This is a genomic window from Pantoea sp. B566, from assembly GCF_024793925.1.
Lineage (GTDB): Bacteria > Pseudomonadota > Gammaproteobacteria > Enterobacterales > Enterobacteriaceae > Pantoea > Pantoea ananatis.
Genome location: NZ_JANUQL010000003.1, coordinates 2,581,999 through 2,639,669 on the forward strand (window position 1 = coordinate 2,581,999; position 57,671 = coordinate 2,639,669).

Below are 57,671 nucleotides of genomic sequence, written 5' to 3' on the forward strand. Positions count from 1 at the left end.
CACTGATAACAGGAGAGATAGGGGATCAGCGCCACGCGCTGGCCAACGGCAAACCCCTCCACGGCGCTGCCTGTTTCAACAATGTCTGCGCAGAGTTCATGCCCGAGTACCCGTGGATAGCTAAAAAAAGGTTGATTTCCCGCCCAGGCATGGATATCCGTGCCGCAGATGCCCGCGCTGACAATTTTAATCAGCACCTCCCCTGGCGCGGGTTGAGGCGTTGCGCGCGTGGTCCAGACCATATTGCGTGGTTCGGCGATGACTAATGCTTTCATTGTTGTCATGGTAAGACTCCCGTTATCGTTAGCGCAGTTATGGCTAATCTTGCCGTGACAAGGCATTTCCTTTGCGCGTTCTGTGAAGCGTGACGGTTTTTTTGGGCCTTCAATGGTTTTTAATGCATAAAAAACCGGAGCCGCTCATGAGCCGTAGTCAGAATTTACGTCATAACGTGATCAACCATATGCTGGAAAGCATTGCCCAGGGTCATATTCAGTCGCCCCTGCCGCCACAGGCCGCCCTGGCTGAAATGTTTAATATCAGCCGCACTACGGTGCGGCATGCTCTGCGTTATCTGCACCAACGCGGCGTGCTGGAGAACGTAAAAGAGAGCTGGGTCATCGTGCGCGAGCCTGAAGAGCAAGACAGCCTCAGCGCCGTCACGCCAGCCATTGAGCTGCAGGCCAGCCAGGTGGAAAAACGCTTTTTTGATATGATTAATCAGCGACTGCTGCAGCCCGGTGACACGTTCAGCGAACTGCAACTGGCAAAACAGGCCAACGTCAGCCCGGTAGCGGTACGGGAATTCCTGCTGCATTTTATGCGTTATAACCTGCTGGAACCGGTTAAACGCGGCCACTGGCAGATGAAAAAGTTTTCACAGGAGTACGCCGAAAAGTTATTTGAGCTGCGCGAGATGCTGGAAACTCATGCGCTTACCCGCTTTCTAAATTTGCCCAGAGAGGATGAACGCTGGATCCAGGCCAGAGATCTACTGGATCGCCACCGATCGATGCGCGAAACGATCGCCAGCAACTATCGCCATTTTGCTGCCCTTGATAAAGAGCTGCACTGGCTGATCCTGTCTGCCGCCAACAACCCCTTTTTTAATCAGTCGCTGGAGATTATTTCAGTGATTTTTCATTCGCATTATCAGTGGGATGAAAGCGATCTTAAGCAGCGCAATATCGTCGCGCTGGAAGAGCATATGGCGATTCTGTCCGCCCTGATTGGCCGCCGGGATGTGGATGCGCTGTGCGCATTGCATAACCACCTGGCTACCGCCAAGCGCTCTATGGTACGGAGCATTAATCAGTACAATTAAAACCCGATTAAAAACCACAAAGCATTAGCTCCCGCACGATTTTGAAACAACTTTACAACATATCCTGTTCATTCCCCCTACTCTCAGCGCAACGCCCCGACGGCCTTGTACCGCCGGGCGACCGTAATACTCACAATAATGATGAATCGCCTGCCCGGGGAGATTGCCATGGAACACAGATCGGTTGTTGATCACGCGAACCCGTCCGACACTTCGCCCGATGAGGCGTTTGTGCCGTGGCGCAGTGATATCGTGCGCTCGCCGCGCATTCGTAAAGTCCAGATTACCGCCATGCTGCTGCTGCTGTTTGCTGCCGTCATTAACTACCTGGATCGCAGTTCGCTGTCTGTGGCCAACATGACCATTCGTGATGAAATGGGGCTGAGCGCCACCGAGATCGGCGTGCTGTTGTCTGCGTTTTCGCTGGCCTATGGGCTGGCGCAGTTGCCCGCCGGTGCGCTGCTGGACCGTAAAGGACCGCGCATTATGCTGGGCCTGGGAATGTTTATCTGGTCCCTGTTCCAGGCCGCGTCCGGACTGGTGCATAACTTTACGCAGTTTGTCCTGGTGCGTATTGGGCTCGGCATTGGTGAAGCCCCCATGAATCCGTGCGGGGTCAAGGTCATCAACGACTGGTTTAACATTAAAGATCGCGGTATGCCGATGGGGATGTTTAACGCCGCCTCGATGATTGGCTTATCCATCGCGCCGCCGATCCTGGCGGCCATGATGCTGGTTCTGGGCTGGCGCGGCATGTTTGTCACCATCGGGATTCTGGGTGTGTTTCTTGCCATCGGCTGGTACCTGGTTTACCGCGATCGCGATAACAAACAGCTAAGCGCTGAAGAGATCCACTACCTGCAGGCAGGCAGCGTGGCATCGCGTAAAGAGCCGATCAGCTTTCAAGAATGGCGCGGGCTGTTTAAACAACGCACCATGTGGGGCATGATGATTGGCTTCAGCGGCATCAACTATACCGCCTGGCTGTATATCGCCTGGCTGCCGGGCTATCTGCAATCCACCTATCATCTCGACCTGAAAAGCACGGGATTACTGGCGGCCATTCCCTTCCTGTTCGGTGCCGCAGGCATGCTGTTAAATGGCTATGTGGTTGATGCGCTGGTCAGGCGCGGCTGGGATGCGGTAAAAACCCGTAAAGTCTGCATTGTCAGCGGTATGTTTCTGTCTGCCGGGTTTACCGCTATCGTGACGCGCGCGACCGACACCACCAGCGCCGTGACGCTGATTGGGATGGCGCTTTTTTGCATCCACTTTGCCGGTACTTCCTGTTGGGGTTTGATTCATGCCAACGTCACCGCGCGTATGACGGCGTCCGTGGGCAGCATTCAAAACTTCGCCAGCTTTATCTTTGCCTCGTTTGCGCCGGTCGTGACCGGATGGGTGCTGGATACCACCAAATCATTTAGCCTGGCGCTGATGATTTGCGCCTGCGTCACCCTGGTTGGCGCCCTGGCGTACCTGCTGCTGGTGCGCAAACCCATCACGGACGGGGCCTGATATCCCCGATTCAGGTCAGCGGGTGGAGGGTCACGCCATGGCGCGCACCATAACGCTGAATGCCCGCAATCGCTTTATCAATACTGAGCGGCGGCGGCGCAGGCAGCAGCGGGGCGCGCTCCCGGAGCGCCGAATCGAACCGGGAAAAGGTGGCAAAATCGTGGGGGAAGCGCGTTTCATCTACCCCGACTAATGCGCCCTCTTCCCTGGCGAAGGCTAACAGCTGTTTCCAGCGATCGACGTCCGCCAGGCCAATGCTGTCGGTGCCGTGCGAATACAGCATCATATCGATATGGTTGAAAGGCGGCTGCTTTTCAAGAAAGCGCTGCAGCGCATCAGCCGACGGCACGGATGGAAACATCAGCCAGAACGGAATCGCGTGCTGCTGCATGCTGCACCAGGGATCCATGAGTAAAAAGCTGTCTACCGTCAGCCGGGCAGGCAATATGCCCGCCGCCAGATACCAGTCGCGATAAATTTCAGCGACCACGAAACTCAGCGCTTCGGGATGGTCGTAGCGAATCTCCATCAGCCGCCAGCGCTGGGCTTCTGCCAGCTTTTTCAGTGGCGAAATCAGGTAGCCATCCAGCCCCCATTCGGCTTCAGGGATGTGGTCGGTGATAGCAGGCGGTTCCCAACGCGCCCGATCCACGCCTGCCCGCGCCAGATATTCCGCCACTCTCGGCCCGCCCTGCAAATACTCCTTTTCGGTTGCGCCGCCGGGGGCGCCAAACTGAAAGAAAGAGCGGTCACTGGTGCGCGTTACCGGCCACTGTCGCGTACAGTGATTAATGAACAGTGTTGATCCCGCCGGTAATCCTCCCAGCAGAAACTCATTGAAGGCCAGCGGCATGTCGCGCAGCTTCAGGCGGAAATAGTGCATTTTTTCCAGCAGGAGGCGATCCTGACTCGGATCCTGCATGTGGTGCACGGCAAGCTTAGGCCAGGTCGCCAGCAACGCTGCTGCCACGGCCTTGCCGTTTTCAAATTCGGACTGGGCGTCATCCGGATCGCTCTGCTGTACCCGCACCGGGCACAAAAACGTTTGCGGTAGCCACGGCGTTCCCATCGCCGCGGCCAGATGCACCATGGCACCGTTAGTGGCACCGACAAACGCAGCCGGATAATCGCGCTGCGGATAGGTACTGACCATCCATTCGGCGATGCCTTCGACGTCCAGTTCACTGGCCTGTTTGTGACTGATGCCCTCGGCCAGGCCACTGACCGCATAGCCCCACTCACGTAGCCGGGTCGGTAACCGATCAAGCGAAGGCAGTAAGCGGTCTAACATGGGCGACTGGCCTGGACTGGCAAAAGGCCGATCGTGCAGCGCGTTCGCTAAGGCCAGCAGCATCGTGGCGGCTGAATCAAACCGGGCAATGCCCTTGGGAGGTTTACTCATGCTGGCTCTCCTGCTGAATACGCGCCAAAAAAGGTCGGATGGCGTGGCAGAAACTCCACGGATAGACATAGTGCAGCCGGTGCGTGCCGCCGCGCAGGGTGATTTTTTCACTGTGCGGCAGCAGCCCCGCCAGCTCATCCAGCCAGCGCGCCGGGCAAACCGGATCGCGCGAGCCTCTCAGCAAGAGGGTTGGCGCGGTGAGATAGGTCAGGTGGTGTTCGATAGGATCGTTCAGCATGGCGCGCAGGGTGCCAAAGGCTCGCGGCAAACCGGCTTTCGCCCAGTCAATTCGGGCCAGCGAGTCGGGCGATCGATGCGCTTCCATTCGGCTGTTACGCCAGCCTCGCCATATCTGACGAACCACGCTGCGCGCGTGGCGATCGGCGGTGGGCCCCTGTAATACCAGGCCTGCCACCGCTTCGGGGTATTTATCCGCCAGAGCCGCCAGCACCTGGCAGCCAAAAGCGCTCCCAACCCAGATCGCCCGCTGAAAACCGTTATGCTGTAACCATTGCCACAGGATATCGGCCAGCGCTTTCACCGAAAGAACCGGTGCGGATGCGGGCAACGCACTACCGCCAAAGCCTGGCAGGTCGGGCACCAGAACGTGATAATCCCGTCCCAGCGCCAGTGCCAGTGATTCCATCGACCGCCCCGACATTACCAGGCCGTGAATCAGCACCACGGGCAACCCCTGAGGTTCCTCAGGCGTGACGCGGGTAAACATGCGCCAGTCACCGATCTGTTGATAATAACCCGCCAATCCCGCGTGATGACTGCGTGGTGAAACCGGCGGCGTTTGCTTCATTTGCTGCCAGCGTTTCGTGCCCCACATGACCGCCGCGACACCTAAGCCGATCCCGGTGGCAAGCGCCATGCCCTGCCGCTTTCTACACTGGATGGTACGCCTCATCAGCTGCTCCTGTTCCTGGGTATCCATTGAGTGTAGGACGGGAATGGCAGAGGCAGGCGGTTAATGCATTGGGTCAGGCAATGGTATGGCGCAGGCGGCCGATTTTTTCGATCTCAACCTCAACCACATCGCCACTGAACATGAACAGCGGCGGCGTGCGTTTTTTACCCACGCCGCCCGGTGAACCCGTGATAATCACATCGCCTGGCGACAGCGGGCTAAAGGCGGAAACGTATTCAATAATGTTGGCTACCGGATGCACCATGCTGCCGGTGGTATCGTTTTGTACTTCCTGACCGTTCAGCACCGTTTTAATGGTCAACTGCTGCGGATCAGGGATCTCGTCGGCGGTAGTCATCCAGGGCCCGAAGCCTCCGGTTTGCGGCCAGTTTTTCCCTGCGGTAAACCAGGTAAACTGCATGTCGCGCACCGTCGCATCCATAAAGCAGCTGTATCCTGCCACCGCGCTCAGCGCCTCTTCCGCCTTAACCTGATGCGCAGGCTGGCCGATGATCACCGCCAGTTCCCCCTCGTAATCAAACTCCTGGGTGGTGGTGGGTTTTTGCAACGGTTGCTCATGGCCGACCAGGGAGTCAGCAAAGCGTACAAATAACGTGGGGGCATCCAGCGTGGCGGCGAATTCCTGGCGTTTATCGGCATAGTTCATGCCCACGCAAAACACTTTACCAGGCTGCTCGATGACGGGCAGAAACTGCACAGTTGACCAAACATGATCGGCGGGCATCGCCTCAAAAGCAGTCAGGTCGGCCAGTGACGAGCGCGTCAGGAAGGTTTTTAAATCCGGGCAGGCTTTTCCCAGGCGCATACCGACATCCACTACGCCTTGAGCCTTAACGATACCAAAGCTTTTCTTCCCCTGTTCAGGAAGGTAAAAACTGCATAGCTGCATGACCGCCTCATGATGATTACGGGTTATAACCGCATGTTTTACAAGAAATTGGCGCGCAGACTAGCAAAAATAGCGATGAAAATCGTACCTCGTTTGGCACATCGGATGTCCAGATGTATCACGTTGTGTCAACAGGAGGATGTCAGGAAGGTCACGCAGATAAGGTTGTCGTTATGACAGGGGACAATCAAAAGGGGAGCGAGATAACGAGGTGATAATCACCGGTCAATCCCTGACCGCGACTATCGAGGGTATTCGGTGGGCGCTTAGTTCAGCGCGCCTGGCGGTACGTGTTTAAAGGTTTCGACATAAGCGTGGAACACGTACTTAAAAAAACGTTTCATACATCATCCGGTTAAAAATTTGTTGAATATCTACAGCAAAAGTATAGCGCCTGCTGTTTAAAGCATCAATAAATTTTGAACCAGATCACAAAATTCACTTTTAACTGCATTACTGAAACAGGGCCAGGTGCTCTGCAAGAATGGTTGACCCAATAGCAATCAGGACCAGGCCGCCCAGCACTTCAGCCCATTTGCCCAACACCGGTCCGATAAAACGCCCAATCAGCACGCCGGTGGTGGCCATTACGGTGGTTGCAGCACCGATAGTCAGGGCCGTGGTCACGATATTTACCTGCAGGAACGCCAGTCCAACCCCGACGGCCAGGGCATCAAGACTGGTTGCGACCGCCGTGGTGGCCAGTACCATGAAGCCGTGACTCTGCGGTGCTTCACAAGGCTCTGTGGCTGTTTTGCGGAAGCCTTCCATCATCATACGCGCGCCAAGAAAGGCCAGCAGGAAAAAGGCAATCCAGTGATCCCATGCCGCTACGTACTGGCTGGCCGCCAGGCCCAGCGCCCAACCGATAAGCGGCGTCAGGGCTTCGATACAACCGAAAATCAGACCGGTCCGCACGGCTTCCTTCAGGCCAGGACGATGCAAGGTTGCACCTTTGCCCAGTGCGGCGGCAAACGCGTCCATTGACATTCCAAAAGCAAGAATAAGCGTGGCAATAAAGGTCATGATTCGTTCACTTGGGATGAAAAAGCACGGCTTCATGCTAAATCCATCACACAATTTGCTCGGTTATTTAAAAAGTGCGCGCAGTCTATCACGCGATAATCGATATAAAAAGACAATAAAATCAGGGATTTAAGTATAGCAAAGGCTATAACTCATAACAGTCGCTATGAATGCCGCTAAGTTAATGTCATTTAAGCCTTTTCTCGGCAGCTTTCCTCCGGGAATGACAGGTAGCGGCAGAGCATGATTGAACCTCTGCACGGAATACCGGAAAATGTCCGGCTGATAAACAGAGAACACTGCTCATGAATAACCCTTTCGAGTCCTTAATCCTTCCCGGTGGCATTTTACTGCTGGGCTTTCTGTCTGCCCTGCTGCTACCCGCACCGGCTTTTAGCCTGACGGTGGCGCAGCATTTGCAGCAGCTGTTTCATTTACAGGATCTGAGCCAGCTGTACACCCTGGTGTTCTGCCTGTGGTTCCTGGTGCTGGGCGCGCTGGAGTTTTTTGTTATCCGCTTTGTCTGGCGTCGCTGGTTCAAGGTGTGACAACGCTGTCCTGCAAAAGCGGCCTGGATACAGGGCTGCCGGGCGGTTGGCCCTGGCCGGTTTTCTGTTCTGAAGAAAATCTTAAAATTGCGCTGTCACGCGTATTTCCTGAGGCGTCGCAACCGTGCTGGCATCCTGCATGGGCCCACTCCTGAGGTCACAAAAATGTAACATTTGTTTTACACAAATGGGCCAGATACACCAACGATTAAAAATTCACCTCAAAGAATAAAATTAAATAAACGCCATTTTTCATAAGTTTAAATTATTCCTTCCCTTGGGTGACATTTTCAGCCTGCACCATAAAGAGGCAATCTCGCAACATCCATTTTAACTTAACTCACTGAGTTAAAAGAAAAATCCCCCTCATACCCAGCCTGGCATTATGATTATTTCTTATGCTGAATCATTTCTGCATTTAAAAAATAAACAAATGTTTAAATCCGATACGAGAATGTTATATTTGGGCAACAAAGCATAACGTTGAGTTAACTCGTTATCGTCGCTTTAACCCATACCTGAGTCTTAACCCGGAAATAGCGCAACGCGCTCATCAGAAGCGTGACTATTTCGCCTGCAACGCTGTTGAGCTTCAGGTCAACAGAAGAGGAGATGTCGCCTCATGTGCAAATCAGCTGTAAATCTTGCGCTCATGATGAGTGTTAGCGGAAAGGACACCACCAGGGCGCAGGAGCGTAAAGACGTTGATGTACTGCTTATTGGCGCAGGCGTCATGAGTGCTACGTTAGGAACCTGGCTTCAGGATCTGGAACCTGACTGGTCCATCGAAATGGTGGAGCGGCTGGGACACGTAGCGGAAGAGTCTTCAAATGGCTGGAACAACGCGGGTACAGGCCATGCGGCGCTGGCCGAGTTGAACTATACTCCTCAGCGAGCCGATGGCAGTATCGATATCGCCAAAGCCGTTGCGATTAACGAGTCATTCCAAATTTCTCGCCAGTTCTGGGCTTATCACGTTCAGAAAGGCAACCTGCATACGCCGAAAAGCTTTATTCACAGTACTCCGCACATGAGCTTTGTCTGGGGCGATGATAATGTCGCGTTCCTGCGCAAGCGCTTTACTGCCTTACAGAAAAGCACGCTGTTCCGCGGCATGGTTTACTCTGAAGATCCGCAACAAATCGCACAGTGGATTCCGCTGGTCATGAAAGGCCGTGCGTCGAATCAGAAAGTGGCAGCAACCTGGACAGACATGGGCACCGACGTCGATTTCGGTGAAGTGACGCGCCAGCTGATTGCTTCACTGGAGCAAAAAGCCAACTTCCGTTTACGGATGCATCAGGAAGTGCGCGAGATTACCCGCCTTAATGATGGCCGCTGGCAGGTGACGCTCGTCTGCATGAAAGAGGGTACACGCCGCACGTTGACGGCTGGAAAGATCTTTATTGGCGCGGGCGGTGCGGCGCTGCCGCTGCTGCAGAAGGCCGGCATTCCGGAAGCCAACGGCTATGCGGGCTTCCCGGTTGGCGGTTCCTTCCTGGTCACCGAGAATCCAGACGTCGTGAAACAGCACATGGCGAAAGTCTATGGCAAAGCCAGCGTGGGCGCGCCACCGATGTCCGTGCCCCATGTCGATACGCGTGTGCTGAACGGCAAGCAGGTGCTGCTGTTTGGTCCCTTTGCGACCTTCTCGACCAAATTCCTGAAGCAGGGCTCGCTGCTGGATATGTTTGCCTCACTCAACAGCACCAACGTAATGCCCATGATCAAGGTCGGACTGAAAAGCTTTGATCTGGTGAAATACCTGATGGATCAGGTGCTGCAAAGTGACCGCGATCGTATGGATGCACTGCGTGCTTATGTGCCACAGGCGAAACAGGAAGACTGGCGCCTGGTGACGGCCGGGCAGCGCGTGCAAATCATCAAGAAAGATGAGAAAGAAGGCGCAGTGCTGCGTTTAGGCACGGAAGTGGTGTCGTCCGAAGACGGCTCTGTCTCTGCGTTGCTGGGTGCCTCGCCAGGTGCCTCGACCGCCGCGCCGATTATGCTGGAGCTGCTGCATAAGGTCTATCCGGAGCAGATGGCGTCGCCGGAGTGGCAAAATAAAATCCGTGCCGTGGTGCCGTCCTGGGGCCGTAAGCTGAATGGCGATGTGGCGTTGACTGAAAAAGTACTGGCAGAAACCAGCCGTATCCTGCAGCTCAAATATACGCCGGTTACGCCAGTGGCTGCCAACGATGAAGGCCGTGAAACCGCCTATGTCATAGGCAAATAACCCACGGCAGCTCGCAAAACATCATCGCTACGTGCGCATTCGTGGCGATGATGTGCCGGAAATCCAGAACGAAACGTCGCCCTTGACGACCGCGTCAGGCCCACCGAACTAGAGAAGCCTGAAGGCATCGACCAGCATCCAGATCGTGGTCGCCACTAACGACAGCGCCATAAGGCTGTTAAAAAGCTGGCGTTTCCAGTTGATTTGCAGGTGACCGCGCAGGCGGTCACCCAGTGCAGCCCACAATAAAATGCACGGCAGATTGAGCAACATAAAAGCCCCCATCACGGTCAGCACGCCACTGCTGGCGCTGTAGAGCAGTGCCACGTTGCTGGCCATTAACCAGGCTTTTGGATTGATAGCCTGAAAACAGGCCCCACCCACCAGGGTCATGGGCTGCGGCTTTGCACGCGCTTCGGGGGCATTCGCCCGAAATATTTTCCATGACAGCCATAACAAATAACCACATCCCACCAGCGTCAGCGGCAGACGCACAGATGCCATCCAGTGCAGCAGGACTTCCAGCGCCAGCCCCGCAATGGCGGTTTGTAGCGCACAGCCAATCAAAATGCCAAACACCATCGGTAACGTCCGGCGCATACCAAAGTTAACACCGGAAGTGGCGAGCAACAGATTATTTGGCCCCGGCGTAATCGACATCACGGTGACATAACTAAAGAAGGAAGGATCGAGCATAGTGGCGTTCCTGATGAAAGAGAGAACACCATGCTACGATCAGAAAAGCTATGGTAACAGAGACAAGAAATCGCTATTTTGATGGGTACAATCAGAACTGATTCCAACTGTACCTGTTACCTGCGGAGGCAATTGTGTCCCCTGAAACCCAGTCCGAGCACAGGCTTTATCAGCAACTGGCCGACAGCTTTGCCGAGGCCATTCACAAGGGCACGCTAAAACCGGGCAAGCGCTTACCCGCCATCCGGCGCGTTGCTCAGTCACATCAGGTCAGCGTGAACACCGTGCTGAATGCCTGGCAGCTGCTGGAGAATCGCGGTCTGATTGAGGCGCGCCCGCAATCGGGCTACTACGTGCGCGGCGTGCTGCCGGTGGTGACGCGAGATGCCCAGCACTCTGCCCGGGTGGTTCGCGATCCAGGCAATGAGAAGCTGGACTTGATTGATAAGGTTTTCGCCGCACAAAATCATCCGGATTACACCAATATTTCGCTGGCCTGTCCGCAGGACAGTGACCTGTTTCCGTCAGCCAGACTGGCGCGCATTACGGCCTCTCTGCTACGTCGCGATCCACAACTTATTGGTCGCTACGCGCTTCCGCCGGGTAGTGAGCGCTTACGGGAGGAGATTGCGCGACGTGCCTTGCATAGTGGCCAGTCGCTCGCCGCCGATGAGATCACCCTTACCCATGGCTGCATGGAGGCACTTCAGCTGGCACTCAGGGCGGTGACCCGGCCGGGTGATTGTGTCGGTCTGGAATCCCCCACCTATTTCTTCCTGTTTCCCCTGCTGGCATCGCTGGGCCTGAAGGCACTGGAGATTCCTACCGATCCTCAGCGCGGCCTGTCGCTGGATGCACTTGAGATGCTGCTCCAGGAAAAGCGTATTCAGGCGCTGGTTGCCATGCCCTCTGCGCAGAACCCGCTGGGCTTTGGAATGTCGTTGCCCGACAAAAAAAGGCTCGCAAAGTTAGTGAACACTTACAACGTTCCTTTGATCGAGGACGGGCTTTACGATGAGTTGCAGTTTGACTGGCCGCTGTCTCCTACGGTTAAGTCATTCGATCAGCATGGCTGGGTGCTCTACTGCACCAGTTTCACGAAAACCGTTGCGCCCGATTTTCGCATCGGCTGGATTGCAGCCGGCCGCTTTCATGATGCCATTGCACGCCTTAAAGCCGTGTCATCCATGGCGGAATCGGCCCTGCTGTCTGAAACCCTGGCAGAATTTCTTGCCAACGGAGGCTACGACCACCATCTGCGCAGCCTGCGCCGTAGCTATGCCAGCAATCTGGATGAAGCGCGCGGTTTGATTGCGCAGCATTTTCCTCAGGGTACCCGGGCTACGTTACCGCGCGGCGGCTTCGTTTTTTGGGTCGAACTGCCCGGCAATGTGAATACCACAGAGATGTTTACCCGTCTGTTGAAAGAGCAGATTTGTGTCACGCCAGGTGCACTGTATTCGCTGAGCGAGCGCTATAACCATGCATTGCGCCTCTCATGCTGCTATCCGTTTGATCAGCGCTATGTTCGCGCCATCATCCGCGCGGGGGCGGTTGCCTGCGAACTCGCTGGCCTGCCGCCGGGCCGGGATCAGGGCGTGCCATTACGTCCCCAAATGGTATAGCCATGCCGTTCAGTGAGGCGTTCGTAGTAGGTCCGCACGGCCGGTAAATCAGGATGGTCAAGCGGCGTTTCAAACCAGCGGTTAACGGCCAGCCCAATAGGGATGTCCGCCAGACTGAAGTTACGCCCGGCAACGTAGCGACCGGTATGTTCCAGCTGCTGATTGAGGATGCCCATGGTGTGGGACCAGCCTTTACAGGCGGCGGCCAACAGTCTTCGGTCCTGATGGGCGGGCGAATTACGCACCAGTGACATAAACGCATAGCGCCATGAGGTGTTAAGTTCCGTCGACTGCCAGTCCATCCATTGATCCACTGGCGCACGCGCACGCGGATTGTCGGGATAGAGCCAGTCGCCACCGTAGGCGGTGGCCAGATAGCGTAGAATGGCGTTGGACTCCCACATCGTCAGGTCTTCATCAATCAACACCGGGATCATGGCGTTAGGATTAAGCGCGATAAATTCAGGAGAGTGCGTGGATTTGTACCCTTCTCCCCACTCTTCACGTTCGTAGAGCAGGTCCAGTTCGTCACACAGCCAAAGTACTTTGCGCACGTTGATTGAGGAGGCGCGTCCAAGAATTTTTAACATAGCAGGCTCCATCCAGTTGCTTAACTTATTCATAGCCCTGTTAACTGACATAAGCAATTGCCGGAGCAAGAAAAAACATCTTTACCTCATTCACAAGGAGTCAAAATGCACGTTGCGTTTAAACAAGTAGATGTATTTACTTCGGCCGCGTTTAACGGCAATCCCCTGGCCGTCATCATGGATGCACAAGGTCTGGACGACAGCCAGATGGCGGCCATCGCACGCTGGACTAACTTATCTGAAACGACCTTTGTCCTGCCGCCGCAGGATAATCAGGCCGACTACCGCGTGCGTATCTTCACCGTAGAGGGCGAACTGCCCTTTGCCGGCCATCCGACGCTCGGTACCGCTCATGCTTTACTGGAAGCGGGCTTCCAGACAAAAACGCCGGGGGTAATAATTCAGGAATGCGGCGTAGGCAACGTGAAGATAAAAATTGCCGACGACAGCACGCTGGCCTTTGCCGCGCCAAAAGCCACCTTAACACCGTTTCATGATGCGCTTATCAGCGCGGCGCTCAACAGCCATGCGCTCGATACCGCGCAGGATGCCGTGGTGGTCGATATGGGCATCCGCTGGCTGCTGATCCCGATGATCAGTGCCGATGCGGTCCTGGCAATTAAGCCTGATATTGCGGATTTACAGCGGCTTGTCCATCACGCCAACGTCACTGGCATTATGCCATTCGGTCCACTGCCCGCAGGAGAAGCGGAACAGTACGAGGTTCGCGGCCTGATAATTGAGCATGGAAGCCTGACCGAAGATCCGATCACCGGCAGCGCCAATGCCTGTCTGGCACGTTACTTCGCCGCTCAGGGCAAAACGCAGGATTATCGCGTCCGTCAGGGTACTCAGGTAAACCGACAGGGACGCGTGACGGTGGAATATCAGGGCGATACGATCTGGATCGGGGGGAAAACCGTGACGGTGATAGAGGGCACCATCAGGCGCTAACCCGGAAACTGGCACAAGGGCGGCAAAGCCGCCCTAAAATTACAGCGCCTGACCACCCGATGCTTCGATACGCTGCGCAGTGATCCAGCTGGTTTCCTCACTGAGGATGGCGCAAACGGCATCGCCGATATCGTCTGGCAGGCCCACCCGGCCCAGGGCGGTTAATGCGGCGATAGTGTCATTGACCGTTTTATCATCGCGCACGCGCCCGCCGCCAAAGTCGGTCTCAATGGCACCCGGCGCCAGGATGTTAACGCGAATGCGCCGCTCGCCCAGTTCTTTAGCCTGATAGCGCGTCAGCACTTCCATCGCGCCCTTCATTGAGGCATAGGTTCCGGAACCGGGGTACGTCAGGCGGGTTAATCCGCTGGAGATATTCAGAATGCGCCCGCCGTCTGCTATCGCAGGCAATAGCGTCTGAGTCAGGAAGTAAGGCCCCTTGAAATGCACATTCATCAGCGCATCAAATTCAGCCTCGGTGGTCTCAATAAAAGGTTTATAGTGCCCATGGCCGGCATTGTTCACTAAATAATCAAATGTCTCACGCTGCCAGTGCTGTTGCAGTGCATTTTTCACTTCAGACATGAAACGATCAAACTGGCTCAGGTCGCCGACATCCAGCTGGAGCGCCACTGCGCGGCCGCCTACGCTTTCAATTTCCCTTACCACGTCCTGCGCTTCATGTTGATGACTGCGGTAGGTCAGAATGATATCCCTGCCCTTAGTCGCCAGTTTTAGCGCTGCATTCCGGCCTAAACCGCGATTAGCGCCCGTGATCAAGACGATTTTACGATTCATGTTGATTTCCTGTTGCAAAATTGAACACAGGTTGAGGATATTCTTTAATAATTGTTCTATAAACGCTTAAGAACGAGCAGCACTGTTCCACTTACAACAACAATCGGCAGGCCATATGGATAAAATTCATGCAATGCAGGTTTTCGTCAGAGTTGCAGAGATGGGCAGTTTTACGGCAGCAGCAGAAAGTCTTGGGCTGCCAAAAGGAAGCGTCTCGCGACAAATTCAGGCGCTGGAAAATCAGATGGGAACGCGTCTTTTGCACCGCACCACTCGTCGGGTGCAACTTACCCAGGATGGCTTAGTTTATTACGACCGCTGTCTGGATTTGCTGTCGATGATTAGTGATATGGATAGCCTGTTCCAGCACGATCCCGCCACTTTAAGCGGTAAGCTACGGGTGGATATGTCCGCCGCGATGGCGACCGATCTGATCCTGCCCCGCCTGCCAGAATTTTTGCAGCATTATCCCGGCGTTGAAATCGAGCTCAGCAGCAACGATCGCCAGGTTGACGTTATCCGCGAAGGGTTTGACTGCGTGATCCGCGTTGGCGAGCTGAAGGATTCGGGCCTCATCGCCCGCCGTATCGGCACCCACACCTTAATTAACTGCGCCAGCCCTGGCTATCTTTCACGTTTTGGCCGGCCGATTCGGCTTGAAGAGCTGTCGCAGCATGCCATGGTGCATTACAGTCAGCAGCTCGGCCAGCCTGCCCAGGGCTTTGAGTTTTTCGATGGCAAGCAGTGCCACTATGTGCACACCGGCGGGGTTGTCACCGTCAACAGCACCGAAACCTATCGCGCGGCCTGCCTCGCGGGGCTGGGCATTATCCAGGTGCCGACCGTGGGGATTCACAAATATCTGGAAAGCGGTGAGTTGGTGGAGGTGCTGCATGCCTTCCCGGCAAAACCGATGCCGATTCATTTACTTTATCCCCATCGCCGTAACGTCGCCCGTCGCGTTCGGGTATTTATGGAGTGGTTAAGTCAGGTGCTTCAGGAGTATGTCACCTGAGAGGCTATAATGTGTTTTTTACGTTTAACAGGAAGTGAATGTCTATGACAGACGAACAGGACAACGCAAAAGACGCACAGTCACCCAAACCACTGATTGATATCAAAACAGGCAACAAGTCTGTCGATCGTTCGATCGTGCGGGTTTCACGTTTTGCCACCTGGTTTCAGGCCATACCCGCCGTTGCCCATTTTATTCGTGCGCTTGACCGGTTTAACGATCGTCTCGGTAGCCAGTTTGGCGCAGCCATTACCTATTTTTCATTTTTATCATTAATCCCGATTTTAATGGTGTCCTTTGCCGCCGTGGGTTTTGTGCTGGCATCGAATCAGGATCTGCTGACCGATATCATCAACAAAATCGTCAGCAGCATCAGCGATCCCTCACTGGCAACGACCTTGAAAAATACCGTCAACACGGCCATTCAACAGCGCGCGACCGTGGGGATTACGGGTCTGCTGTTGGCGCTATATTCGGGCCTGAACTGGATGGGCAACCTGCGGGAAGCGATTCGCGCTCAGTCGCGTGACGTCTGGGAACGCCAGCCCGACGATAAAGAGAAAATCTGGAAACGCTATATTCGCGACTTCTTATCGCTGACAGGATTGATGCTGGCTCTGGTCATTACCCTGTCGTTAACCTCTGTCGCAGGCTCTGCCCAGGCGATGATCGTGAGCGCGTTAGGTCTGGATGGCATCGAATGGTTACGTCCTGCGCTGACAATTATCGCGACCTCGATTTCCGTAATGGCAAACTATTTGTTGTTCCTGTGGATTTTCTGGATTTTGCCTCGCCATAAGCCCCGTAAGAAGGCGCTGCTGCGCGGTACGCTGCTGGCGGCAGTGGGTTTCGAAATCATCAAGTTTGTCATGACGCTGACCTTACCAAAACTGGCCACCTCGCCCTCAGGTGCCGCATTTGGGTCGGTATTGGGATTAATGGCCTTCTTTTATTTCTTTGCTCGTCTGACGCTGTTTTGCGCCGCATGGATTGCCACCGCGAAATACAAAGACGATCCGCGTATGCCGGAAAAAGGCGCGCTAACCACTCACAAATGACAATACTGCGTTAAACCAGCGTAAAATATCCCCCTCCGGTTATTTATTCATCAACTTACAGGATGAATAACTGAGGGGTCACTTTTCTTCAGCGCTTTCTTAGAGTATCTCGCCATATTTGCGTCACTTAACGCTGCCATTCTCCGGCATTTAACACATCACAAAAATTTTCCACTTTTGCCGGCGCAACGTCGCTAACCACGCGGCTTTCCGCCATTGAATGCCGTTATACAGGTGCGTAAGATTCCCTATCTGTCATTAAAAATAAGAAACATTTATGCAAGCCTCCATCTCAGAACCGCTCGATCAGCAAAACGATCCCACGCCAGTAAACTCACGAAGTAAAGTGGTTATCGCCTCGCTGGTTGGCACCGCTATCGAATTCTTCGATTTCTATATTTATGCCACCGCAGCCGTCATCGTTTTCCCTCATATCTTCTTTCCTCAGGGTGATGCGACCGTCGCGACGTTGCAGTCGCTGGCCACCTTTGCGATTGCGTTCATCGCCCGTCCCATCGGCTCTGCCCTGTTTGGTCACTTTGGCGATCGCGTAGGCCGTAAAGCCACCTTGGTTGCCTCACTGCTGACGATGGGGATCTCGACCGTGGTTATCGGTTTATTACCCAGCTACCAGAGCATTGGCGTTCTGGCTCCGCTGCTGTTGGCGCTGGCGCGTTTTGGTCAGGGGTTGGGCCTGGGCGGTGAGTGGGGCGGCGCAGCCCTGCTGGCGACGGAAAATGCACCTGCCAAAAAGCGGGCGCTGTACGGCTCCTTCCCGCAGTTGGGCGCACCGATTGGCTTTTTCTTTGCCAACGGCACCTTTCTACTGCTCTCCTGGCTGCTGACCGATGAGCAATTTATGCAATGGGGCTGGCGCGTCCCTTTTGTTCTGTCTGCCGTACTGGTCTTGATTGGTCTGTACGTACGCGTATCGCTGCATGAAAGCCCGGTATTCGCCAAAGTACAGAAAGAGAAGAAACAGGTACGTGTGCCGATTGCCTCGCTCCTGAGCAAACATCTGACGGCAACGATACTTGGCACCTTTATCATGCTTGCCACCTATACGCTGTTTTACATCATGACCGTTTACTCAATGAGTTACGGCACCGCCGCCGCGCCAGCCGGACTGGGGATATCCCGTAACAGTATGCTGTGGATGCTGATGATGGCGGTGATTGGATTTGGCGTGATGGTGCCGATTGCGGGCCTGCTTGCTGACCGCTTTGGTCGCCGTAAAACCATGATCGTCATTACGCTGATGATTATTGGCTTTTCATTCCTGTTTCCGGCCATGCTGGGATCCGGCTCTCAGGCGCTGGTGATGGCGTTCCTGCTGCTGGGCTTGAGCATTATGGGGCTGACGTTTGGCCCGATGGGTGCGCTGCTGCCTGAGCTGTTCCCGACGGAAGTGCGTTATACCGGCGCATCCTTCTCCTATAATCTGTCGTCGATTTTAGGTGCGTCGGTTGCGCCCTATATTGCGACCTGGCTGAACGCGCACTATGGCTTGTACGCTGTCGGATTGTACCTGGCTTCCATGGCTTTCCTGACGCTGATTGCACTGATTGCCTGCAAAGAAACCCGGCATCAAACGCTGTATGAAGTGTGATACCCGATAACGCTAAAGATACTCAACCCGGCTCAGGCCGGGTTTTTTATCGTTTCCGATCACGCTATTTCGCTTTAAGCCAGGCCATAAAATCGTCGATAAAGACACGGGTTTTTAGTGGTAACAGACGGTTGGGTAAGGTAATGGCGTAAGTGGTCATTGAGAGCGTATTTTCAATCCGCCAGTCTGGTAACACGCGGCGTAACTGCCCGTTGAGCAAATAACCATTTGCAATAAAGGTGGGGATTAACGCAATACCCACACCCTGCAATATCGCATCGATCATGGCATCACTGTTATTTATCATCAGCCGGGGCGTGAGTGTAACGCTCTCCATCGTGTCGTTTAACCAGAAACGCCATTCACCGCGAAACTGTGCGTCGTCAGGGAAGAAAATATTATGCTGTTTGAGGTCGCCCGGCATATCAGGCAGCCTTTGATCGTAGTGCTCTGCACATACTAAAACATAGTCAACAGGCATTAATGCCCGCGCTACCATATTGATGGGTGGCGTATCCGTGACGCGCAATGCCAGGTCGTACGACTCATGCGTGAGGTTAATCAGATGGTCAGTGAGATTGAGCTCAATATTGATTTCAGCATAGCGTCGCAGAAAACCAGGCAGGAACGGCGTCAGTAAAATCTTCCCAAGCGTTGTCGGCGCAGTAATACGCAGTAACCCCTTAGGGACATCGCTGTAACTGTCTGCCTGAGAAAACAGGGATTTAGTTGCGGCGATAACTGATAAAGCCTGGTGATATATTTCCTGTCCGGCCTCGGTCACAGCGAGCGCGCGCGTCGAGCGGGTAAAGAGTAAAACATTTAGCCTTTTTTCCAACCTGTCTATCATACGACTCACTGAAGACGGCGTCATGGATAGCGCTCTGGCAGCTGAGGAAAAGCTACCACTTTCAACCACCTGAACAAACAAAACCAATCCAGGCAAGACTTCCGTTAATTCATTTATGTTCTTCACGCACAGCTCTTTTGCATCTCAACTATCTAGCCAAGCTAGCACTGAACAGTATGATGTTCAACAGAGGTTTACATCCGTGAAACCTTATTATTCTTAATACTTTAATTACAGGCTAGCTATGTTTGAACATGCAGTAATCAAACGCATTGAACAACATGACGTATTAAATGTTGGTGTGAGTTTAGGTTTTAAAGGCCTTTCGCAGCGCGATCCCCTCAACAACAGCTGGAATGGATTTGATATTGATTTGGCACGCGCTGTGGCTATCAGCGTGCTGGGAGACGGCGGCAAAATCCATTTTATACCTTTGCAATCGGCTGATCGCTTCCAGGCCCTACGTGATGGCGTCATCGATCTTGGCACCTTTAACGCTAGCGTGACCTTTCAGCGCGAAGCGGAGTACGGCATTAATTTCCTACATCCGATGTTGTTTGATGGGGAAGTGCTGATGACTCCGCGCAGTAACCTCACTGAAGAAACGCCACAAGCCAGGTTCACTCGTCAGCGTCGTATTGCTGCGATGCGTGGCTCAACAACTGAAGAGAACCTCACTCGCTATTTTGATGAACTTAACCTGCCCTGTGAGATTCTGCTATTTGACTCTCCGCAGCAAGCGAGGCAAGCCTACGAATCAGGAGAATGTGATATCTACTGTCTGGATGGTTATCTGCTAGCGGGTGAACATCACCAGTTAACAGACAGCAGCCAACATCTTATCCTGGACGATCGCATTTCACTTGAGGCAATGGCACCCGCCGTTAGCGCCAGTGATTCACAGTGGTATATTGCGACAAAATGGGTTATGCGCGCACTGATTGAAGCTGAGAATCTGGGTATTACCCAAAAAAACATTTTAGAAAAAAGTGATAATCCTGAGGGTTATTTAAAAACGTTTCTCTATCCCGATGTGAATTTGTGTTCGCAACTCGGTCTACAACCTGACTTTATTAGAGAGATAATACGTAAAATTGGCAACTATGGTGAGATTTTTGAGCGTAACCTGGGTAAAAACTCAGAATTAAAACAACAGCGCCGCGACAATAAACCTTGGGCGGAAGGCGGAATGCTCTGGTCACCTCTTTTTATTTGATTTCTTAAATTCAATGGCATGGAAACATTATGACTGATTTACTGACCTTAGAACCTACGCAAACAATATTAACGGGTTCAAAAAAAACAAACTTTGGCTATCTGGAATCAACAGATGGCGTTATTAACTTCTCCATTGTTAAAAACATTATTCTTAACGGCCATCATCATGGCAATGTTTTATATGTTATTCGTAATTACGCATCAAAAGCCGTGTGCGAAAAACTTGCAAAAAACTTTGATTACAGGGTCACCCAAAGTGGAGGGAATCGCGCTGACGATGGCTTTGTTTTAACCAATCAGATCGGTGCAACGCAGTTTTCGCGTAATGGTGAACAATATATTCATGAGGTCAATCGTGTGAACCAAAGCGTCGCCGACCTGATGAAAGCAACCAGCGCAGAAGATAGTGAATCACTTTTCCTCAACCTGACGCTGGAAAAAGAATTTTTAGAACGAGGTATTCATTTTGGTCCGGCACGATTCAAAAACGGCTATGCCTGTTTTGCAACCTTTCGTCGCTGGCTTGATAACGGTGTGATGTCACTTATGCCACATGAAGATATGGCACAGGTTGACTTTGCAAAAGAAGACGGCTTTGAGATTGCGAATACTCAAACTGTAACAGCCTATAATGTTTGTCTGGAAGCTGCGCAGGGTGGTGGCCAACTTAAAATCTGGAATCTCATTCCCGACCAGGTGTGCCGTGAAACACTTGGCGTAACACGAACAGGTTATCCTTATCCACCCCATCTGTTAAATGAAACCGAATCCCTTTCTGTTCAGCTTAATGCTGGCGATCTTTACTTTATGAATGCTTGTCACTTACACGGCGTAAGCATTGTAAGTGAAGGAAGCCGACTCACTGCTGGACGATTTATTGGAAAACTGAATGACCGTAAGGTGGTTTACTGGACATAGCTTATGGAATGTATTTAAAACTATCCTTTTAATGCAGAGATAAATAAACGATGGAATATGCAACGCATCTCTCCAGGCAAGGCTATGCCTTTATTCCCGGTGATTATTATCGTTCAATTGAAGCCATGCAGTTTTCGAATAAAGAAGATTTCTTAGATGAGCTGGAAGAATTAAAAAAAGGCTATGAGAATTTACTTCTTGATCCTTATTCGCCAGGAAACCGCTGGCGCGGTTATGCTCAATGCAAAAAAAATGAAAAGGGCGAATTAACCTTTGGAAAATTCAACCCTTATAAACAAACAAAAGCTTTTAATCCTGATACTGGTGATATTGTTCGCGATTATCCGCTATTGCCTGAAGCGATCACCCGCAATCGTCTGTTTCAAACGCTGTTGCACGATGATTTATCGTTAGTAGACGCTTATGAAAGCATTGGCCCTGTCGACAGCCTGACCATTGGCATTCATTTTTTTCGTTATCAGGCCACGGAAAATGAGCCTGCTTATAGCTCGCCCGTCTGGCTGCATAAAGACGATGAAGACGTGGTGTTTGTGCATATGATTAATGCCTCACCGAATATGCTGGGCGGAGACAGTCTGATTGCCAGCCATCCTCGCAGCATTGATCGCGTGCTGCGTCTGGAACAGCTTTTTGACACCTTAGTGGTTAATCACGACAAACTTCATGCCGTCACTCCCGTTGGCGCACGTGAAAACAGTGGCCCTGCTCAACGCGACATCATTCTGATCACGTTTCAGAAAAACGAGGAGAAGACAGCATGTCCGGTCTGAAGCTTAAAGCCATTATCACGGGGGCATCCAGCGGAATTGGCCGCGCGCTGGTCAAGGCTTTCCTGGACAAAGGTTATCAGGTTGAGGGTATCGATCGTTCATCATCGGAATTTAACGATACGTCAGCCTATCGCCATCATCAGCTGGACGTGACTGACTCAGTCAGCCTGGCTGCACTTTTCGAAACTCTGGAGTATGGCGAGGCTAATAACGTTCTGATTAACTGTGCCGGTACGCGTGAAATTTGCAGTATCGCGGATTTAACGCTGGCGCAGTGGGAATCCGTTTTTGCCCTTAACGTGACAGCCAGTTTTATAGCAGGTCGTGCTTTTTGCCAACAGTTGGTAAACCAGAACCGCCCCGGAAATATGGTTAATTTGGCCTCCGTTTCAGGATTGATGGGCGAGCCTGATCGAACGGCTTATGTCTCATCAAAACACGCCGTCATCGGCCTGACGAAACAACTGGCACTCGAATACGGCAAACACGGTATTCGTGTCAATGCGATTGCGCCCGGCGTTATTCGTACGCCACTGACGGAGTCTTATTACCACGATGACTCGCAGCTTGAAAAAATTAAGCGTGGCCAGTTTTTACCGGTACTAGGTGAGACAGGTGACGTTGCCGCAGCGGCACTTTATCTGACCGCCCCGGAGAATCGTTTTGTCACAGGTTCAACACTGGTCATCGATGGTGGCTGGACGCTGGGAAAAGATCTTTAACTTTCTTGGGTCAGATAAACGGCCCAACCTCTTTGCAGGAGAAGCAACATGGATAAGCGTTATATATTAATCTTAGGCGGCGAGTTTTCCCTTCGTGAACGTGTATTAGCCGGTGCACTGCGCGCAGCAGGCGGAATGCAGGTGCTCACCATGGCAAAAAATCGTACCAGTGCCGCAATCAAATTTTTTGACGGCTATTTGTCAGGTGATGTCGCCGATGAAAACGCCGTATTGGATGCGGTAAAAGCCCATGAGGCCTCAACCGGATGCAAACCCGCCGCGGCTATCCCCATGAATGATTTCACTGTCCGCGCCGCCAGTCTGGTGGCTGAACATTATCAGCTTCACGGTAATAGTCGTCAGACTATTCATAATTGCCGTGACAAGTTTGTCATGAAGCAACTGCTGGAGAAGGCCGGATTACCGGTGCCACGTTTTGCCGCATTCAGTACGCTGGAAGAACTCAGACACCATATTCGTGATATTGGGCTGCCTGTCGTTATTAAGCCCCGTGAAATGGCAGGTAGTCTTGGTGTTCTGAAGATTACCCGTGAAGAGGAGATTGAACCGAGCTTTGCCAGAAGTGTGGCTGACGTCATCTCACTTAACGGTGAATCCTATGCTCCCGAAGACCTGTTCCAGGTGGAAGAGTACATTCCCTCCCTTCAGGAAGTCAGCGTCGAGGTAATAAATCAAGGTGACTACCACAAAGCTATTGCGGTAACGGATAAATACCTGGGCGAGGAACCTCATTTTGTTGAAGTGGGGCACAGTGTCCCTTCCGTTCATGCCAGTAACCCACAGTTGCGGGATATCGCGGAGCGCGCCTGTCATGCCCTGGGCATTCATTATGGCGTGGCGCATTTTGAAGCGCGAATTACCCCCGCCGGAGAGATCAAAATCATTGAAGTGGGTGCCCGCACCGGCGGCGACACGATTATGGATCTGGTTGAACGGAGCTATGGCATTAATCCTTATGAGCTGCATGTAGCAAGCCATTTAAACGCCCTTAAACCTCTTGCAGAACCTTTAGTGCCGAAAGGCCTGAGTGCGGTGGCCTTTATAAAAGCGCCTGTCGGTACAATTGAGAAAGTGACACTTCCTGCCAGCCTTCCTGATCACATTGTGAATATGCAGATCACCGCAAAACCGCTGGATACATCGAAGAAGCTCGAGTCCTGGAAAACACGTGAGGGATCGGTAGAGTTTTTTTGGCCCAGCCGGAAACCGGAAACCGGTTTTAATGAGCATCTACGCACAGCGGATGACCTGGCGACTACGCTCTTTACCTTACGCCAGGCGTAATTATTTTTGAGCCGCTGCAAAGCGGCTTTCAAGCAGGAGTACCCTTATGTCTGCTGAAAACTTCGGTTTAAAGCGCTTCGTTTTTTCCCGTTTTGTCGGCGCGTTGTGCGATCAGTTCTTACTGTTTGCTGTTCCTCTGGCTATTCTCAAGGCGACAGGGTCGCTTACGCTTTCATCCCTGGCCTTTGTCATTGAATGGCTGCCACGCATTATTTTCTTCCCGTTATCGGGATTTATGGCTGACCGCATCAAGCCCCGTTTCATCTTTTTCAATGTCGATGCTCTTCGTGCCTTACTGATGGGGGCCGTCTTCGCCCTTCTTTACTGGTATCCGGGGTCAACTTTTCCGGCCCTGGCCGCGATGATGGCTTTGTTGTCTGTAGCCTATGTACTCAACTTTGTGGCCACGGATGCCCTCTTGCCTCGTCATTTGTCCAGTGAAGCCTTGCCGAAAGCCCACTCCATGCTCCAGGGCGTCGATCAAATCACTATGGTATTGGGGCCTGCTATCGCGGTTGCGATTTCTTCGTGGGGCGGCATCGACAGCATTTTGATCGTCGCAGCTGTTCTGTTTGCCATTTCGGCTATTAATTATCTTTTTTTGGAAACACACGATCTAGAGGTGACGGAAAAGCTAGGGTTTCATACCTTACTGGCATCTAACCGAACGGCATTGCACGTGCTCAAGAAAAACAAAATACTGCTGCATCTTTGCGCCCTGACCTGGGTCGTGAATCTGGTTTACGGCGCGGCACTGGTCGTGAGCGCAGCGGTCATTTTAAAAGAGTTCAACCTGTCCGATCGCTACTTTGGCGCCTTGCAGACAACAGCAGCTCTCGTCACTATCGTGGCATTCTTCTTTGTTCCCAGGTTTGCCAGCCGCTTTGGTTTGTCCACGTTGGGAACATTTTCGTTTTGCGCCATGATTCTTGCGGGTGCCATAATGTCGCTGTCCGTTGATTACGCAATGTATCTGGCAGGCTATGCTGTGCTGATGGCTTTTGACGGTGCATTCAGTGTTTATTTGCGCACGTTGAGAAGCCAGGTCATTCCTAAAGAACATTTAGGGAAAACCATGGGAATTATTGGCTTGATGAACATGTGTTCAGTACCGGCGAGTGGGGCTGTGGTATCGCTGCTGTCCGGGCATTTTATGCCGCTGCAAATCATTAGCATTATTCTGGTTGCCGCATTAGTGTTTGGCTTGCTTTTGATTTTCTTCGGGCGCCGTGTCTTTGGCTATAAAAGTTTATTACCCCCAGTGATCGTGTCAGAGCCATCCTGTTAACTTTTTTCATACCTGAATTTTCATAACAAGCCGCAGGCTTAATACATAAAAAGGGCGCAGCCAGATGGCTGCGCCCTTTTTGCATGTGCTGTTTTGCTGAAAACAGTGGCGGTGCGGCTTAGCCCGCAACCGCGATGCGTTTCATATCCGTCATGTAGCCACGCAGTTTGCGACCTACCTGCTCGATAGGATGCTGACGAACGGCCTCGTTAACGTCGCGCAGCTGTGCGTTATCCACCTGAGTGCCTTCAATGGCTTTGCCCAGATCGCCCGGCTGCAGCGTGGTCATGAACTCATTCAGCAGTGGAACGGCCGCGAAGGAGAACAGGTAGTTACCGTACTCAGCGGTATCAGAAATCACCACGTTCATTTCGTACAGGCGCTTACGGGCAATGGTGTTGGCAATCAGCGGCAGCTCATGCAGCGATTCGTAGTAAGCCGACTCTTCGATGATGCCTGCATCAACCATTGTTTCAAATGCCAGCTCAACGCCCGCTTTGACCATCGCAACCATGACAACGCCTTTATCGTAGTACTCCTGCTCTTCGATTTTGCCATCGAACTGAGGTGCGGTTTCGAACGCAGTTTTACCGGTCTCTTCGCGCCAGGTCAGCAGTTTCTTATCGTCGTTAGCCCAGTCGGCCATCATGCCCGCAGAGAAATCGCCGGAAATGATGTCATCCATGTGCTTCTGGAACAGAGGGGCCATGATGCCTTTCAGCTGCTCAGACAGCGCGTAAGCACGCAGTTTGGCCGGATTCGACAGGCGATCCATCATCAGCGTAATGCCACCAAACTTCAGGGATTCGGTGATGGTTTCCCAGCCAAACTGAATCAGTTTTTCGGTGTATGCCGCATCGTGACCTTCTGCCACCAGCTTGTCGAAGCACAGCAGAGAACCGGCCTGCAGCATGCCGCATAGAATGGTCTGCTCACCCATCAGGTCAGATTTCACTTCCGCAACGAAAGAGGATTCCAGCACGCCAGCACGGTCGCCACCGGTGGCAGAAGCCCAGGCTTTGGCGATCGCCATGCCTTCACCTTTTGGATCGTTTTCCGGGTGAACCGCGATCAGCGTCGGAACACCGAAACCACGCTTGTATTCTTCACGCACTTCGGTGCCGGGGCACTTCGGCGCAACCATCACGACGGTGATGTCTTTACGGATGGTTTCGCCCACTTCAACAATGTTGAAACCGTGTGAATAGCCCAGCGCGGCACCGTCTTTCATCAGTGGCTGTACAGCCTGAACAACGGCGGAGTGCTGTTTGTCCGGCGTCAGGTTGACCACCAGGTCCGCCTGTGGAATCAGTTCTTCGTAAGTGCCAACTTTAAAACCATTTTCTGTCGCTTTACGGAATGAGGCACGTTTTTCAGCGATGGCTTCTGCACGCAGCGTATAGGACACATCCAGACCCGAATCACGCATGTTCAGGCCCTGATTCAGACCCTGAGCACCACAGCCCACAATCACAATCTTTTTGCCTTTCAGGAAGCTGGCGCCATCCGCGAATTCGTCACGCCCCATAAAACGACATTTGCCCAGTTGCGCTAACTGGTTGCGCAGATTCAGTGTATTGAAGTAATTAGCCATGGGTACTCCGGTTAAATGTTGTGTTTGCTTTTGTCTGAGGACGGCATAAGGTTCAGCGCCGCGAATGACCCCATCATATGACAGGATTTCTGTTGCTTAAATTGATATATTAACAACGTTACATTGCAATAATTGCAATGCCGTCCTGAGGTGGACCCCCTATGGATTTACGCGATCTCAAATTGTTTTTGCATCTGGCAGAAAGCTGCCATTTTGGCCGCACCGCACGCGCCATGCACGTCAGCCCTTCCACGCTGTCGCGCCAGATCCAACGCCTGGAAGAGGATGTGGGCCACGCCTTATTTCTGCGCGATAACCGCACCGTGGCGCTCACCGAAGCGGGCGAAAGACTTAAGCTGTTTGCCCAACAAACCTTACTGCAGTATCAACAATTGCGCCATGCTATGGATCTCAATGGTCCTTCACTTAGTGGTGAACTGCGCCTGTTTTGCTCGGTGACCGCCGCGTACAGCCATCTGCCCCCTATTCTGGATCGCTTTCGCGCCGAGCATCCTCAGGTCGAAATCAAACTCACCACCGGCGATGCGGCGGATGCGATTGAAACGGTGCAGTCGGGCAATGCAGACCTGGCTATCGCGGGCCGGCCTGAGTCGCTACCGGCCAGCATCGACTTCACCACGCTGGGGCTGCTGCCGCTGGGGCTGATTGCGCCTGCGCTGCCCTGCCCGGTACGCAGTCAGGCAACGGAAGAGGCACCTGACTGGACGCAGATTCCGTTTATTTTGCCCGAGCAGGGGCCGGTTCGTCGGGCCATTGAGCTGTGGTTTCGTCGTCACCGCATTGTTAACCCGTTGATTTACGCCACGGTTGCGGGCCATGAAGCGATCGTTTCCATGGTGGCGCTTGGCTGTGGCATTGCCCTGTTGCCGGATGTGGTGCTGGAAAACAGCCCTGAGCCGGTACGTAACCGGGTGTTACCGCTGGAGAACGTGGAGTCCGTTGCACCACTGGAGCTGGGAGTTTGCGTACAAAAAAAGCGGCTCGGGGAGCCGCTTATCAGTGCGTTCTGGCATCAGTTGTAGTTACTGACCGGCCAGGAAAAAGCGGAACGCCGGGTTATGGGTTTCGTCGTGGAAATCATAGCCCAGGTCGGTAAGGTGCTCTTCAAAACGTGGCTCATCGCTGCCGAGCTCAAACGCCGTGAGCACCCGACCATAATCCGTGCCGTGGCTGCGGTAATGGAACAACGAGATATTCCAGTGCGTGCCCAGCGTTTGCAGAAATTTGAGCAACGCACCGGGCGCTTCCGGGAATTCAAAGCTAAACAAACGCTCACGCAGCGGCTTGGAAGGCCGTCCGCCCACCATGTAACGCACATGCAGCTTCGCCATCTCATCGTCAGACAGATCCACCACCTGATAGCCGTTTTCCGTTAACTGACTAATGATCTCTGCTCGCTCTTCCATCCCGCGCGTCAGGCGCACCCCCACAAAGATGCAGGCTTTGTCGGTGTCGGCATAGCGATAGTTGAATTCGGTAATCGAGCGACCACCCAGCGTCTGGCAGAACTTCAGGAAACTGCCCTGCTGTTCCGGTATGGTGACGGCCAGAAGCGCTTCACGTTGTTCACCCAGCTCGCAGCGTTCAGAAACATAGCGCAAGCCATGGAAGTTAACGTTAGCACCCGACAACACGTGCGCCAGGCGCTCGCCTTTGATGTCATGCTGCTGAACGTATTTCTTCATGCCTGCCAGCGCCAGCGCCCCTGAAGGCTCCGCCACGGCGCGCACATCTTCAAACAGATCTTTCATGGCCGCGCAGATCGCATCGCTGTCCACGGTGACGATATCGTCGAGAAATTCCTGACACAGGCGGAAGGTTTCATTACCGATGCGTTTCACCGCCACACCTTCGGCAAATAATCCCACGCGCGGTAAATCTACCGGCTCACCGGCGTCCAGCGCTGCCTTCAGGCAGGCTGAATCCTCTGACTCTACGGCAATCACTTTGATTTGCGGCATCAGCTGTTTGATCAGGACGGCCACACCGGCAGCCAGACCGCCGCCGCCCACCGGGACAAAGACCCGATCGAGATGGGCGTCCTGCTGCAGCAGTTCCATCGCCAGCGTACCCTGTCCGGCAATAACCGCCGGATGGTCAAACGGTGGGACAAAGGTGTAACCCTGCTGCGTCGCTAACTCGATAGCTTTAGCTTTTGCCTCATCAAAGTTGGCACCAAACAGAAAGGCTTCTCCGCCAAATGCACGCACGGCATCCACCTTAATGTCGGCAGTGGCAAGCGGCATCACGATCAGCGACTTGATGCCCAGCTTCGTGGCGGATAAGGCAACGCCCTGAGCATGGTTACCCGCAGACGCGGTGACGACGCCGCGTGCTTTCTGCTCTTCGTTAAGTCCGGCAATCATCGCGTAAGCACCGCGCAGTTTAAAACTGTGCACCGGCTGGCGATCTTCTCGCTTGACCAGAATGGTATTGCCCAGTCGCGCAGAGATTTTTTCCATCTTCTGCAGTGGGGTAACCTGTGCCACTTCGTATACCGGTGAACGCAATACAGCGCGCAAATACTCGGCGCCGCAGGGCGCCTCGGGTAGCGGTTGAGCCTCAGCCATTTTAGCCTCCCAGCTTACTCTTATCGCGCACGGCACCTTTGTCGGCACTGGTGGCAAGCGATGCATAGGCGCGCAGGGCAAACGACACTTCGCGCTGACGGTTCATCGGCGTGTAAGCGGCATCGCCACGTGCTTCCTGCTCTTCACGGCGCGCGTGCAGTTCATTATCCGGCACGGCCAGCTTGATGCCGCGGTTAGGAATATCAATTTCAATGGTATCGCCATCTTTAACCAGCGCGATGGTGCCGCCATTAGCTGCCTCGGGTGAGGCATGACCAATGGAGAGGCCAGAGGTACCGCCAGAGAAGCGACCGTCGGTGATCAGGGCACAGCTCTTACCCAGCCCCATCGATTTCAGGTAGGTGGTGGGATACAGCATTTCCTGCATGCCCGGTCCGCCTTTTGGCCCTTCGTAGCGAATCACAACCACGTCACCTGCCACCACTTTGCCACCGAGGATGGCTTCTACTGCGTCATCCTGGCTTTCATACACTTTGGCCGGGCCGCTGAAGGTCAGAATCTCTTTATCGACGCCCGCCGTTTTCACGATACAGCCATCTTCGGCGATGTTGCCGTACAGCACGGCCAGACCGCCATCCTGAGAATAGGCGTTTTCGCGCGTACGGATACAGCCTTCAGTACGGTCATCATCCAGCGTATCCCAACGGCAATTCTGTGAGAACGCCTGGGTGGTGCGGATACCGGCCGGGCCCGCGCGGAACATGTCCTTCACGGCCTGGTCCTGGGTCAGCATGATGTCGTACTGATCGATCGTTTCACGCATGCTTTGCTGCAGGATGTTGCGTGCGCTGGTGTCAATCAGTCCGGCACGATCCAACTCGCCGAGAATACCGATCACGCCACCGGCGCGGTGCACATCTTCCATGTGATATTTCGGGGTACTGGGTGCGACTTTGCACAGCTGAGGCACTTTGCGCGACAGGCGATCGATATCAGAAATATTGAAGTCGATCTCGCCTTCCTGCGCGGCAGCCAGCAAGTGCAGCACGGTGTTGGTGGAGCCGCCCATGGCGATATCCAGCGTCATGGCATTTTCAAACGCTGCCTTAGTGGCAATGTTACGCGGCAGCATGTTGGCATCGTCCTGCTCGTAATAGCGTTTGGTCAGGCTCACGATGCGCTTACCGGCGTTGATAAACAGTTCTTTACGGTCGGCGTGAGTGGCAAGCAGGGAACCGTTACCCGGTTGCGACAGGCCCAGCGCTTCGGTCAGGCAGTTCATGGAGTTTGCAGTGAACATGCCTGAACAGGAGCCGCAGGTCGGACAGGCGGAGCGTTCAATCTGCTCGCTGTCGGCATCGCTGACGTTCGGGTTAGCGCCCTGGATCATGGCATCCACCAGATCCAGCTTGATGATCTGATCGGAGAGCTTGGTTTTACCGGCTTCCATCGGGCCGCCGGACACAAAGATAACCGGAATGTTAAGGCGCAGTGACGCCATCAACATGCCGGGGGTGATTTTGTCGCAGTTAGAGATGCAGACCATGGCATCGGCACAGTGCGCATTCACCATGTACTCGACGGAGTCAGCAATCAGTTCCCGGGAAGGCAGAGAATACAGCATGCCGCCATGGCCCATGGCAATACCGTCATCCACCGCTATCGTGTTGAACTCTTTGGCCACGCCACCAGCCGCTTCGATTTGCTCGGCAACCAGCTTACCCAGATCACGCAGGTGAACGTGGCCCGGCACAAACTGGGTGAAGGAGTTCACGACGGCGATAATCGGTTTGCCGAAATCATCGTCGGTCATTCCTGTTGCGCGCCAGAGGGCACGGGCACCGGCCATGTTGCGGCCGTGGGTGGTGGTAGCGGAACGGTACTTAGGCATGCTCTTTACTCCAGTGAAAATAAGTTCGCGGACATCCAGCGACATCCGCGCAGGTCTGGTTATGCGTTAACCGGGTCCAGCCAGCCCCATTTGTCTTCAGTCTCGCCGGTGAACAGGCCGAAGAAGGCCTGCTGAACGCGTTTGGTGACGGGGCCGCATTTGCCTGCGCCAACCTGAATGCGGTCAACGCTACGCACTGGGGTAATTTCAGCTGCGGTGCCAGACATAAAGACTTCATCAGCCAGATAGAGCGACTCACGGGACAGCGTCTGTTCACGTACTTCGATGCCCATATCACGCGCCAGCGTAATAATGGCATCGCGGGTGATGCCCGGCAGTGCAGATGAGGTAAACGGCGGGGTAAACAGCACACCGTCTTTCACTTCAAACAGGTTTTCGCCTGCGCCTTCTGAGATCAGGCCATTGGTGTCCAGTGCAATGCCTTCCTGATAACCATGGCGGCGCGCTTCGCTGCCCACTAACAGTGAGGAAAGGTAGTTGCCGCCTGCTTTCGCCGCGGTTGGCAGCGTATTGGGCGCAACACGGTTCCATGAAGAAACCATCGCATCAATACCGTTTTCCAGCGCTTCAGCACCCAGATAAGCGCCCCACGGGAAGGCCGCAATGATCACGTCGGTCGTAAAGCCATCCGGCGGGTTCACGCCCAGTCCCACATCACCGACGAAAGCCAGCGGGCGGATATAGGCGCTTTTCAGGTTGTTGACGCGAATGACTTCACGGCAGGCTTCCATCAGTTCATCAACGCTGTGTTTGATTGGGAAACGGTAGATTTTGGCGGAATCGTGCAGGCGCTGCATGTGCTCACGGTGACGGAATACAACCGGCCCTTTATGGGAGTCATAGCAGCGAACGCCTTCAAATACCGATGTGCCGTAGTGCAAAGCGTGAGACATCACGCTGACTTTTGCCTCTTCCCACTTAACCATTTCGCCGTTGAACCAAATAAAGTCTGCTTTCTTCGTGCTCATTATTATTTCCTATAGCGACTACGCGCGTATTTGTTGTGATGTCTGTTGTTGAGTCTGGACGCAGGCGACATCCATCAGTTTTCTTAGCTGGGAAGACAGTAAATCGACAGAGCGCTGGCTGGCAACGGTCATTTCGATATTAATGTTTTCAGTGTTAGCCACGGTGGCCATGTTCATGGAACACACCTGAAAACCACGATGGCGTACCACACGTAAAATACGTTCCAATATTTCAGGTCGAAAGCGCGCTTCGATAGACAATTGATGCTGGTTCATACGGTTTTCTCCATCATGTTGGCGTTGCTGGCACCAGGCGGTACCAATGGCCAGACGTTTTCATGCTCATCGATTGAAACATGCAGGAAGTAAGGTCCTTCACTGCTCAGCAGAGCATCGAGTGCGGCGTCGACCTGATCTTTACGGGTGATTCGCTGGCCTGGGATATCAAACGCGCTGGCCAGCGTAAGGAAGTCGGGATTATCAGTCAGGATGGTTTCACTGTAGCGACCATCAAAAAACAGTTGCTGCCACTGGCGCACCATGCCTAAACGCTGGTTGTCCAGCAGCAGAATTTTTACAGGCAGCTTGCCACGCTTGATGGTGCCCAGCTCCTGAATGTTCATCATGATCGAGCCATCGCCCGAGACGCAGATAACCGTATCGTTGGGACGCGCAACCTGCGCACCGATCGCCGCGGGCAGCCCAAAGCCCATGGTGCCTAATCCGCTGGAGGTGATGAAATCTTCAGGCGCGTCACAGGAGATATGCTGGGCCGCCCACATCTGGTGCTGGCCGACGTCGGTCGTGATCACGGTGTTAGCAGGCTTGCGGTCGGACAGTTGTTTCAATAATAACGGCGCATAGATCGCTTCGCCGGGATGATCGTAGCGCCATGCATGCTGGGCTTTCAGGGCGGCGACTTCGTCACGCCATGTCTGAATCTGTAAAGGCTGGCTCAAGGCTGGCAGGACATGGTTAAGATCGCCCTGCAGTGAAACATGCGCACGGCGCAACTTGTTCAGTTCTGCGGGATCAACATCCAGATGAATCACGCTGGCCAGCGGGGCAAACGTATCCAGTTTACCGGTGACGCGGTCGTCAAAACGCGCGCCAACGGCAATCAACAGGTCACAGGACTGCACGGCAAGGTTTGCGGCCTTAGTACCGTGCATGCCCAGCATGCCCAGATAGCCTTCGCTGTGGGCGTCAACACTTCCCAGGCCTTTCAGCGTAGCGACAGCAGGGATGCCGGTCTCCTGCATCAGCGCGCGCAGCGCCGGCACGGCCTGCGCCATCCCTACACCGCCGCCCACATAGAATATCGGCTTTTTAGCCTGAGCCATCATGGCGCGCGCTTCAACAATGGCCTGGTGCGGCATCGACATCACTTCTTCGACCGGCATCAACTGCGGCGAAGGCTCGCCTTTTGCCATCTGGATATCTTTCGGGATATCCACTAATACAGGACCGGGGCGGCCTGACTGGGCAATAGCGAAGGCTTCGGCCATGACGGAAGGCAACTCGTCCAGAGACTCAACCATAAAGCTGTGTTTCGTGCAGGCTAATGACAGGCCAAGAACATCGATTTCCTGGAATGCATCCGTGCCGATGAACGCAGAGGCGACCTGCCCGGTTAAGGCGACGACCGGAACAGAGTCCATCATGGCGTCGGCAAGACCGGTGATCAGATTCGTCGCGCCGGGGCCGGAGGTTGCGATGCAAACGCCGGTTTTGCCGGTTGAACGGGCATAGCCGATTGCGGCCATTACCGCGCCCTGCTCATGACGGCACAACAGGTGTTCTACGCCGCCGTCGTATAGCGCATCGTATACTGGCATGATCGCGCCACCAGGATAGCCAAATACGATATCAACGCCCTGTGCGCGTAAAGCCTGAACTACCCATTGTGCACCTGTCATCGCTATTCTCCTGTATTCCGAGGGGAACAACAGAATTTTATGCTACTGTTCATTGTTTGTTCCTTGCAGATTTACTAAGTTTTTGCCAGGTCAAAAAAAAACCCCCGGACCTTTCGGTGCGGGGGGTTTTTTAGAGTTCTGGCTTGATTTTTAAGCCTTTCTTGCTCCAAGCGTTGCCCCGCACAGTGGGTTAATAATCACCACCACGCTAATCACGACAAGGCTAATCACTAGTAGAAGGGCTTTCATAACGTATTCGATTCTTTAACTCGTTCGAAGTAATGCCTACAGAGTTATCATAGTTACCTCTCTAATTACAATATTTTTTATCAGGTTTTTTAATCACGCAGGTTTACCGTATTCATTATCGAATTGTTATTAAAAGATTATTTTATCATCCGGGGTTCCGGACAAAAAAAGGCCGCTCATTGCATTTTGACGATTTCACAGTCTGCTTCTGCAAAATGTGAAACCCGATGTATGGCAGATAAAAAGTTTGCTGGGCGACATACATTTCCTTGTTCTGGGCTTCGCTACACCTGAATTCCGGGTACAGAATGGCCGCATTTGGGGGCCGCTATGTCATTGTCAAAGGTGCTGACACGGGCAGCCATCGGTGTTGAAGCGCCGCTGGTGACGATTGAAGTACATATCAGTAACGGATTGCCCGCCCTCACGTTGGTAGGGTTGCCTGAAACGACCGTGAAAGAGGCGCGTGAACGCGTACGCAGTGCCATTATCAACAGCGGTTTTGACTTCCCTGCCCGACGTATCACCATCAACTTAGGCCCGGCAGATTTACCCAAAGAAGGCGGCCGCTATGATTTGCCTATGGCTATCGCCATTCTGGTGGCCTCTGAGCAGCTTCCTGCGGACAGGCTCAACCACTACGAGTTTCTGGGTGAGCTGGCGCTTAACGGTGGCCTGTGTGGCGTTAAAGGCGCCATTCCGGCGGCACTGGCTGCGACAGGAGCCGGCCGGCAGCTGGTGCTCTCTGCTGAAAACCAGCCTGATGTGGGATTGATACGTCAGGGCGCGACTTTAGTCGCCGCACATTTGATCGAGATTTGTGCCTTTTTGCACGGTAAGTGTGAGTTAGCGACCGCAACCGCTCATGTTAAAGATGATGACGGCATTACCGAAGATCTTCGCGATATTGTGGGTCAGGAGCAGGGACGGCGTGCCCTGGAGATTACCGCTGCAGGTGGACATAATCTGTTGCTGATCGGTCCGCCGGGAACCGGTAAGACCATGCTCGCCACACGCTTACCCGGTATCATGCCGCCGTTAAGCGATCAGGAAGCCCTGGAGTGCGCCGCCATCGCCAGCCTGAGCCAGACATCTCCATTACATCTGCGATGGCGTAAGCGGCCTTTTAGAGCCCCTCATCACAGCGCTTCGCTGTATGCCCTTATCGGGGGCGGTGCGTTACCACGACCCGGAGAAATCTCGCTGGCACATAACGGCGTGCTGTTTCTGGACGAACTGCCTGAGTTTCAGCGCAGCGTGCTGGACGCGTTACGTGAACCCATTGAGTCCGGCGAAGTGGCCATTTCGCGGGCCAGGGCCAACGTCGTTTATCCCGCACGCTTTCAGTTAATCGCAGCAATGAATCCCAGCCCAACCGGACACTATCAGGGACAACATAACCGTACGTCGCCACAGCAGGTTTTACGCTATCTCAGTAAACTTTCTGGTCCTTTCCTGGATCGCTTTGATCTGTCACTGGAAGTTCCGCTGCTTCCTGCGGGAATGCTGAGTCAGCAACGGCAGGCAGGGGAAAGTTCTGCAGAAGTGCGTGAGCGCGTTTTTGCCGCGCGTCAGATACAGATGGCGCGCTCAGGGAAGATTAATGCGCAGTTGGCTAATTCAGATGTACTACAGTGGTGTCAGATTTCGCCGTCGGATGCACGGTGGCTTGAGTCTGTTTTAAATCAGCTGGGCTTATCGGTGAGGGCGTGGCAACGTATCCTGAAAGTGGCGCGCACGGTGGCCGATTTAGCGGGGGAAGAGGTGATTGGACGTCATCATCTTCAGGAGGCCGTAAGCTATCGAAGCATTGACCGACTGATGATCTATTTGCACAAAAGCTTGCAGTAACTTGCAGTAAAAAGGGGCTTTCGCCCCTTCTCGTTAATCGTCGCTTTCGGTGTAGTCTTCAACGGTATCCATCTGTGGTTTACCGCCTGACAGCGTGTGAAAACGCTTAGGACGCTTAATACGTGTCATGTATTTGGACCATACACGTTCTGCTTCCGTTTGTGGCTCACGCACGCCACGACAAACCTCAATGAACAGACGCTCTTCTTCTGTCGCTGGCTCACGCTTGGCGAGGTCCAGCTCATTAAACGCTACGCCGTGACGTTCAAGTAGCTGTGCTTCTTTAATCGTAAAGTCACCATGTCGCGAAAAACCGCGTGGGTAATGTTTGTTGTCAAAGAAACGATTTTCCGTTGAGAAGCTTTCCGCCATGTTACACGCTCCTGTTTCTCTTATGGCCGTGCTATTTATGGCGCGGAGTATTAGATAGGCTTGACAGAGTGTAAAACAAAACATTTAAATCTATACGACAAACAAATTTTGGGAGAACGCTGTGGATACGGAATTACTGAAAACTTTCCTGGAAGTGAGCAGAACTCGCCATTTCGGGCGCGCTGCAGAAGCACTTTACTTAACGCAGTCTGCTGTCAGTTTTCGCATCCGCCAGTTAGAAAATCAGCTTGGTGTTAATCTTTTTACCCGACATCGTAACAATATCCGTCTGACCTCCGCAGGTGAGCGGCTGCTGCCCTATGCGGAAAGCCTGATGAATACGTGGCTGATGGCCAAGAAAGAAGTGTCGCATACGCAGCAGCACCATGAGCTCTCCATTGGTGCCAGTGCCTCGTTATGGGAGGCGTATTTAACACCCTGGCTTCAGACGCTCTATGAGAACCGTGAAAGCCTCCATCTGGAAGCGCGTGTGGCACAACGCCATTTACTGGTTAAGCAGCTTCACGAACGTCAGCTGGATTTATTAATCACCACTGAAGCGCCGAAGATGGATGAGTTAACCAGTCAGCAGATCGGTCATATTTCACTGGCGCTGTTTCGCTCACGACAGACAGACAAGCGTGAAAAATATGATTATATAAAACTGGAATGGGGAGCCGACTTTCATCAGCATCAAAGCTATCTCTCTGGCGGTGACGATGTGCCCGTGTTAACAACCACATCCGCCCAGGTGACGCGTGAGTTGCTTCACACGACAGGTGCATGTGCGTTTCTACCTGATTTCTGGCAAAGCCTTTACAGCGATCTGATGGTAATGCCTGATACTTCTGTAGCCGTTCGCCCTCTTTATGCGGTGTGGTTACAAAACAGCGATCAGCAAACGTACATCCGTCAGCTGTTAAAGTTTCCTGTGGTACCTAATTAAAAACAGGAGGAAGTCAAAGAGGATTGGGCCAGTATCTGCTGGCTGGTTTTCTTTTTCACTTTTCTGCAGGCAAAAAAAATCCTTCGCCGAAGCAAAGGATTTTTCTCTTTCTGGCAGGGGCGGAGGGACTCGAACCCCCAACACCCGGTTTTGGAGACCGGTGCTCTACCAATTGAACTACGCCCCTAAAAAGGGTGGCGGAACGGACGGGGCTCGAACCCGCGACCCCCTGCGTGACAGGCAGGTATTCTAACCAACTGAACTACCGCTCCACCGATTCTGTACTGACGTCAGAAAAACGTTCTGATATCAGGTATATCGCCCTTCCGCGTCACCGGTAAGGTCATGACCAGCGTACTGGTCTTAATTTGATGCCTGGCAGTTTATGAATCACGCTGTGATTCACCCTTCGGGCTGCTGCTTCGCAGCGTTCAAAAGCGTTCGCTTTTGTCCTACTCTACTGAGTAGTGAACTGCCCGAGGTTACGTGCAGGTCCTTCAATTTGATGCCTGGCAGTTCCCTACTCTCGCATGGGGAGACCCCACACTACCATCGGCGCTACGGCGTTTCACTTCTGAGTTCGGCATGGGGTCAGGTGGGACCACCGCGCTACAGCCGCCAGGCAAATTCTTTGTGCTCCGTCCTGCGTCTTTCACGCTGCTGCCGCGCTGGCTTCCCTCGCGCCGCTCAGTCACATACCTCAGTATGCTCCTTCACCCCGTCTCGGTTGCCGCCTTGCACTCAGCGCAAAATCCTTCGGACTCGCGTCCGCAGAACAGAACTAAATTCTTTATCCGGTAAACAATGCTGAAAATTCAAGTCGTCTCTCTACCAAAACGCCTCTGGCGTTGTAAGGTTAAGCCTCACGGGTCATTAGTACCGGTAAGCTCAACGCATCGCTGCGCTTACACACCCGGCCTATCAACGTCGTCGTCTTCAACGTCCCTTCAGGAGCCTTAAAGGCTCAGGGAGAACTCATCTCGGGGCAAGTTTCGTGCTTAGATGCTTTCAGCACTTATCTTTTCCGCACTTAGCTACCGGGCAGTGCCACTGGCGTGACAACCCGGACACCAGCGGTGCGTTCACTCCGGTCCTCTCGTACTAGGAGCAACCCCCCTCAATTCTCCAGCGCCCACGGCAGATAGGGACCGAACTGTCTCACGACGTTCTAAACCCAGCTCGCGTACCACTTTAAACGGCGAACAGCCGTACCCTTGGGACCTACTTCAGCCCCAGGATGTGATGAGCCGACATCGAGGTGCCAAACACCGCCGTCGATATGAACTCTTGGGCGGTATCAGCCTGTTATCCCCGGAGTACCTTTTATCCGTTGAGCGATGGCCCTTCCATTCAGAACCACCGGATCACTATGACCTGCTTTCGCACCTGCTCGAGCCGTCACTCTCGCAGTCAAGCTGGCTTATGCCATTGCACTAACCTCCTGATGTCCGACCAGGATTAGCCAACCTTCGTGCTCCTCCGTTACGCTTTGGGAGGAGACCGCCCCAGTCAAACTACCCACCAGACACTGTCCGCAGCCCGGATTACGGGCCTACGTTAGAACACCAAACATTAAAGGGTGGTATTTCAAGGTCGGCTCCACGCAGACTGGCGTCCACGCTTCAAAGCCTCCCACCTATCCTACACATCAAGGCTCAGTGTTCAGTGTCAAGCTGTAGTAAAGGTTCACGGGGTCTTTCCGTCTTGCCGCGGGTACACTGCATCTTCACAGCGATTTCAATTTCACTGAGTCTCGGGTGGAGACAGCCTGGCCATCATTACGCCATTCGTGCAGGTCGGAACTTACCCGACAAGGAATTTCGCTACCTTAGGACCGTTATAGTTACGGCCGCCGTTTACCGGGGCTTCGATCAAGAGCTTCTCCTTGCGGATAACCCCATCAATTAACCTTCCGGCACCGGGCAGGCGTCACACCGTATACGTCCACTTTCGTGTTTGCACAGTGCTGTGTTTTTAATAAACAGTTGCAGCCAGCTGGTATCTTCGACTGGCTTCAGCTCCGGGAGCAAGTCCCTTCACCTACGCGCCAGCGTGCCTTCTCCCGAAGTTACGGCACCATTTTGCCTAGTTCCTTCACCCGAGTTCTCTCAAGCGCCTTGGTATTCTCTACCTGACCACCTGTGTCGGTTTGGGGTACGATTTTGTGTTACCTGATGCTTAGAGGCTTTTCCTGGAAGCAGGGCATTTATCACTTCAGCACCGTAGTGCCTCGTCGTCACGCCTCAGTGTAAAGTGAACCGGATTTGCCTGGAACACACACCTACACGCTTAAACCGGGACAACCGTCGCCCGGCCGATATAGCCTTCTCCGTCCCCCCTTCGCAGTAACACCAAGTACAGGAATATTAACCTGTTTCCCATCGACTACGCCTTTCGGCCTCGCCTTAGGGGTCGACTCACCCTGCTCCGATTAACGTTGAACAGGAACCCTTGGTCTTCCGGCGACAAGGTTTTTCACCTTGTTTATCGTTACTTATGTCAGCATTCGCACTTCTGATACCTCCAGCATGCCTCACAGCACACCTTCGACGGCTTACAGAACGCTCCCCTACCCAACAACGCATAAGCGTCGCTGCCGCAGCTTCGGTGCATGGTTTAGCCCCGTTACATCTTCCGCGCAGGCCGACTCGACCAGTGAGCTATTACGCTTTCTTTAAATGATGGCTGCTTCTAAGCCAACATCCTGGCTGTCTGGGCCTTCCCACATCGTTTCCCACTTAACCATGACTTTGGGACCTTAGCTGGCGGTCTGGGTTGTTTCCCTCTTCACGACGGACGTTAGCACCCGCCGTGTGTCTCCCGTGATAACATTCTCCGGTATTCGCAGTTTGCATCGGGTTGGTAAGCCGGGATGGCCCCCTAGCCGAAACAGTGCTCTACCCCCGGAGATGAATTCACGAGGCGCTACCTAAATAGCTTTCGGGGAGAACCAGCTATCTCCCGGTTTGATTGGCCTTTCACCCCCAGCCACAGGTCATCCGCTAATTTTTCAACATTAGTCGGTTCGGTCCTCCAGTTAGTGTTACCCAACCTTCAACCTGCCCATGGCTAGATCACCGGGTTTCGGGTCTATACCCTGCAACTTAACGCCCAGTTAAGACTCGGTTTCCCTGCGGCTCCCCTATGCGGTTAACCTTGCTACAGAATATAAGTCGCTGACCCATTATACAAAAGGTACGCAGTCACCCCCATAAAGAAGGCTCCCACTGCTTGTACGTACACGGTTTCAGGTTCTGTTTCACTCCCCTCGCCGGGGTTCTTTTCGCCTTTCCCTCACGGTACTGGTTCACTATCGGTCAGTCAGGAGTATTTAGCCTTGGAGGATGGTCCCCCCATATTCAGACAGGATACCACGTGTCCCGCCTTACTCATCGAACTCACAGCCTGTGCACCTTTGTGTACGGGAGTATCACCCTGTACCCTGCGACTTTCCAGACGCTTCCACTGATGCACAAGCTGATGATGGTTCTGGGCTCCTCCCCGTTCGCTCGCCGCTACTGGGGGAATCTCGGTTGATTTCTTTTCCTCGGGGTACTTAGATGTTTCAGTTCCCCCGGTTCGCCTCATACAGCTATGTATTCACTGCATGATAGTGTGACGAGTCACACTGGGTTTCCCCATTCGGGTATCGCCGGTTGTAGCGGTTCATATCACCTTACCGGCGCTTATCGCAGATTAGCACGCCCTTCATCGCCTCTGACTGCCAGGGCATCCACCGTGTACGCTTAGTCGCTTAACCTCACAACCCACAGGCGTTTATCTGTTTCACCGTAACGGCTTCACAGTTAGCTTGTAAGCTGTAAGCTTTTGAGAGACTCGAACGCGTTGTACTGTGTTCCTTATTACGGAGGAACACGACAATGCGTCGTTTCAAATTTTCAGCTTGTTCCGGATTGTTAAAGAGCAGAATACTTCGCAGCACACCGTTGCCGGTACGCTCTGAAGTATTTTCAGAAAAAAACAGTAGTGAGTATGGTGGAGCTAAGCGGGATCGAACCGCTGACCTCCTGCGTGCAAGGCAGGCGCTCTCCCAGCTGAGCTATAGCCCCATACAGTTACTGCAGAGACCACTACTACCACTCAACCGAGTAAACATCCTTCATCAAGAAGGATGCCATTTCGTCTCAGGCAAGGCATGCGGAAGGGACGTTTACGTCTGTAAACGACCGCGCGCATAACGCAGCATAAGAAGAAATTTGGTAGGCCTGAGTGGACTTGAACCACCGACCTCACCCTTATCAGGGGTGCGCTCTAACCACCTGAGCTACAAGCCTGTAGAGGTTTTTTCTGCTCGTGACTTTCTATCAGACAATCTGTGTGAGCACTTCGCGGGAAGGTATCTTCAGGTAAGGAGGTGATCCAACCGCAGGTTCCCCTACGGTTACCTTGTTACGACTTCACCCCAGTCATGAATCACAAAGTGGTAAGCGCCCTCCCGAAGGTTAAGCTACCTACTTCTTTTGCAACCCACTCCCATGGTGTGACGGGCGGTGTGTACAAGGCCCGGGAACGTATTCACCGTGGCATTCTGATCCACGATTACTAGCGATTCCGACTTCACGGAGTCGAGTTGCAGACTCCGATCCGGACTACGACGCACTTTATGAGGTCCGCTTGCTCTCGCGAGGTCGCTTCTCTTTGTATGCGCCATTGTAGCACGTGTGTAGCCCTACTCGTAAGGGCCATGATGACTTGACGTCATCCCCACCTTCCTCCGGTTTATCACCGGCAGTCTCCTTTGAGTTCCCGACCGAATCGCTGGCAACAAAGGATAAGGGTTGCGCTCGTTGCGGGACTTAACCCAACATTTCACAACACGAGCTGACGACAGCCATGCAGCACCTGTCTCAGAGTTCCCGAAGGCACCAAAGCATCTCTGCTAAGTTCTCTGGATGTCAAGAGTAGGTAAGGTTCTTCGCGTTGCATCGAATTAAACCACATGCTCCACCGCTTGTGCGGGCCCCCGTCAATTCATTTGAGTTTTAACCTTGCGGCCGTACTCCCCAGGCGGTCGACTTAACGCGTTAGCTCCGGAAGCCACTCCTCAAGGGAACAACCTCCAAGTCGACATCGTTTACGGCGTGGACTACCAGGGTATCTAATCCTGTTTGCTCCCCACGCTTTCGCACCTGAGCGTCAGTCTTCGTCCAGGGGGCCGCCTTCGCCACCGGTATTCCTCCAGATCTCTACGCATTTCACCGCTACACCTGGAATTCTACCCCCCTCTACGAGACTCAAGCCTGCCAGTTTCAAATGCAGTTCCCAGGTTAAGCCCGGGGATTTCACATCTGACTTAACAGACCGCCTGCGTGCGCTTTACGCCCAGTAATTCCGATTAACGCTTGCACCCTCCGTATTACCGCGGCTGCTGGCACGGAGTTAGCCGGTGCTTCTTCTGCGGGTAACGTCAATCGACGCGGTTATTAACCACATCGCCTTCCTCCCCGCTGAAAGTACTTTACAACCCGAAGGCCTTCTTCATACACGCGGCATGGCTGCATCAGGCTTGCGCCCATTGTGCAATATTCCCCACTGCTGCCTCCCGTAGGAGTCTGGACCGTGTCTCAGTTCCAGTGTGGCTGGTCATCCTCTCAGACCAGCTAGGGATCGTCGCCTAGGTGGGCCGTTACCCCGCCTACTAGCTAATCCCATCTGGGTTCATCCGATAGTGAGAGGCCCGAAGGTCCCCCTCTTTGGTCTTGCGACGTTATGCGGTATTAGCCACCGTTTCCAGTGGTTATCCCCCTCTATCGGGCAGATCCCCAGACATTACTCACCCGTCCGCCACTCGTCACCCGAGGAGCAAGCTCCTCTGTGCTACCGTCCGACTTGCATGTGTTAGGCCTGCCGCCAGCGTTCAATCTGAGCCATGATCAAACTCTTCAATTTAAGTTTGATTTGCTGAAACAAGTTCAGCGGTGCTCATCTGTAAAACGTCATAATGAATTTCATTATGTGTTCACTCGTGAGGCTTTGATATTTTTTACGTCCGGAGACGCTGATATCAATCCTGCGAGTGCCCACACAGATTGTCTGATAAATTGTTAAAGAGCAGTGCCACACTTCTCTGTGGCGCGGGCTGCATATATTACGCTTTCCGCTTTATCAGTCAAGCACTTATTTTTGCTTAACTGACCGGTTCGAATCGTTCTGAACCTTACTTAACCCGGCGCTTCGTATTCCGTTGTGCCGTGTCAGTGGAGGCGCATTATAGGGAGTTCTTTTCGGCTGACAAGGGCTAATTTCAATAAATTTTCCGAGTGCTGTTTTTTTCAACGAAAACCTTCTAAAGCGCCAGTTTTTCAAGCAATGGGAAGCCATAACGCTGCAAAACCGGTGACAATTGCACCGCTTCGCCATCCAGCTCGGTACAAAACGCCACGTTTTGCAGTGACGATCGGACTTCAGGGGCTTCATTTTCCAGTAGCCAGGCCGTTCGTCTGGCTATGGCTGCCCCAGAATCAATTAAACGCGTCCCTTCCGGCAGGATCTGCTGCAGCTCATCGCGCAGCAAAGGAAAGTGCGTACATCCTAACACCACTGTGTCCGGCGGCTCCGCCATACGTAACCAGGGTTGCACAATGCGCCTGATTTCATCTATCGACACCTCTTCGCCATGCAGTTTGGCCTCAGCCAGCTCAACCAGTTCGGCTGAACCCAACATTTCAATCTTGCAGGTTTTGGCAAACTGCGACACCAGCTCATGCGTATACGAGCGACGAACCGTCGCGCGCGTTGCAAGCAGCCCCACGACACCATTACGCGTTAGACGCGCAGCAGGTTTAATCGCAGGCACTACGCCGACGACAGGAAAGGCAAACCGCTCACGTAAGGCGGGCAGTGTCACGGTGCTGGCTGTATTGCAGGCGATGATGACCAGGGAAATGGGATGACGGCGGGTAATGGCATCAACAATCGCCACGACGCGCTCGACAATAAAGGTCTCGGTTTTCTCTCCGTAGGGAAAGCCCGCGTTGTCGAACGCATAAAGATAGTGCAGGTCCGGCAGAAGTTGCCGAACCTCATCATAGACTGAAAGCCCGCCTACGCCGGAGTCAAACACCAGCACAGTCGGGCGCAGGTCAGAAGCTGTAGCTTCCGCTGAGGTAATACTCTCTTCCTGGAGTCTGATAGCCATACGCTGTCTCGTAATCTTTATCGAACAGGTTGGCGATTCTACCACGAACGGTCAGATGTGATGTGACCGGATACGATACGGCGAGATCCCACAGGCTGACACCGCCCAGCTTTACCGTTTCAAGCGTGTTGAAATTGGTGTCGTAACGCTGGCCAAGATACTGATAACTCACTGACCAGTCGAAATCATACAGCGTTAAATCCAGCTGATATTTAAACTGTTCTTTTGCCCGACGAGCCAGCCATTGATTTGTCGTCGCATCGCGAGCATCAAGATAGTCAAAAGATAATGAATGAGAGAGCACGCCAGTATCAAAAGATGCCGTTGTTTCAACGCCTTTTATCCGGGCCTGGTTGACATTGTAATAGCGATTATTGGTATAGGAGATCAAATCATCAATATCATTGCGGTATCCCGACACTCGCCAGTTAACCGGGCCTGTCAGGCCTTCAAAACCCCCTTCCCATTGTTTGCTTTTCTCTGGGTTGAGATCCGGGTTACCGCCAAAGCCACTGTATAGCTGTCCAAAATTAGGGGCGTTAAATGCCGTGCCATAGTTGGCAAAGACACGATAACCTTCTACAAATTCCCAGGCTGCGGCTGTCTGCCATGTGGTATGCCAGCCAAACTGGCTATTGTCATCCCCACGAAGTGCGCCTTCCAACGTCACATCGCCAAATTTTTGTTGGGTCGTCGCGTAAAGGCCGGTGTTGCGCTGTTCGTAGCCCTCACTCAGGAAGTTTGTACCAGGCTGAGTCGCCTCTTTTTGCCAGTCGACGCCGCCGCTGAAGGTGCCGTGCTCTGCTTGCAATGTGTTGCCCCATTGCACGTTATACTGCTCAATGTCATCAAAGGTCGCGGTACTGTCATATCGCCCCAGTTGAGGGCTGTAGTTAATGTCTTTGGTATGGCTGTAACTGGCCACCAACTGCGTTGAATAGATGCCCTGATTGAAGCGCAAGCCGCTATCCCAGCTTTGACTGTAGAGTTGGCGAGTATCAACAAACGCATTGGGATCGAAAGATACCTGCTGTCCATCGTAGGCAGTGCGGTTGTCAAAACCATAGCCACGGACAAAACCACTAAATTGATCGTTAAATTGGTGCTCCACCGTGCCAAAGAGGGTTTTACTCATAAAACCATCACGATCGGGCTGGGCCGCGCTAAAGGCATCAGGCAGGTTAGCCACCACATCATACCCTTTGGTATAGGTATAATTCCCCGCCAGAGTGGCTGTGGTCGCCTCACCCAGCCGCTGCTGGGTGGACCCATCGTATGCCTGATAGCCGTTAGAACCCACACCTGCGGTCAGCGTGGTGCCGGGCTTATCGCGGCCCGTAATAATATTCACGACGCCGCCGATGGCATCTGAACCATAAACCGCCGAACGTGCACCCCGGATGTATTCGATTCGTTGCACCAGCGACAGCGGGATCTGGCTGAGATCGGAAGAACCCGAAATCCCAGCCTGGTTAAGACGAATACCGTCGATCAGTACAAGAACATGGCTGGAATTGGTTCCACGAATAAACATGGAGCTTAACTGCCCCAGTCCACCGTTTTGAGCAATATCCACCCCCGGCAAACGCCGCATGACATCAATGAGGCTTTTGGACTGCCAGCGATCAATCTCTTCACGCGTAACCACGGTCGTCGGGGCCAGCACCGACGACACTGGCTGTTGAAAACGATTGGCGGTCACGATTTGCGTATCATCATTACCCTGCGCAAAGCCATTTTGCGCCCAGAGGGAAATCGCCGTTGCGCTGAAGGCAAACAGCGAGGCTTTTGTTTTACTCATTTTTTATTGCATCCAAAAGAAAAAGGATGCCGCAGGCATACAATCGATAGCACGCGATGACTGTAAGAGTGGCGACGTCACACCGGCAGGTCTTCGGGCTGGGAATCATAGCAGGTGATGACTTCCCATCCCGCAGGACAGTGTCTGCAATTGCAATCACCCTGACATTCCTTACCGCTGCGCGTCAGCTCCAGATTCACACTGGATTCCCTATTAACTCAAGGCTGAGGCCGGTGCCAGCAGTCTACGAAGAGCGCATGAGCAAGTCCAGACTTCCGCACGTCGTCTTTCTGCGCCAGCGTACAAGACTGGACATCGGCAGGTGAATGCCTACAATCGCCCGGCAAGTAAGCTCTTAACCAGGATTAAACATGACACCCGAACATCTCCCTGTTGAACAGTATGACGCGCAGCTGGCGGAAAAAGTCAGTCGGTTAGAAACGATGATGACGCCATTCGCTGCGCCCGCCGTGGAGGTGTTTCGTTCACCCGTCAGTCACTATCGCATGCGAGCAGAATTCCGCATCTGGCACGAGGGTGATGACCTCTACCATATTATCTTCGATCAGGAGACGAAACAGCGCATACGCGTCGATCAGTTTCCTGCGGCCAGTGAGTTAATCAATCAGGTCATGCCAAAAATGATGGCGGCCATTCGGGACAATCGTCTGCTGCGCCACAAGCTGTTTCAGATCGACTACCTGTCCACGATGAGCCATCAGATCGTGATTTCGCTGCTCTACCACCGCAAACTGGATGAGGAATGGCAGCAGGCCGCCAGCACGTTACGCGATCAATTGCGCGCTGAAGGTATTGATGTCCAGCTGATTGGCCGCGCGACCAAGACCAAAATCTGCCTCGATCGGGATTATGTCGATGAGCGTTTGCCGGTGGCCGGTAAAGAGATGATTTACCGTCAGGTAGAAAACAGCTTTACGCAGCCTAACGCCGCCATGAACATTCAAATGCTGGAATGGGCACTGGACGTCACCACGGGTTCTCGCGGCGATCTGCTGGAGCTCTACTGTGGTAATGGCAACTTCTCGCTGGCGCTGGCCCGAAATTTCCGCCGGGTACTGGCAACAGAAATCGCCAAACCTTCCGTAGCGTCAGCGCAGTACAATATTGCCGCCAACCAGGTTGATAACGTGCAGATTATTCGCATGGCGGCCGAAGAGTTTACGCAGGCGATGAATGGCGTGCGCAGCTTTAACCGGCTGGAAGGGATCGATCTGAAGAGTTATGACTGCGAGACGATCTTTGTCGATCCGCCGCGCAGCGGGCTGGATGAGGAAACCGTTAAGATGGTGCAGGCTTATCCTGCCATTCTCTATATTTCCTGCAATCCGCAAACCCTGTGCGACAATCTGCGGATACTGGCGCAAACGCACGACGTCACGCGGCTGGCGCTGTTTGACCAGTTCCCGTACACCCACCATATGGAATGCGGCGTGCTGCTGACGCGTAAAGCGTAAAAAAACGGGAACCTGAAGGTTCCCGTTTTTAATTACCGATTGCGGTTGCGCTTGTAACGCAGGGCAATCCAGAACACCAGCCCAACCATCAAAATGGTCGGGATGAAATTAGAGCCAATATCCGGGTACTCTGCCCTGACCAGCGCGCTGTAAACCAAAATGCCCAGCAGGAAAAAGGCGGCAGCAAGGCCGGGAACGCCATCCGGCATGTTTTTGTTCAGATAACGCTGATGCAGGCACCAGGCCGAGAGCCCCAACGCAATCAGTGGAAAAATAGAAAAAGGAACAAAAGCACTAAACAGCACGGAGAACGAGCCGTTCATAGCAAGGCCGGTAATAAAAGCCAGCAACATCGTGCCTTTATCACGGGAGCTTGGGTGGGTCATGGCAGGGTCCTTATTCATATCTCTTCAGGTTTATCCAGGGTTACCGCCAGGCGTTCTTGTTCCCGGCGATACCAGTAATAAGCGCCTTTGGCGATCATGCGTAACTGTAATACCAGACGATCTTCCAGCTTACGTCGCTGCTCGATATCAATGTCCAGCGCTTCAGCACCCGCGCTAAAAACAATCGTCACCATCGCTTCAGCCTGCGCTTCGGTGAAGCTGCGCGGCATGCGATTTTCGACCTCAAGATAGTCAGCCAGTTCAGCAATAAAATGTTGAATTTCACGTGCAACAGCAGCGCGAAAGGCCGCAGAAGTCCCTGAACGTTCGCGCAATAACAAGCGAAACGCATTGGGGTTATTCTCGATGAACTCCATGAATGTGGCGATAGAGGTTTTAATAATGCTGCCACCTTTTGCGATACGCTGGCGTGCCTGGCGCATCAGCTGGCGCAACATCAGTCCACTTTCGTCAACCATCGTCAGACCTAACTCATCAACATCTTTGAAATGCCGATAAAAAGACGTGGGCGCAATGCCGGCTTCCCTGGCAACTTCACGTAGGCTCAGGCTGGCAAAACTGCGCTCGGCGCTGAGCTGACTGAATGCAGCTTCGATGAGTGTACGCCGTGTACGTTCTTTTTGTTGCGCTCTGACACCCATTCTCTCTGCCTTGTGAGGTTCTGAAACAGCACTATAACAAAATATTCAGCGTACAGTCGGGCAAACTTTGTGACGGCTTGTTAAACACCACTGAAAGGCAAAACGTGATGAAAATCGCTGTTAGAATTCAGAAGTGCGCGGTGAGATGTTAGAATCTCGTTGTAAAAATGTATAAATAATAGGACGTATCGGTATGCAAAAGTCTTACGATTACGATGTTATAGTGATTGGTTCAGGACCCGGCGGCGAAGGTGCGGCGATGGGACTGGTCAAGCAAGGCGCACGCATCGCGGTTATCGAACGCTATCACAACATCGGCGGCGGCTGTACTCACTGGGGAACCATCCCTTCAAAAGCCCTCCGTCACGCTGTTAGCCGCATCATCGAATTCAATCAAAATCCCCTTTACAGCGACCACACCCGACTGCTTCGTTCATCCTTTGCCGATATCCTTAATCACACGGAAAGCGTGATCAACCAGCAAACGGCGATGCGTCAGGGTTTTTACGAGCGTAACCGCTGCGAACTCTTTCAGGGCGATGCCCATTTTGTTGATGCCAACACGGTCGAGGTAGAACATCATGACGGTACGCGCGAAAAACTGACCGCCGAGAAGTTTATCATCGCCTGCGGTTCACGCCCTTATCATCCCCACGATGTCGACTTTACCCATCCACGCATTTACGACTCCGATTCTATTCTCAACCTGCACCATGAACCTGGCCACGTGATCATTTACGGCGCCGGTGTCATTGGCTGTGAATATGCTTCTATTTTCCGTGGACTTAACGTCAAAGTTGATTTGATTAACACCCGTGACCGGCTGCTGGCATTTCTTGACCAGGAGATGTCCGACTCGCTGTCCTATCACTTCTGGAACAGCGGCGTGGTGATTCGTCACAATGAAGAGTTCGAGAAAATTGAAGGCGTAGATGACGGCGTGATCATGCACCTTAAATCCGGCAAGAAAGTAAAAGCGGATTGCCTGCTGTATGCGAATGGTCGTACCGGTAACACTGATTCGCTGTCGCTGGAAAATGTCGGTCTGGAAGCAGACGGACGTGGCCTGCTGAAAGTGAACAGCATGTATCAGACAGCTCAGCCGCACATTTATGCGGTGGGCGATGTGATTGGTTATCCAAGTCTGGCATCCGCTGCTTACGATCAGGGCCGTATTGCCGCGCAGGCCATTATGAAAGGTGAAGCCTCAGCGCATCTGATAGAAGACATCCCGACCGGGATCTATACCATTCCGGAAATCAGTTCTGTGGGGAAAACCGAGCAGCAGCTGACGGCAATGAAAGTGCCATACGAAGTGGGCCGTGCTCAGTTCAAACATCTGGCGCGTGCGCAAATCGTTGGAATGAATGTGGGTAGCCTGAAGATCTTGTTCCACCGCGAAACCAAAGAAATTTTAGGCATTCATTGTTTTGGCGAGCGCGCGGCGGAGATCATCCATATCGGTCAGGCGATTATGGAGCAAAAAAATGGTGGCAACACAATCGAGTACTTTGTGAATACCACCTTTAACTATCCCACCATGGCCGAAGCCTATCGTGTTGCGGCGTTAAACGGCTTAAACCGCCTGTTTTAACGTCGTATCGAAATAGCCTTGCATGTGCGTTCGGATTGCCTCTGCCAGTTGTTCATAACGACTGCGCAGGGGTGAACCGGGACGGTATACCAGTGCGATAGTGCGTTGGGGGACCGGTTTGTAGCACGGGAGATAACAAACGCCGTCACGAATACGCTGATCCGGTACGGCCAGTGCAGGCAGTAACGTGATCCCGCTTCCCGCCGCAACCATATTGCGCAAGGTTTCCAGGCTGGTCGCGCGGAAATGCGTATCTTCGTCTGCACCTGCTTCAAAGCAAAAGCCCATCGCCTGATCGCGCAGGCAATGACCGTCTTCCAGCATTAGCAGCTTTTCGCCCGCCAGATCGGACATCGGCACGCGGTCACGATCGCGCCATGGGTGATCTTCATAGACGGCCAGCTTCATCGGCTCATCAAACAGCGGAACCTCGATAAAGGCTTCGCTTTCTTTCACCAACGCCAGAATCGCACAGTCCAGTTTGCCGCTGTCGAGCTGCGCCAGCAGTTGCTGCGTCTGCGCTTCATGCAGATACATTTCCAGCTTTGGAAAGGTCTGATGCAGCATTGGAATGATCTGCGGCAGCAAATAAGGGCCGGTCGTGGGGATAAGCCCAATATGCAGTGGCCCTGACATCGCTTCGCCTTGCTGACTGGCCATCTCTTTCAGCACTTTGACTTCACGCAGAACGGTACGCGCCTGGTCGACCAGCAACAGGCCGGCCTGAGTAAACAGCACTTTGCGGCTGGTACGCTCCAGCAGCATGACACCTAATTCGTCTTCTAATTTACGGATCTGTCCGCTCAACGTGGGCTGACTGACATGGCAGGCATCCGCTGCACGTCGGAAATGACGATGTTCAGCAAGCGAAACCAGATATTCAAGATCACGGATATTCATTATTACCCTCCATTCCACGATAGCTCGTGGCGATAGATAGAATAGCAACCAACGATTGGCCCTATCAAGAGCGGATGGGAATAATGCCCACATCAATTCAGATTCATTGCCACCCAGGGAAATGTTTTCTGAACGTTGAAAACGGTGTTTCCCCTGTTTTCAACAGTCGTGAGCCCTTCGCCAAAAAAAAGACGAGAAGCGCTGTCAGGCTTCCCTAAAACGCGTAGAGGGTACACGCTACGAATCTGAGCATCGGCCGGGAGCGCCGCGGCTCTGATGATGTGCCTAAAATAAAAGTAGTTTCTGAAGCTAGAGGTTGGCGGGCATCTGATGCCCGCTTTTTTTTTGCCTGCCGTTTACGCTAAGCGTGTTTTGGCATCCGCGATAGCACGGGCAACCTGACCGGGCGAAACCCCACCCTGCGCATTACGCTTATCCAGACAGGATTTTAGGGCCAGAACAGGATAGACATCGTCCTCTATCACGCTACTGAACTGCTTTAACTGCGCCAGCGTCAGTGCTTCCAGCGCCACGCCCTGTTTTATCGCTTCAACGACCGTTTCACCGACAATGTGGTGCGCCTCACGGAACGGCACGCCTTTGGCAACGAGGTAGTCAGCCAGCTCGGTTGAGTTAGCGTATCCCTGCTCTGCCGCTTCCTGGCAGCGAGGACGTTTCACCTGCAGGCCATCCAGGACAAGGACCGACATATGCAGGCAGTCCAGCCAGGTATCCAGCGCGTCGAACAGCCCTTCTTTGTCTTCCTGCATGTCTTTGTTGTAGGCGAGCGGCAGGCCTTTCAGCGTCATCATCATTCCGGTTAACGCGCCCTGTACACGGCCACACTTGCCGCGAATCAGCTCTAGCGCATCCGGGTTTTTCTTCTGTGGCATCAGGGATGAACCCGAGGTGACTTTATCTGAGAGTTCGATAAAGCCGGCTTCGCCTGTGTTGAAGAAAATCATGTCTTCAGCAAAGCGCGACAGATGTACCATACCGATTGACGCATCCGAGAGCAGTTCCAGAACATGGTCACGATCGGACACGGTGTCCAGGCTGTTACGTGTGGCAGAAGCAAAACCTAACCAGCCAGCCAGCTGCTCACGATCGATGTCATACGCCGTTCCTGCCAGCGCGCCACAACCCAGTGGGCTAACATCAAGACGCTTCAACGTATCCAGCAAACGGCTTTCATCGCGCGCCAGCATTTCAACATAGGCGAGGCACCAATGCGCAAAGGTCACCGGCTGCGCCCGCTGCAAATGTGTATAGCCCGGCATCACCGCGTCCTGGTTCACTTCGGCGGTGGCGACCAGCGCCTGCTGCAGCTCACGTGTGGCCCCCAGCAGTGCGGCGACCTGCTCCTTACACCACAGCTTCAGGTCGGTGGCTACCTGGTCATTACGGCTACGGCCGGTGTGCAGTTTTTTGCCCAGCGCGCCGACTTTCTCGATCAACTGGCCTTCAACCCAGCTGTGAATATCTTCGGCATCACTTTGCAGAATTTGCTCAGGATTGGCACGAACCTCTTCCAGCAATGCATTCAATGCGGCTTCCAGCTGCTGCTGCTCATCACCGGTCAGAACATTTACCGTCACCAGCGCTTTGGACCAGGCCACTGAGCCAATGATGTCCTGCTCAGCCAGGCGGTAATCAAAACGCAGCGAGTCGTTGAACTGTTTGAAACGTTGATCTGCTGCCTGGGTAAAGCGTCCACCCCAAAGTGCCATGTGAATCTCCTTCAAGTCGTTAAACCAGGGGCGGCCTGAAAGCCGCCCCTGAGGTCATACTGAGAGGCGAGGCGATCCTCGCCTGCGATTACTTCTTCTGCTCGTTCAATGCACGAATACGTGAAGAGAGTGAGAACAGACGGATAAAGCCGCCGGCATGACGATGATCGTAAACTTCGTCTTCGCCGAAGGTTGCAAACTCTTCGGAATACAGGCTGTTGGCTGAACGCTTCTGCGTCGCCGTGGCCTGGCCTTTGTAGAGTTGCAGGACCACTTCACCGTTGACTTCTTCTGCCAGCGACTCTGCCGCCGCCTGGATAGACTTACGCAGCGGTGCAAACCAGCGACCATCGTAAACCACATAGGACATTTCATGGCCCAGCTGCTCACGCCATTTGAAGCTGTCGCGATCCAGAACCAGTTGCTCAACCGCACGCAGTGCGTTAACCATGATGGTGCCGCCGGGAGTTTCGTAACAGCCGCGTGATTTAATGCCAACCAGACGGTTTTCAACGATATCGATACGACCTACGCCGTGTTTAGCACCCAGCACGTTCAACTTTTCCAGACACTGGAACGGGCTCAGTTTCTCGCCGTTCACCGCGACAACGCGCCCTTTTTCAACGGTTACCGTCACGTCTTCAGGCTGATCCGGGGCTTCCAGCGGATCAACGGTCCAGACCCAGCAATCTTTATTCGGAGCATTAGACGGGCTTTCCAGCACGCCGCCTTCGGTAGAAATATGCCAGGCGTTTTCATCACGGCTGTAGATTTTTTCCAGCGAAGCGGTGGTCGGGATATTGCGCTCTTTCAGATAATCCAGCAGCGCTTCACGTGAACGCAGGTTCCATTCGCGCCATGGCGCAACCACTTTCAGCTGGGGTGCCAGCGCGGTATAGGTGGTTTCAAAACGTACCTGGTCATTCCCTTTACCGGTCGCACCGTGGCACAGGGCATCAGCACCGACTTTCAGCGCCAGCTCAACCTGCGCTTTAGCGATGATAGGACGCGCCATGGAGGTGCCCAGTAGGTAAGTTCCTTCATACAGCGCACCGGTCTGCAGCACCGGATAAACGTAGTCGCTGATAAACTCTTCACGCAGATCAACCACGTGGCATTCTGATGCACCCGACTGCAGCGCTTTCTTCTCAACGCCTTCCAGATCGCTACGTTCCTGGCCGATATCAGCCACAAACGCGACCACTTCACAGCCGCCATAGTTTTCTTTCAGCCATGGAATAATGGCGGAAGTATCCAGACCACCAGAGTAAGCCAGAACGATTTTTTTGATGTTTTGCGTTTGCATTTCGTAATCCTTGAATCTGAGTCGTTAAGCGAGAATCCGGGTGCCAATGGACACACCGTTAAAAAGGTCGGGCAGTTGCTCGGCATGACGCCAGCTGGCGATATCAACCGGGCGGCCCAGCGTGCGCGCAGCATCCAGCGCTGCGTTCACTTTAACAATCATGCCATCGGTGATGATGCCCTGCGCAATCAACTGTTCAGCTTTGTCAGCCGTCATCTCTGCAATGCGCTGGCCTTTGCCATCGAGAATGCCACTGACATCTGACAACAAGACTAAATCAGCACCCAGCGTTGATGCCAGCGCCGTGGCGGCCTGATCCGCATTGACGTTCATTAACTGGCCGTCATCGGTAATGCCAATTGAGCTGACAACAGGCATATAACCCGCCGCAAGCAATGTATTGACCAACGCGGGATTACCCGGCGTGGCGTGGCCCACATGACCGAGTGCTTCATCCAGCTGCGTGACATTAACCAGGCCTGCATCGCCCAGGCAAAGGCCTACCGCGTGAATGCCATATTTTTTCGCCCAGGCCAGCAGGGTTTTGTTCGCGGTACCCGCCAGTGCGCCGGTAATGATGTCGATCTGGTCGGCAGGCGTAACGCGTAAGCCGTTCTTTTTCTGCACCGGCAGCGCCAGTTTTTTCATCAGTTCATCGACCAGACAGCCGCCGCCGTGAACGACGATCAACGGGCGCTGATGCGCGGAGCGATAGGCCAGCAGCGCGTCAAATAAACGGGCCAGCGCTTCTTCGCTGTCTAACAGCACACCGCCCAGCTTGATAATCAATGGATTGGTCATGGTTTACTCGTCCGTTAAATCAGTGACTGCGTTTCAGGGAAACCGAAACGAATATTAAGGCACTGCACCGCCTGGGAGGCCGCGCCTTTGAGCAGGTTATCTTCTGCAGCCACCACAATCAGGTGTTCGCCCTGAACGGCGAACCCGATATCGCAGTAGGGTAGCCCGACAACCGCTTTCAGAGCCGGCACGCCCTGTTCGTACACGCGTACCAGCGGCTTATCGTGGTAGGCGTTATGAAAAGCTTCAGCAACATCATCACGGCTTACGCCGGCCTTCAGGCGGCAGGTAACGGTCGCCAGAATCCCACGCGGAAAACTGCCCAAGTGCGGGGTGAAAATCACCGGCGTTCCCAGGTGCGCCACAATCTCAGGATGATGACGATGATTAAAGATACCGTAAGGTTGCAGGCTGACTTCGCAGAAGCTGGTGCCGACATTCGCTTTGCGCCCCGCCCCACTCACGCCGCTGGTGGCGTTAATTACCGGCCACTGCGCGTCATTCAGCAAACCCGCATCTAACACGGGCTTCAACGCCAGCTGGGAGGCAGTGGGATAGCAGCCCGGTACGGCCACCAGCTGTGCTTCTTTAATTTTTTCCTGCTGGAACTCAGCAAGACCGTAAACGGCTTTATCCAGCCAGTCACCGTGCTGATGCGTAAAGCCATAAAACTGGGTGTAAAAATCGCCATCGTTGACGCGAAACGCGCCTGACAGATCGAACACCACACAACCGGCTTTAAGAAATTCAGGGGCCAGGTCATGGCTGACTTCGTGGGCGGTCGCCAGAAACACCACATCCACTTTGTCTGCCCATTCGGCGGCATCACTCAACGGCTGCAGCGGCAAATCCACCACGCCTTTCAGCTGTGGATGAAGATCGGACAGACGCTTGCCCGCATCGGGACTTTGCGCAGATACCGCCAAAGCGGTTATGTTGATATGTGGATGGCGATTAAGGAAGGTGGCAAGCTCTACGCCAGCGTAACCACTGGCACCAACGATCAGCGTATTCAACATCAGGCTGTATACCTTTATTACAGTCACACGTTCCGGGTCGCGGCCTTGCCCCGTTGCCCACGATGTCGTTTGCAGCGATTTAAGGTTCACATGCACACGACGTTAATGTATTTTTATTCACTATTAATGCATGAATATTGATACATCCTAACTCAAGGACCGTCAACAGTGAAGACAAAATTACCGCCTTTTATCGAACTATACCGCCAGTTGATCGCTACGCCGTCAATCAGCGCAACCGATGCCGCACTCGATCAGAGCAATGAAACTTTAATCAATTTACTGGCTGGCTGGTTCCGCGACCTGGGTTTTGCTGTGGAAGTACAGCCCGTACCCGGAACGCGTCATAAATTTAATATGCTGGCGCGCACCGGAAACGGCGCGGGCGGCCTGCTGCTTGCCGGGCATACCGATACCGTTCCGTTCGATGATGGTCGCTGGACTCGCGATCCCTTTACCCTAACCGAACATGACAACAAGCTGTACGGTCTGGGCACCGCCGATATGAAAGGCTTCTTTGCGTTTATTTTGGACACGCTACGTGATGTGGATGTGACAACCCTGAGTAAGCCGCTGTACATTTTGGCGACCGCCGATGAAGAAACCACGATGGCAGGGGCGAAATATTTTGCAGAGTCCACCCAGCTTCGCCCCGACTGCGCCATTATTGGCGAACCGACCTCGCTAAAGCCGGTGCGGGCGCACAAAGGCCATATATCTAATGCGATTCGTATTCAGGGACAATCGGGCCACTCCAGCGATCCCGGACGCGGCGTCAATGCCATTGAGCTGATGCATGAGTCGATTACCGAACTCATGCAGTTGCGTAACACACTCAAATCACGTTACCACCACGATGGCTTTGCCATCCCCTATCCGACCATGAACTTTGGTCATATTCACGGCGGCGATGCGGCAAACCGTATCTGTGCCTGCTGCGAATTGCATATGGATATTCGGCCCCTGCCGGGCCTTACGCTGAGCGATCTCGACGGGCTGCTAAATGAAGCACTGGCACCGGTAAGCGAACGCTGGCCGGGACGGATCACCATTGAAGAACTGCATCCACCGATTCCCGGCTACGAGTGCCCCGCTGATCATGAACTGGTTAAAGTGGTAGAAACGCTGCTGGGGATTCAGACGGAAGTGGTGAATTACTGC

Annotated in this window: 48 protein-coding genes, 4 tRNA genes, 3 rRNA genes and 1 riboswitch (2 of these 56 only partly in view); of the genes, 21 read left to right on the forward strand and 34 right to left on the reverse strand. The window is 53.4% G+C overall.

Annotation, left to right across the window (positions count from 1 at the left end; all coding sequences use genetic code 11):
- Positions 1-284, reverse strand: the 5' portion of a protein-coding gene (locus NYE92_RS13815) for a zinc-binding alcohol dehydrogenase family protein (protein WP_022622550.1). Its footprint begins 745 nt before the window's first position; only the first 284 of its 1,029 coding nucleotides appear in the window; the start codon lies at positions 282-284; the stop codon falls past the left edge of the window.
- A gap of 137 nt (positions 285-421) precedes the next feature.
- Here NYE92_RS13815 and NYE92_RS13820 point away from each other — a divergent pair, with 137 nt between their 5' ends.
- Positions 422-1,324, forward strand: coding sequence for a GntR family transcriptional regulator (locus NYE92_RS13820; RefSeq protein WP_015699337.1), 903 nt, complete (start codon positions 422-424; stop codon positions 1,322-1,324).
- Positions 1,325-1,492: 168 nt separating this feature from the next.
- On the forward strand, positions 1,493-2,842 hold the full coding sequence (locus NYE92_RS13825; protein ID WP_259019077.1) for an MFS transporter: 1,350 nt from the start codon (positions 1,493-1,495) through the stop codon (positions 2,840-2,842).
- Between the two features lie 10 nt (positions 2,843-2,852).
- On the opposite strand, the gene NYE92_RS13830 is transcribed toward NYE92_RS13825, so the two are convergent.
- The 5 genes from NYE92_RS13830 to mntP all read right to left on the reverse strand — a co-directional run bounded on the left by NYE92_RS13830 (position 2,853) and on the right by mntP (position 7,093).
- Positions 2,853-4,244 carry a hypothetical protein gene (locus tag NYE92_RS13830; protein WP_259019078.1) on the reverse strand — a complete coding sequence of 464 codons (1,392 nt, stop codon included), beginning with the start codon at positions 4,242-4,244 and terminating at the stop codon, positions 2,853-2,855.
- Positions 4,237-5,157, reverse strand: coding sequence for an alpha/beta fold hydrolase (locus NYE92_RS13835; RefSeq protein WP_259019079.1), 921 nt, complete (start codon positions 5,155-5,157; stop codon positions 4,237-4,239). The genes NYE92_RS13830 and NYE92_RS13835 overlap by 8 nt, the downstream gene beginning before the upstream one ends.
- Positions 5,158-5,230: 73 nt before the next feature.
- Positions 5,231-6,067 carry a fumarylacetoacetate hydrolase family protein gene (locus NYE92_RS13840; RefSeq protein WP_014604789.1) on the reverse strand — a complete coding sequence of 279 codons (837 nt, stop codon included), beginning with the start codon at positions 6,065-6,067 and terminating at the stop codon, positions 5,231-5,233.
- 266 nt (positions 6,068-6,333) lie between these two features.
- Positions 6,334-6,411 carry a stress response protein AzuC gene (azuC, locus tag NYE92_RS23270; RefSeq protein ID WP_112900613.1) on the reverse strand — a complete coding sequence of 26 codons (78 nt, stop codon included), beginning with the start codon at positions 6,409-6,411 and terminating at the stop codon, positions 6,334-6,336.
- 109 nt (positions 6,412-6,520) lie between these two features.
- Positions 6,521-7,093 (reverse strand): manganese efflux pump MntP, encoded by a 573-nt coding sequence (gene mntP / locus NYE92_RS13845; RefSeq protein WP_024472222.1) that lies wholly within the window; start codon positions 7,091-7,093, stop codon positions 6,521-6,523.
- A gap of 305 nt (positions 7,094-7,398) precedes the next feature.
- On the opposite strand from mntP, the gene NYE92_RS13850 reads away from it, so the two are divergent.
- Positions 7,399-7,641 carry a DUF1158 family protein gene (locus NYE92_RS13850; RefSeq protein ID WP_013027643.1) on the forward strand — a complete coding sequence of 81 codons (243 nt, stop codon included), beginning with the start codon at positions 7,399-7,401 and terminating at the stop codon, positions 7,639-7,641.
- Positions 7,642-8,263: 622 nt separating this feature from the next.
- The gene (gene mqo, locus NYE92_RS13855; protein ID WP_015699333.1) at positions 8,264-9,877 is read left to right on the forward strand and encodes a malate dehydrogenase (quinone); all 1,614 of its coding nucleotides are present in this window, start codon (positions 8,264-8,266) and stop codon (positions 9,875-9,877) included.
- A 108-nt stretch (positions 9,878-9,985) separates the two neighbouring features.
- Here mqo and NYE92_RS13860 read toward each other — a convergent pair whose 3' ends face one another.
- On the reverse strand, positions 9,986-10,573 hold the full coding sequence (locus NYE92_RS13860; protein WP_013027645.1) for a LysE family translocator: 588 nt from the start codon (positions 10,571-10,573) through the stop codon (positions 9,986-9,988).
- A gap of 134 nt (positions 10,574-10,707) precedes the next feature.
- On the opposite strand from NYE92_RS13860, the gene NYE92_RS13865 reads away from it, so the two are divergent.
- The gene (locus NYE92_RS13865) at positions 10,708-12,198 is read left to right on the forward strand and encodes a PLP-dependent aminotransferase family protein (protein ID WP_013027646.1); all 1,491 of its coding nucleotides are present in this window, start codon (positions 10,708-10,710) and stop codon (positions 12,196-12,198) included.
- Here NYE92_RS13865 and NYE92_RS13870 read toward each other — a convergent pair.
- On the reverse strand, positions 12,165-12,788 hold the full coding sequence (locus NYE92_RS13870; protein WP_259019083.1) for a glutathione S-transferase family protein: 624 nt from the start codon (positions 12,786-12,788) through the stop codon (positions 12,165-12,167). The two genes, NYE92_RS13865 and NYE92_RS13870, sit on opposite strands and share 34 nt — an antisense overlap.
- A 105-nt stretch (positions 12,789-12,893) precedes the next feature.
- Here NYE92_RS13870 and NYE92_RS13875 point away from each other — a divergent pair, with 105 nt between their 5' ends.
- On the forward strand, positions 12,894-13,742 hold the full coding sequence (locus tag NYE92_RS13875; RefSeq protein WP_014594858.1) for a PhzF family phenazine biosynthesis protein: 849 nt from the start codon (positions 12,894-12,896) through the stop codon (positions 13,740-13,742).
- Between the two features lie 39 nt (positions 13,743-13,781).
- Here the strand turns inward: NYE92_RS13875 and NYE92_RS13880 are convergent, their stop codons facing one another.
- Positions 13,782-14,540, reverse strand: coding sequence for an SDR family NAD(P)-dependent oxidoreductase (locus tag NYE92_RS13880; protein WP_259019084.1), 759 nt, complete (start codon positions 14,538-14,540; stop codon positions 13,782-13,784).
- A gap of 115 nt (positions 14,541-14,655) precedes the next feature.
- Between NYE92_RS13880 and NYE92_RS13885 the strand changes: the two genes are divergently transcribed.
- The 3 genes from NYE92_RS13885 to NYE92_RS13895 all read left to right on the forward strand — a co-directional run bounded on the left by NYE92_RS13885 (position 14,656) and on the right by NYE92_RS13895 (position 18,222).
- Complete coding sequence (locus NYE92_RS13885) at positions 14,656-15,555, forward strand: LysR family transcriptional regulator (RefSeq protein WP_013027650.1); 900 nt, start codon at positions 14,656-14,658, stop codon at positions 15,553-15,555.
- 38 nt (positions 15,556-15,593) lie between these two features.
- Positions 15,594-16,613 (forward strand): inner membrane protein YhjD, encoded by a 1,020-nt coding sequence (yhjD, locus tag NYE92_RS13890; protein WP_014594860.1) that lies wholly within the window; start codon positions 15,594-15,596, stop codon positions 16,611-16,613.
- A 277-nt stretch (positions 16,614-16,890) separates the two neighbouring features.
- Positions 16,891-18,222, forward strand: coding sequence for an MFS transporter (locus NYE92_RS13895; RefSeq protein WP_013027652.1), 1,332 nt, complete (start codon positions 16,891-16,893; stop codon positions 18,220-18,222).
- 64 nt (positions 18,223-18,286) lie between these two features.
- Here NYE92_RS13895 and NYE92_RS13900 read toward each other — a convergent pair whose 3' ends face one another.
- Complete coding sequence (locus NYE92_RS13900; protein WP_013027653.1) at positions 18,287-19,198, reverse strand: LysR family transcriptional regulator; 912 nt, start codon at positions 19,196-19,198, stop codon at positions 18,287-18,289.
- 118 nt (positions 19,199-19,316) lie between these two features.
- Here NYE92_RS13900 and NYE92_RS13905 point away from each other — a divergent pair, with 118 nt between their 5' ends.
- From NYE92_RS13905 to NYE92_RS13930, 6 genes are read left to right on the forward strand one after another with little or no spacing between them, the layout of a single operon-like run.
- Entirely contained in the window at positions 19,317-20,288 is a 972-nt protein-coding gene (locus NYE92_RS13905; protein ID WP_014594862.1) for an amino acid ABC transporter substrate-binding protein, read from the forward strand.
- Positions 20,289-20,317: 29 nt separating this feature from the next.
- A complete protein-coding gene (gene hilA, locus NYE92_RS13910) occupies positions 20,318-21,208 on the forward strand; it encodes an L-isoleucine 3(1)-dioxygenase (RefSeq protein WP_259019085.1) in 891 nt (296 codons plus the stop codon).
- Between the two features lie 50 nt (positions 21,209-21,258).
- Positions 21,259-21,999, forward strand: a complete 741-nt coding sequence (gene hilB, locus NYE92_RS13915) for a 3(1)-hydroxy-L-isoleucine 4-dioxygenase HilB (protein ID WP_014604782.1) — start codon at positions 21,259-21,261, stop codon at positions 21,997-21,999.
- Positions 21,987-22,721, forward strand: a complete 735-nt coding sequence (locus tag NYE92_RS13920; RefSeq protein ID WP_014604781.1) for an SDR family NAD(P)-dependent oxidoreductase — start codon at positions 21,987-21,989, stop codon at positions 22,719-22,721. The genes hilB and NYE92_RS13920 overlap by 13 nt, the downstream gene beginning before the upstream one ends.
- A gap of 48 nt (positions 22,722-22,769) precedes the next feature.
- Entirely contained in the window at positions 22,770-24,026 is a 1,257-nt protein-coding gene (locus NYE92_RS13925) for an acetyl-CoA carboxylase biotin carboxylase subunit family protein (RefSeq protein WP_013027658.1), read from the forward strand.
- A gap of 46 nt (positions 24,027-24,072) precedes the next feature.
- Complete coding sequence (locus NYE92_RS13930) at positions 24,073-25,314, forward strand: MFS transporter (RefSeq protein WP_013027659.1); 1,242 nt, start codon at positions 24,073-24,075, stop codon at positions 25,312-25,314.
- 118 nt (positions 25,315-25,432) lie between these two features.
- Here the strand turns inward: NYE92_RS13930 and ilvC are convergent, their stop codons facing one another.
- Positions 25,433-26,908: a ketol-acid reductoisomerase gene (gene ilvC / locus NYE92_RS13935; RefSeq protein ID WP_259019087.1), complete on the reverse strand. Its 1,476-nt coding sequence runs from the start codon at positions 26,906-26,908 to the stop codon at positions 25,433-25,435.
- A 161-nt stretch (positions 26,909-27,069) separates the two neighbouring features.
- Here ilvC and ilvY point away from each other — a divergent pair, with 161 nt between their 5' ends.
- Entirely contained in the window at positions 27,070-27,951 is an 882-nt protein-coding gene (gene ilvY / locus NYE92_RS13940; RefSeq protein ID WP_013027661.1) for an HTH-type transcriptional activator IlvY, read from the forward strand.
- On the opposite strand, the gene ilvA is transcribed toward ilvY, so the two are convergent.
- The 6 genes from ilvA to ilvL all read right to left on the reverse strand — a co-directional run bounded on the left by ilvA (position 27,952) and on the right by ilvL (position 34,508).
- A complete protein-coding gene (ilvA, locus tag NYE92_RS13945; RefSeq protein WP_014604779.1) occupies positions 27,952-29,499 on the reverse strand; it encodes a threonine ammonia-lyase, biosynthetic in 1,548 nt (515 codons plus the stop codon).
- 1 nt (position 29,500) lies between these two features.
- Positions 29,501-31,351, reverse strand: a complete 1,851-nt coding sequence (gene ilvD, locus NYE92_RS13950) for a dihydroxy-acid dehydratase (protein ID WP_014604778.1) — start codon at positions 31,349-31,351, stop codon at positions 29,501-29,503.
- Between the two features lie 59 nt (positions 31,352-31,410).
- On the reverse strand, positions 31,411-32,340 hold the full coding sequence (locus NYE92_RS13955) for a branched-chain amino acid transaminase (RefSeq protein WP_014604777.1): 930 nt from the start codon (positions 32,338-32,340) through the stop codon (positions 31,411-31,413).
- A gap of 18 nt (positions 32,341-32,358) precedes the next feature.
- Entirely contained in the window at positions 32,359-32,616 is a 258-nt protein-coding gene (gene ilvM / locus NYE92_RS13960) for an acetolactate synthase 2 small subunit (RefSeq protein WP_013027665.1), read from the reverse strand.
- A complete protein-coding gene (gene ilvG / locus NYE92_RS13965) occupies positions 32,613-34,259 on the reverse strand; it encodes an acetolactate synthase 2 catalytic subunit (protein WP_014594867.1) in 1,647 nt (548 codons plus the stop codon). Before ilvG ends, ilvM begins: the two co-directional genes overlap by 4 nt.
- Before the next feature lie 150 nt (positions 34,260-34,409).
- A complete protein-coding gene (ilvL, locus tag NYE92_RS13970) occupies positions 34,410-34,508 on the reverse strand; it encodes an ilv operon leader peptide (protein WP_071785161.1) in 99 nt (32 codons plus the stop codon).
- 330 nt (positions 34,509-34,838) lie between these two features.
- Between ilvL and NYE92_RS13975 the strand changes: the two genes are divergently transcribed.
- Entirely contained in the window at positions 34,839-36,359 is a 1,521-nt protein-coding gene (locus NYE92_RS13975) for a YifB family Mg chelatase-like AAA ATPase (protein ID WP_015699327.1), read from the forward strand.
- 33 nt (positions 36,360-36,392) lie between these two features.
- On the opposite strand, the gene NYE92_RS13980 is transcribed toward NYE92_RS13975, so the two are convergent.
- The gene (locus tag NYE92_RS13980; RefSeq protein WP_006121163.1) at positions 36,393-36,731 is read right to left on the reverse strand and encodes a DUF413 domain-containing protein; all 339 of its coding nucleotides are present in this window, start codon (positions 36,729-36,731) and stop codon (positions 36,393-36,395) included.
- A gap of 121 nt (positions 36,732-36,852) precedes the next feature.
- On the opposite strand from NYE92_RS13980, the gene hdfR reads away from it, so the two are divergent.
- On the forward strand, positions 36,853-37,677 hold the full coding sequence (hdfR, locus tag NYE92_RS13985; protein WP_013027669.1) for an HTH-type transcriptional regulator HdfR: 825 nt from the start codon (positions 36,853-36,855) through the stop codon (positions 37,675-37,677).
- A gap of 111 nt (positions 37,678-37,788) precedes the next feature.
- Here the strand turns inward: hdfR and NYE92_RS13990 are convergent.
- The 9 genes from NYE92_RS13990 to btuB form a co-directional block, all read right to left on the reverse strand.
- A tRNA-Trp gene (locus NYE92_RS13990) sits at positions 37,789-37,864 on the reverse strand.
- Positions 37,865-37,872: 8 nt separating this feature from the next.
- A tRNA-Asp gene (locus NYE92_RS13995) sits at positions 37,873-37,949 on the reverse strand.
- 235 nt (positions 37,950-38,184) lie between these two features.
- Positions 38,185-38,300: ribosomal RNA gene (gene rrf / locus NYE92_RS14000) — 5S ribosomal RNA — on the reverse strand.
- A 229-nt stretch (positions 38,301-38,529) separates the two neighbouring features.
- A 23S ribosomal RNA gene (locus tag NYE92_RS14005) occupies positions 38,530-41,437 on the reverse strand.
- A gap of 234 nt (positions 41,438-41,671) precedes the next feature.
- Positions 41,672-41,747, reverse strand: a tRNA-Ala gene (locus NYE92_RS14010).
- 148 nt (positions 41,748-41,895) lie between these two features.
- A tRNA-Ile gene (locus NYE92_RS14015) sits at positions 41,896-41,972 on the reverse strand.
- A gap of 73 nt (positions 41,973-42,045) precedes the next feature.
- A 16S ribosomal RNA gene (locus tag NYE92_RS14020) occupies positions 42,046-43,587 on the reverse strand.
- Together the 16S, 23S and 5S rRNA genes with 4 tRNA genes alongside form the textbook arrangement of a ribosomal RNA operon.
- 397 nt (positions 43,588-43,984) lie before the next feature.
- A complete protein-coding gene (gene murI, locus NYE92_RS14025; protein ID WP_013027670.1) occupies positions 43,985-44,836 on the reverse strand; it encodes a glutamate racemase in 852 nt (283 codons plus the stop codon).
- Positions 44,781-46,637, reverse strand: a complete 1,857-nt coding sequence (gene btuB / locus NYE92_RS14030; RefSeq protein ID WP_013027671.1) for a TonB-dependent vitamin B12 receptor BtuB — start codon at positions 46,635-46,637, stop codon at positions 44,781-44,783. The genes murI and btuB overlap by 56 nt, the downstream gene beginning before the upstream one ends.
- Positions 46,638-46,703: 66 nt before the next feature.
- Positions 46,704-46,887, reverse strand: a riboswitch (cobalamin riboswitch).
- Positions 46,888-47,008: 121 nt separating this feature from the next.
- On the opposite strand from btuB, the gene trmA reads away from it, so the two are divergent.
- The gene (trmA, locus tag NYE92_RS14035; protein ID WP_013027672.1) at positions 47,009-48,112 is read left to right on the forward strand and encodes a tRNA (uridine(54)-C5)-methyltransferase TrmA; all 1,104 of its coding nucleotides are present in this window, start codon (positions 47,009-47,011) and stop codon (positions 48,110-48,112) included.
- Between the two features lie 32 nt (positions 48,113-48,144).
- On the opposite strand, the gene NYE92_RS14040 is transcribed toward trmA, so the two are convergent.
- Together NYE92_RS14040 and fabR are read right to left on the reverse strand one after the other, a co-directional pair.
- Positions 48,145-48,498, reverse strand: coding sequence for a YijD family membrane protein (locus NYE92_RS14040; RefSeq protein WP_014604773.1), 354 nt, complete (start codon positions 48,496-48,498; stop codon positions 48,145-48,147).
- Positions 48,499-48,512: 14 nt separating this feature from the next.
- The gene (gene fabR, locus NYE92_RS14045) at positions 48,513-49,160 is read right to left on the reverse strand and encodes an HTH-type transcriptional repressor FabR (protein WP_013027674.1); all 648 of its coding nucleotides are present in this window, start codon (positions 49,158-49,160) and stop codon (positions 48,513-48,515) included.
- A gap of 193 nt (positions 49,161-49,353) precedes the next feature.
- On the opposite strand from fabR, the gene sthA reads away from it, so the two are divergent.
- Positions 49,354-50,754 (forward strand): Si-specific NAD(P)(+) transhydrogenase, encoded by a 1,401-nt coding sequence (gene sthA, locus NYE92_RS14050; protein ID WP_013027675.1) that lies wholly within the window; start codon positions 49,354-49,356, stop codon positions 50,752-50,754.
- Here sthA and oxyR read toward each other — a convergent pair.
- From oxyR to argC, 5 genes are all read right to left on the reverse strand, one after another.
- Entirely contained in the window at positions 50,737-51,654 is a 918-nt protein-coding gene (oxyR, locus tag NYE92_RS14055; protein ID WP_015699323.1) for a DNA-binding transcriptional regulator OxyR, read from the reverse strand. The genes sthA and oxyR overlap by 18 nt on opposite strands.
- 356 nt (positions 51,655-52,010) lie before the next feature.
- On the reverse strand, positions 52,011-53,384 hold the full coding sequence (gene argH, locus NYE92_RS14060) for an argininosuccinate lyase (protein ID WP_259019090.1): 1,374 nt from the start codon (positions 53,382-53,384) through the stop codon (positions 52,011-52,013).
- Positions 53,385-53,472: 88 nt separating this feature from the next.
- Entirely contained in the window at positions 53,473-54,690 is a 1,218-nt protein-coding gene (locus NYE92_RS14065) for an argininosuccinate synthase (RefSeq protein ID WP_013027678.1), read from the reverse strand.
- 24 nt (positions 54,691-54,714) lie between these two features.
- Entirely contained in the window at positions 54,715-55,491 is a 777-nt protein-coding gene (gene argB / locus NYE92_RS14070; protein ID WP_013027679.1) for an acetylglutamate kinase, read from the reverse strand.
- 14 nt (positions 55,492-55,505) lie between these two features.
- Positions 55,506-56,510 (reverse strand): N-acetyl-gamma-glutamyl-phosphate reductase, encoded by a 1,005-nt coding sequence (argC, locus tag NYE92_RS14075; protein WP_014594874.1) that lies wholly within the window; start codon positions 56,508-56,510, stop codon positions 55,506-55,508.
- A 168-nt stretch (positions 56,511-56,678) separates the two neighbouring features.
- On the opposite strand from argC, the gene argE reads away from it, so the two are divergent.
- Positions 56,679-57,671 carry the 5' portion of an acetylornithine deacetylase gene (argE, locus tag NYE92_RS14080; protein WP_013027681.1) on the forward strand. It continues 156 nt past the right edge of the window, so only the first 993 of its 1,149 coding nucleotides appear in the window; it begins with the start codon at positions 56,679-56,681; the stop codon falls past the right edge of the window.

Bases quoted from the DNA above. Each gene is read 5' to 3' on its own strand.
- ilvY (WP_013027661.1), top strand. From the start codon at position 27,070: ATGGATTTACGCGATCTCAAATTGTTTTTGCATCTGGCAGAAAGCTGC.
- trmA (WP_013027672.1), top strand. From the start codon at position 47,009: ATGACACCCGAACATCTCCCTGTTGAACAGTATGACGCGCAGCTGGCG.
- NYE92_RS13955 (WP_014604777.1), bottom strand. From the start codon at position 32,340: ATGAGCACGAAGAAAGCAGACTTTATTTGGTTCAACGGCGAAATGGTT.
- hilB (WP_014604782.1), top strand. From the start codon at position 21,259: ATGGAATATGCAACGCATCTCTCCAGGCAAGGCTATGCCTTTATTCCC.
- ilvM (WP_013027665.1), bottom strand. From the start codon at position 32,616: ATGAACCAGCATCAATTGTCTATCGAAGCGCGCTTTCGACCTGAAATA.
- sthA (WP_013027675.1), top strand. From the start codon at position 49,354: ATGCAAAAGTCTTACGATTACGATGTTATAGTGATTGGTTCAGGACCC.
- NYE92_RS13860 (WP_013027645.1), bottom strand. From the start codon at position 10,573: ATGCTCGATCCTTCCTTCTTTAGTTATGTCACCGTGATGTCGATTACG.
- NYE92_RS13840 (WP_014604789.1), bottom strand. From the start codon at position 6,067: ATGCAGCTATGCAGTTTTTACCTTCCTGAACAGGGGAAGAAAAGCTTT.
- ilvG (WP_014594867.1), bottom strand. From the start codon at position 34,259: ATGACAGGTGCACAATGGGTAGTTCAGGCTTTACGCGCACAGGGCGTT.
- NYE92_RS13895 (WP_013027652.1), top strand. From the start codon at position 16,891: ATGCAAGCCTCCATCTCAGAACCGCTCGATCAGCAAAACGATCCCACG.
- NYE92_RS13850 (WP_013027643.1), top strand. From the start codon at position 7,399: ATGAATAACCCTTTCGAGTCCTTAATCCTTCCCGGTGGCATTTTACTG.
- ilvA (WP_014604779.1), bottom strand. From the start codon at position 29,499: ATGGCTGAGGCTCAACCGCTACCCGAGGCGCCCTGCGGCGCCGAGTAT.
- mqo (WP_015699333.1), top strand. From the start codon at position 8,264: ATGTGCAAATCAGCTGTAAATCTTGCGCTCATGATGAGTGTTAGCGGA.
- NYE92_RS13825 (WP_259019077.1), top strand. From the start codon at position 1,493: ATGGAACACAGATCGGTTGTTGATCACGCGAACCCGTCCGACACTTCG.
- murI (WP_013027670.1), bottom strand. From the start codon at position 44,836: ATGGCTATCAGACTCCAGGAAGAGAGTATTACCTCAGCGGAAGCTACA.
- NYE92_RS13920 (WP_014604781.1), top strand. From the start codon at position 21,987: ATGTCCGGTCTGAAGCTTAAAGCCATTATCACGGGGGCATCCAGCGGA.
- ilvL (WP_071785161.1), bottom strand. From the start codon at position 34,508: ATGAAAGCCCTTCTACTAGTGATTAGCCTTGTCGTGATTAGCGTGGTG.
- argH (WP_259019090.1), bottom strand. From the start codon at position 53,384: ATGGCACTTTGGGGTGGACGCTTTACCCAGGCAGCAGATCAACGTTTC.
- yhjD (WP_014594860.1), top strand. From the start codon at position 15,594: ATGTCTATGACAGACGAACAGGACAACGCAAAAGACGCACAGTCACCC.
- NYE92_RS13835 (WP_259019079.1), bottom strand. From the start codon at position 5,157: ATGAGGCGTACCATCCAGTGTAGAAAGCGGCAGGGCATGGCGCTTGCC.
- NYE92_RS13830 (WP_259019078.1), bottom strand. From the start codon at position 4,244: ATGAGTAAACCTCCCAAGGGCATTGCCCGGTTTGATTCAGCCGCCACG.
- ilvC (WP_259019087.1), bottom strand. From the start codon at position 26,908: ATGGCTAATTACTTCAATACACTGAATCTGCGCAACCAGTTAGCGCAA.
- NYE92_RS13875 (WP_014594858.1), top strand. From the start codon at position 12,894: ATGCACGTTGCGTTTAAACAAGTAGATGTATTTACTTCGGCCGCGTTT.
- argC (WP_014594874.1), bottom strand. From the start codon at position 56,510: ATGTTGAATACGCTGATCGTTGGTGCCAGTGGTTACGCTGGCGTAGAG.
- NYE92_RS14065 (WP_013027678.1), bottom strand. From the start codon at position 54,690: ATGCAAACGCAAAACATCAAAAAAATCGTTCTGGCTTACTCTGGTGGT.
- NYE92_RS13975 (WP_015699327.1), top strand. From the start codon at position 34,839: ATGTCATTGTCAAAGGTGCTGACACGGGCAGCCATCGGTGTTGAAGCG.
- NYE92_RS13930 (WP_013027659.1), top strand. From the start codon at position 24,073: ATGTCTGCTGAAAACTTCGGTTTAAAGCGCTTCGTTTTTTCCCGTTTT.
- ilvD (WP_014604778.1), bottom strand. From the start codon at position 31,351: ATGCCTAAGTACCGTTCCGCTACCACCACCCACGGCCGCAACATGGCC.
- NYE92_RS13820 (WP_015699337.1), top strand. From the start codon at position 422: ATGAGCCGTAGTCAGAATTTACGTCATAACGTGATCAACCATATGCTG.
- NYE92_RS13880 (WP_259019084.1), bottom strand. From the start codon at position 14,540: ATGAATCGTAAAATCGTCTTGATCACGGGCGCTAATCGCGGTTTAGGC.
- NYE92_RS13870 (WP_259019083.1), bottom strand. From the start codon at position 12,788: ATGTTAAAAATTCTTGGACGCGCCTCCTCAATCAACGTGCGCAAAGTA.
- NYE92_RS13905 (WP_014594862.1), top strand. From the start codon at position 19,317: ATGTTTGAACATGCAGTAATCAAACGCATTGAACAACATGACGTATTA.
- azuC (WP_112900613.1), bottom strand. From the start codon at position 6,411: ATGAAACGTTTTTTTAAGTACGTGTTCCACGCTTATGTCGAAACCTTT.
- fabR (WP_013027674.1), bottom strand. From the start codon at position 49,160: ATGGGTGTCAGAGCGCAACAAAAAGAACGTACACGGCGTACACTCATC.
- hilA (WP_259019085.1), top strand. From the start codon at position 20,318: ATGACTGATTTACTGACCTTAGAACCTACGCAAACAATATTAACGGGT.
- btuB (WP_013027671.1), bottom strand. From the start codon at position 46,637: ATGAGTAAAACAAAAGCCTCGCTGTTTGCCTTCAGCGCAACGGCGATT.
- mntP (WP_024472222.1), bottom strand. From the start codon at position 7,093: ATGACCTTTATTGCCACGCTTATTCTTGCTTTTGGAATGTCAATGGAC.
- oxyR (WP_015699323.1), bottom strand. From the start codon at position 51,654: ATGAATATCCGTGATCTTGAATATCTGGTTTCGCTTGCTGAACATCGT.
- NYE92_RS13925 (WP_013027658.1), top strand. From the start codon at position 22,770: ATGGATAAGCGTTATATATTAATCTTAGGCGGCGAGTTTTCCCTTCGT.
- argB (WP_013027679.1), bottom strand. From the start codon at position 55,491: ATGACCAATCCATTGATTATCAAGCTGGGCGGTGTGCTGTTAGACAGC.
- NYE92_RS14040 (WP_014604773.1), bottom strand. From the start codon at position 48,498: ATGACCCACCCAAGCTCCCGTGATAAAGGCACGATGTTGCTGGCTTTT.
- NYE92_RS13885 (WP_013027650.1), top strand. From the start codon at position 14,656: ATGGATAAAATTCATGCAATGCAGGTTTTCGTCAGAGTTGCAGAGATG.
- NYE92_RS13980 (WP_006121163.1), bottom strand. From the start codon at position 36,731: ATGGCGGAAAGCTTCTCAACGGAAAATCGTTTCTTTGACAACAAACAT.